Here is a 57,103-nt window from a genome sequence, read left to right on the forward strand (position 1 = left end):
TTCAAGTCTATTGTGCGTCGCCTGAAGGCTGCACGTCCGGGCATGACGCTCTCGTCCGACTTCATTGTGGGCTTCCCCGGTGAAACCGAAGAAGACTTCGAGCAAACCCTGAAACTCATCCGCGACGTGGGCTTCGACCAATCGTTTTCGTTCATCTATTCGCGTCGCCCAGGCACGCCTGCCGCCGACCTCGAAGACAACACCACAAAAGAACAAAAACTTGAGCGCTTGTACCGTTTGCAGGCGCTGATCAACGAACATGCCGCCGCTATCAGTGCCGACATGGTGGGCACAGTACAGCGCGTCCTTGCCGAACGGCCGTCGCGTCGCGACCCGAACGAACTGATGGGCCGCACCGAGAACAACCGGATCATCAACTTCCCCGCATCGGCGGCGCTTATTGGCCAGATGGTCGACGTCAAAGTCACACAAACCAACACCAATACGCTTAAAGGCGAACTGCACTCATGACACAAACCCGACGCGGCAAGGCCGTAACATTGCGCCTCGACGGCGACAATATGCACCTCGCCAATCTGTGCGGCCCGCTCGACGACAACTTGCGTCAAATTGCCGAGGGCTGGAATGTCTCCTTGAGCCGTCGCGGCAGTCAAATCACCGTCGAAGGCGAGCAAGCCAAGGCTGCAGCCAAAGCCGTTCAATGGTTTCATGATCGGGCCGTGCATAAAGCCTTGACCATTGATGATATCCAATTGGGCCTGGTCGAACTGGGCGCAGGCCGAACACAATTGCCTGCCGAACCCGAGCCGCCCGAGCCGTTACCCGAGATCCCGCCTGTCGACGACCTGAGCTCGGACCTGGTCTTGCGTACCCGGCGCACCGACCTACGGCCGCGCACGCCCCGCCAGCGTGAATACCTCAACAACATTCTCAAGCACGACATCACCTTTGGTGTCGGCCCCGCAGGTACGGGCAAAACCTGGCTGGCCGTGGCTTGTGCCATCGACGCGCTCGAACGAGAATCAGTACAACGCCTGGTGCTCACCCGCCCCGCGGTCGAGGCGGGCGAACGATTGGGCTTTTTGCCAGGCGATCTGGCCCAGAAAGTTGATCCTTACCTGCGGCCCCTTTACGACGCCCTTTACGACCTGATGGGTTTCGAAAAAGTCCAACGCCTGTTCGAAAAGCAAACCATCGAAATCGCCCCGCTAGCCTATATGCGCGGCCGCACGCTGAACCATGCGTTTGTCATTCTCGACGAAGCCCAGAACACAACGCCAGAACAAATGAAAATGTTCCTGACGCGTATCGGCTTTGGCAGCAAGGCCGTCATCAATGGCGACCCGTCTCAAATCGATTTACCTAAAGGGCACCCCAGCGGCCTGACACATGCGCTTGATGTACTGACATCGGTGCAGGGCATTGCCACCACACGCTTCACCAGCCGCGACGTTGTGCGTCACCCGCTGGTCGCTCGCATCGTCGACGCCTACGAAAAAGCCAATGACAAGCCATCCACACCCTGATTTCAGCCTGTCGGTACAGTACGGCACCAACGCACCCGAATTACCCCGCTGGCGTTTGCGCAACTGGGTTAGAAGCGCGCTCAACAATATCTACCAGTGGGTCGAGCCCGACGCCGAGCGCGTCGAGCTCAGTCTGCGGATTGTCGACGCAGACGAAGGGCGCGAGCTCAATCACCAGTTTCGCGACAAGGCCTATGCCACCAACGTACTGACATTCGAGTATGGCATTGACCCCGAGGGCACGCTGCGCGCAGACATTGTGTTGTGCCACCCCGTGCTGCTCGACGAGGCCCGGCAACATGGCAAGCCCGTACTACATCATGCCGCGCACCTGACCATTCACGGCGTGCTGCACGCCCTGGGTTACGACCACCTCGACGACGCACAAGCCCACGAAATGGAATCCCTCGAAACCCGGCTGCTGGCGCGCCTGAACATCCCGGACCCGTATAACACCTAAGACGCACGCCGCCTGAAATCGTCACAAATTTCCGTTATGCTAGGGGCTTGATCAACTCGTCTTCCTGACAATGTCAGACTCACAACCTCCCGATACAGAACCCCGACCGGGTAAACCGGCGTCAAAATCCTTGCTGGGCCGACTGGTCTCACGCATCCGTCCCGAACCCGAAAACCGCGAAGACATACGTGCACTGCTCGAAACTGCACACGACCGTCACGTAATCGACGACGACTCGTTTTCGATGATCTCCGGCGCGCTAGATGTAGCCAACCAGACAGCGGGCGACATCATGGTGCCGCGCTCTAAAATGGACATGCTCGACATCAGCAAACCGTTGGCCGAGCTCTTGCCCGAAATCATCGAAACCGGCCACTCGCGCTTTCCAATCTACGAGAACGATCGCGACAACATTGTCGGCATCTTGCTGGCTAAAGATTTGTTGCTCACCATCACCAACCCGTCTATTGACTTGCGCCCCCTTGTGCGCCCGGCCGTGTTTATCCCCGAGTCAAAGCGGCTTAATGTACTGTTGCACGAATTCCGCAACAACCGCAACCACCTGGCCATTGTCATCAACGAACACGGTGGTACCGCAGGGCTGGTTACCATGGAAGACGTACTGGAACAGATCGTCGGCGACATCGAGGACGAGTTCGACGAAGAGGCCGAAAAAACCATCTTCCAGACAGGCAGCAACAACTGGCGAGCCATGGGGATCACCGAAATCGACGTCTTCAATCGGGCATTCAATACCACCCTGCCCAACGACGACTACGACACCTTGGGCGGCTGGATCACGGCAGAACTAGGGCATATTCCCCGCCGGGGTGACACCATCAACCGTGAAGGCCTGAACATCACCGTGGTAGGCGCCGACACCAAGCGTGTACTGTGGCTTAACATCCAACACGACGAAACCTCCCTGCTGACCCCCTCCGATGCGCAGTAACCTTTTCGCCGGGCTGAATCACGCCCGGCGCACCTTGCAGCCGCTACTTATTGGCGCGGCACATGCCTTCAGTTTCTCCGACGGCCCCCTGCCCGCCTGGCTGTTGCCGTATGTACAAGTGCTGACCCTTACCTTTCTGGCATTATGGGTATGGCGTTCGGGCACGGTCCGTCAGGCTGCCCTCAGCGGATTCCTTTTCGGCCTGGGCAACTTCGCATTGGGGCTTTACTGGATCTACATCAGCCTGCACACATATGGCGGCCTGCATCCTGTGCTTTCAGGGGTGGCGGTCTTTTTAATGGCGGCCGGCAAAGCGCTATTCGTTGCGCTGGTCACTGGCCTTACCTATAAATTTTGCCGTCCATTTCTTGCACGCTTGGCGGCACCGCGCATAAACACGGTCATCGCCAAGCCCGACGCCGCAGCGCCACAACAAGCCGAAGCGCCCGCGCTTGCGGCCCCCGCCGGCTTTTCGACGTTCCTGCTAACAGCAACCACCTGGGCCTCGCTCTGGATGCTCGCCGAATGGCTGCGTGGCACCTTGTTCACCGGTTTCCCCTGGATGAACATCGGCTACGCCCACGCCGATGGCCCATTTAGTGGCTGGGCGTCGGTACTTGGCGTTTACGGCGTAGCCTGGGTCGCAGCATTTACTGCAGGAGCCATCGCCTTACTGATGCAAGCCCAAAAGTCGCCCAGCGAATCGCCGGCGGCCATGACGGTCGTTTGCGCCATCGGGCTGGTCATCGGAGGCCTTGGCCTGGCGCAAATCCGCTGGTGGCAACCGTTGGGCAACCCCATGCTGGTCAGGCTGGTGCAAGGCAATATCGAGCAATCCCTTAAGTTTGATCCGCATCATTTGCAGCAAGGTATAGACACCTACCTTCAACTGGCGGGCCTGCCCCCAAAAGAAGCCGGTGCCAACCCAGCCATGATTATCTTGCCCGAAACGGTCATACCCTTGTTTCAGAACCGCATCGCGCCACAAACCTGGCAGCGCTGGCTTGACGTCGCCAACGCTCGACAAGCCACACTGTTAATGGGGATTCCGCTACACACCAACAATGGTGAAGATCGTTACACGAATAGCGTCATTGCATTCAACGGCTCGACACCGCTGGCCAGCCTTCAGGCGGGCACGGCAAGCTATCGTTATGACAAGCATCATCTGGTGCCGTTCGGCGAGTTCATCCCACCCGGCTTCCGCTGGTTTGTCGACGCCTTGAATATTCCGTTGGGCGACTTCAACCGGGGCCAAACCCGACAACCCTCGTTCAGTCTTGCGGGGCAACATATTGCGCCCAACATCTGCTACGAAGACGTGTTCGGCGAAGAAATTATCGAAGGCGTACGATCGATCAACGGCACCGACCCGGGCGCCAGTTTACTGGTCAATGTCAGCAACCTGGCGTGGTTTGGCCAGTCGTGGGCATTGCAGCAGCACCTTCAAATTGCCCGTATGCGGGCACTTGAAACGGCGCGCCCCATGCTGCGCGCCACCAACACCGGCATGACTGCAGCTATCGACCCTGACGGCAAGGTCAGGGCCGTATTGACACCACTACAACCAGGCGTACTTGATGTTGAGGTGCAGGGCACTCAGGGCCTAACGCCCTATGTACGCTGGGGCAACATTCCGGCCCTGCTGCTGGCACTCTTGAGCCTGGCTACCGCCGCATTAATTGCCCGCAAGGCCCGACCTGAGTAGTTCGGTAAATGCGGCGGCAGGTACGGGTTTAGAAAACAGATACCCCTGGGCAAAATCGCAACCGATGCCTTTAAGCAAATCGCGCTGATGAGCCATCTCAACACCTTCGGCAATCACCTGCAGGCCTAATTTATGGGCCATCATGATCATGGCCTCGCACAACGCCATATCTTCAGAGCCTTCGGCCAAGTTGCGCACAAATGACTGATCGATCTTCAGGTAATCGATGTCGAATTTTTTAAGGTATGACAGCGACGAATAGCCGGTACCGAAGTCATCGAGCGCAACCTGAACCCCAGCATCGCGAAACGCCAGAAGCTTTTCGGTAACAATGGGTGCTACGTCCATCAGCACCCTTTCGGTAAGCTCAACCACCAACTGGCCAGGCGGCAAGCCCAGGTCTTGTAGACGCTGCAACCATTGACGGTGATCGAGCCCTTCGCCACGCAACTGTACGGGCGATACGTTGATGCCCACATTGAAGTCCTCGAACCCCAGATTGCGCCAGGCAACCAACTGGCGAGTCGCCTCGTCGAACACCCAGTTGCCAATGCCAATAATGATTCCGTTGTCTTCGGCAAACGGGATGAACTGGGCCGGACTGACAAAGCCGCGATCGGGGTGACGCCAGCGAATAAGCGCCTCGGCTTTCGCAATGCGACCCGTCGCCAAGTCAATAACCGGCTGATAATGCAGTTCGAACTGCCCTGTTTCAAGCGCGCCAAGCAGATCTCGCGACAACTGCCAACGTTCGCGCACTGCTTCGCGCATCTTGACGTCATAGAAACGAAATTGGCTTCTGCCCGCATCTTTGGCTGCGTACATCGCCAGATCGGCATGCTGCATCAGTTGTTCCTGGTCTTTTGAATCGCCAGGGTAAAAAGCCACCCCCACACTGGCCGACACATACGCCAACTGGTCTTTCAGGCGATAGGGCTTGGCCAGCGACTGCAGCACCTGCTCGCAAATACGGCGCACTACCGCGCGGTCGGTCAGGCCACCGGTAATAATGACGAACTCGTCCCCGCCCAAACGCGCGACTGTATCGGCTTCCCGCACACACTGCGTCAGCCGACGGGCTACCTGCCGCAAAAGCTCGTCGCCCATGGCATGCCCCATACTATCGTTGACCTCTTTGAAAAAATCCAGGTCAAGGAAAATAAGTGCGACCTCTGTCTTTGAACGATTCGCCCGGGCCAACTCGATGGCCAGGCGGTCTTCGAGCAGCTTGCGATTAGGCAACCCCGTAAGGAAGTCGTAATTAGCCTGGCGCCAAATGAACTGCTCGTTCTCTTTTTTGGTGGTGATATCGGAAAAAACACCGATACGACACCGTACCGAACCATCGTCGTTATAAGACGTATTGATCACCAGACTTTCGGCGTATTCTTCGCCATTTTTACGGCGATTCCAGATTTCACCCCGCCACTTGCCGGTTTTAGCCAAGTGCCCCCACATCTCGCGGTAGAAGGTTTCGGGGTGACGACCGGAACTAAGAATATTGAGCCGTTGCCCCAAGACCTCGTCGAGGGAGTACCCGGTGATGTCGGTAAACGACGGATTAACCGTAATGATGACGCCATTAGAGTCGGTAATGACCATGGCTTCACTGCTGTGCTTGTACACCAACGACGCCAGATGCGCCGATTCGGCATCTGCCTTGCGCTGAGTGATGTCAAGCATCAAACCGACCAATGCCACCTGCCCGCCAAACACCATGCGCGAACAATACACCTCGACGTCAATAAAAGAGCCGTCTTTTTTCAGTGCCTTGCGCTCGTAGTGAAACTGCGAGATATCGCCCAACATCGTCCGCTTCAGGTGGGCCTCGACCAAGTGCTTTTCGTCGTGGGCCACGATATCGAACAACGACATACGCTGCACCATTTCGGCACGCGCATACCCCAACATATCGAGCAACTTGGCATTGACGTACAAAAACCGACCCTGATAAACAACGTAAACGCCCACCATGGCATTTTCGGCCAGCCCTTTGAAAAGGGAGCCTTCTTCAGACAGCGGGTCGGTACACGTGGGGGGCACCTGCATAAGTAGCTCTGACATAACCAGGAGAAACAGAAAGATTAACCCTTAATTATGAAGGAGTAATGATTCATTCGCTTGTCATTGATCAACGCATATGCAAACAAATTCCCGCCCCAAGCAAAACCACCGTGACAACACCATCGTCGCCCTGATACCCAGTCGCTCTCAGCTGTACTTAGCGCCATAAAGATCCGCCGCTCTCGAAACAGAGGTTTCTCTCGGACGGAGCAAAAAATATTGGCCTCGACGAAAAAAATAACGCTTTTTTAAAAAATTTTAGCGAATCGACTTGCACAACAAAAAAAACTCGTGCATAATTTCACTTCTTTGCAGGACAGCACCAAGTTCTAACGAAAGTTAAACAAAGTACTGACCGGTTTTAGGGGGTATAGCTCAGCTGGGAGAGCGCTTGCATGGCATGCAAGAGGTCAGCGGTTCGATCCCGCTTACCTCCACCAAAAACCCGCAAAGAACGCGTAGTAAAATTTTATGTTATACTGCGCAACGCTAAAAACGTCCTGTCCCCTTCGTCTAGAGGCCTAGGACATCACCCTTTCACGGTGAGTACAGGGGTTCGAATCCCCTAGGGGACGCCAAAATTTTTTGGCATTGGTTAGACACCAAACCGCTGCGGAGCGGTAGTTCAGTTGGTTAGAATACCGGCCTGTCACGCCGGGGGTCGCGGGTTCGAGTCCCGTCCGCTCCGCCAAAAAATTCCAAAGCCCTGCATTGAAAAATGCAGGGCTTTTTGTTTGCGCGAAGCGTTTTCGACCAACCTGGGGCTGGTCGATTTCGAGCGTTCCGCGCCAGCGACTAATCGGTCGCCACCTTATCCAGCAACGTCATCAACAACCTGCGCTCATTCGCCGTCAGCTTCGAAGCAATCATTTTCTCGTAGCCACGCGTCAGCGTATTCAGGCGACTCAACTCGGCATACCCTGCTGGCGTGACTGCCAGCGCATAACTGCGTCGGTCTTCGGGTATGGCCTGTCGCTCGACATAGCCCAACGACTCCAGCGAGTCGATCACTTTCACCACACCCGCACGGGTAATACCCAGCATTTCGGCCAGCACCGTTTGGTTAATGCCCTGTTGGGTGGCCACAATACTTAGCGCCGTCATGCGGCCGGGTGTAAGCGAGTCTGGACCAAGCACCCGGAACAGCACTTCGTAAGAACGTACTTGCGCCCGCTTGATGGCATAGCCCAGCGAATCGCGTTGCAAATCAACGTACGTGAGCGGCGGATCGAGTTCGGTCGTTGGCGCGCCGTCATTGGAGATATTGTCGTTAACCAAGGGTTTGCACTTATAGAAGAGATTTCGTCAAATATATAACATAAGTTCATTGTTAACCGCATTAACAATATACCGCTTTACCCACATAAAAACAGCACCAGGAGACAAACCATGAAACTCAAAAGCGCAGTCGCGGTTGCCCTTGCCTCGGCATTTTTGTCGCAGGCCGCCTTGGCCGACATCAATATCGGTGTCAGCACATCGCTGACGGGCCCCGGCGCATCGTTGGGCGTACCTGTACGTAATGCCACCACGCTATGGCCGGCTGAAATTGCCGGCGAAAAACTCGTGGTGACCATTTTGGACGATGCCGGCGACCCGACCTCGGCCACCAAGAACGGCTGGCGCTTTGTAGAAGACAAGGTTGACCTGATGGTGGGCGCGGCCAATACACCGGCCACCATTGCACTGGCTCAAGTGGCCAACGAGGCGAAAGTACCCCAGTTGTCGCCCGCGCCCGCCGAACTACCCGAAGGCAAGGACTACTGGACATTCCGCGTCGTGATGCACGCCAAATACTACACCGACGGCTTGCTCGAACACATGAAAGCCAACGGGGTCAAGACACTTGCGTTCCTGGGGCTGTCTGATGCCTATGGCGAATCGTATCTGCAAGCCTTTAAAGCAAAGGCAGAGGCCGCTGGTATCAAACTAACCACCATCGAACGTTTCACACGCGCTGATAACAGCGTGGCCGGCCAGGCCCTGAGCGTCGTCGCGGGCAACCCCGATGCGGTCGTGGTAGTTGCCGTAGGCGGCGGTGCTGCACTGCCCCAAAAAGCACTGAAAGAACGCGGCTACCAAGGCAAAATCTATCACACCGCAGCGTCCGTCTCGCCCGACTTCCTGCGTCTTGCCGGCAAAGACGCCCAGGGCGCTCTGGTCAGCTCCGGTCCCGAACAAGTCGCCGAGCAATTGCCCGACAGCCACCCCGGCAAGGCCAACGCCGTTAAGTTCGTGAAAACCTACGAAGACAAGTTCGGTGCCGGCACCCGCACCCAGTTTGCTGCTCACGTTTACGACTTCGCCCTGATCCTGGAAAAAGTTGTACCTGTCGCGCTAAAAACCGCCAAGCCCGGCACGCCAGAATTCCGCACGGCGCTGCGCGACGCACTCGAAAACTATGGCGAAATTGCCACTACCAAAGGCATGCTCAAGTACACCCCTCAAGACCATTGGGGCTTTGGGCCCGACGCACGGGTGATCATCACACCCAATGGCAACGACTGGAAGCTGTCCAACTAAAACCCGAGGTCTGCGCTTCTTCTAACCCCGCGCAACACATGGTGTTGTGCGGGGTATTTCAGCAACATCCTCCCTGGTATCACCATGAACTCCTTCCAAATCAGCGCAATTCTGATTCAGGACGGCATCACGACGGGCGCTATCTATGCGCTGCTCGGTATGGCGCTGGTCCTGGTCTTTGCCGTTTCGCGCGTCATGTTTTTTGCGCAAGGCGAATTCGTCGTCTATGGCGCGTTGTCTTTAGCGTGGCTTAACACCGGCAAAGTGCCCGGCACGGTGTGGCTGCTGGTTGGCATGGCCTTGCTGGCCGGCCTGTTCGACGCCCTCGAAGCACATCGCGACCGCGACTACCGCCAGATCGGGCGGATTGCACTGTCGCACGTGGTTGCCCCGTTAGCACTGGCAGCGCTTACCGTATGGGCCGCATCCAGCCAATTGCCCTTCTTCTTTCAGTGCCTGATTGCGCTGATCATTGTGACCGCCCTGGGTCCGCTTATTTACCGCCTTGTGTATCAACCCATGGCCAACGCCAGCATCCTGGTGCTGCTGATTGTCTCGGTTGGCATCCACTTTGTTCTGGTCAGCTTTTCTCTTATTTTCTTCGGCGTCGAAGGCTATCGTACGCCGGTATTCTGGGATGGCTCGATCAGCCTGGGCTGGCTGCGCATGAACGGCCAAAACGTCATCGTCGTGGCCGTCGCGACCTTACTGATCATCGCACTAGCGGTTGTGTTCAGCCGCACCCTGTGGGGCAAGGCGCTGCGTGCCGCGGCCTCAAATAACGTCGGTGCGCGGTTACTGGCCATTTCAGTCTCGTTTTCGGGCAAGCTGTCCTTCACCATTGCCGCCTTTATCGGTGCGCTGTGCGGCATGCTCATCGCCCCCATCGTCACCATCTACTACGACTCAGGCCTGCTCATTGGCCTAAAGGGGTTCGTCGCTTCGATTTTTGGGGGGCTGGTCAGCTATCCCATGACGCTGGTCGGCGCACTGGGCATAGGCATCGTCGAGTCTTTTTCGTCGTTCAAGGCCAGTGCCTATAAAGAAGCTGTTGTTTTCCTGCTGGTCGTCCCCGTGCTGCTGTGGTTGTCACTACGCAGCGGTACTCACGAGGAGGATCACTAATGAACCGCCTTACTCTGTTGATCTGGCTACTTATTGCCAGTGTGCCCTTCCTGCCCGTCCCCGACTTCTGGATCACGCAAGCAAACTATATTGGCCTGTATGCCCTGGTCGTTGTTGGACTGGTCTTACTTACCGGCATTGGCGGCCTCACGTCGTTTGGCCAGGCAGCCTTTGTAGGTATCGGGGCGTACGCAACCGCAGTACTCTCGACCCAGTATGGGTTGTCGCCCTGGGTTACGCTGATCGCCGGCTTGCTGATTACCGGGGGCAGCGCCTACATTATTGGCGCCATTACCTTACGCATGTCCGGCCATTATCTGCCACTGGCTACCATCGCCTGGAGCATTGCGCTGTATTACCTGTTCGGCAGCGTCGAAGGGCTGGGCAAGTACGATGGCATTGCCAACTTGCCTTCCATCGCCTTGTTTGGCGTCGATCTGGACAACGGGCGTGCCATGTACTGGCTGATCTGGGCGTGCCTGGGTATCGGCTGCTGGGCCATGCTCAACCTGCTGAACTCCCGCCCGGGGCGCGCCATCCGCGCCTTAAAAGGCGGCGTGCAAATGGCCGAGTCCATGGGCGTCAACACTGCCCGCATGAAAATCACTATTTTCGTCATTGCGGCCCTGTTTGCGTCCGTGTCGGGCTGGTTGTTTGCTCACCTGCAACGCGCCATCAACCCCACGCCCTTTGGGCTGACCTTCAGCCTTGAATACGTCATCATGCTGGTCGTTGGCGGGATTGGCAGCGTGTGGGGCGCCATACTGGGCGCCGGTGTGGTCAAGTTGTTGCAAGACCAACTACAAGTCCTTATGCCAGCCCTGTTCGGCACCGCCGGTAATTTCGAATGGCTGGTTTTTGGTCTGATCCTGATCTTGTTACTTCGCTTTGCCCCCGACGGCATGTGGCCCTGGTTTACCCGCCTGCTGCCACGCAAGACACCGCCCCCGCTGGCCAAAGCCCCCACCCTGCCACGTCGGGCGCCCACAGCCAAAGGCACGCCGCTGCTCGACGTTCAAGGGGTGCGTAAAAGGTTTGGCGGCCTGGTCGCCGTCGACAACGTCAGCTTCCAGGTTAAAGCCGGCGAAGTCGTTGGTCTGATCGGCCCCAATGGGGCGGGCAAGTCAACAACCTTCAACCTCGTCACCGGCCTGCTGCACGCCAACGAAGGTACCGTATCGTTCATGGGGCAGCGTATCGAAGCGCAAACCTCGCGCGAAATTGCCGCCATGGGCGTTGCTCGCACGTTTCAACACGTCAAGCTGATTCCCAACATGACGGTGCTCGACAACGTCGCCCTGGGCGCCCATCTGCGTGCCAATGTCGGTGTAGTGTCGGCAACCTTGCACACCGATCGACGTACCGAAGCCTCCATTCTGCAAGAGGCTGCTCATGCCTTGAAGCGTGTCGGCCTGGAAGCGCATATGTACACCGAAGCCGGCAGCCTGGCACTGGGCCAGCAACGCTTGCTTGAAATTGCACGGGCCCTGTGTTGCGACCCGGTGTTGTTGCTCCTTGATGAGCCGGCGGCCGGTCTTCGTGCCTTCGAAAAAGAAGCGCTGGCCACATTGCTATCCAGCCTGCGTGACGAAGGCATGGGCATACTGATCGTCGAGCACGACATGGAGTTTGTGATGCAGTTAACCGACCACATCGTGGTCATGGTGTTTGGGCAAAAAATTGCCGAAGGCCCGCCAGCTACGATACAAACCAACCCCGCCGTACTCGAAGCCTATCTGGGAGGTGTCGAATGAACACAACGACGCCCATTCTTGAAGTCAGCAACTTCAATGCCGGATACGGCAAAGTCACGGCACTGCACGACGTCTCGCTCAAGGTGTCTCATGGCAGCATCGTCACGGTCATCGGCCCCAACGGCGCCGGCAAGTCCACCTTGCTCAACGCCATCATGGGCGTCATTCGCAGCACCGGAGACGTCCATTTCGAAGGCCAGTCGCTGGCGCGTAAAAACGTTGAGGCGCGGGTCATGGGCGGGATGTCGCTGGTGCCTGAACAGCGCGCCCTGTTTGCCGACATGACCGTACTCGACAATCTGAAACTAGGCAGCTTCCGGCGTTACCGCGCACGCGAAAGCCAACCTATGGATCAGCTCGACTGGGTGTTTTCGCTATTTCCCCGGCTTAGCGAACGTGCCAGCCAACTGGCCGGTACGCTTTCGGGCGGCGAGCGCCAGATGCTGGCCGTCGGGCGCGCGCTTATGGGCAAGCCCCGGTTGCTCATGCTCGACGAACCCAGCCTGGGCCTGGCACCGCGAATCGTCAAAGAGGTGCTGGAAGTGGTCGGCAGCCTGCGCGAACACGGTGTTTCAACCCTGCTGATCGAACAAAATGCCCGCGCCGCATTGCGACTGGCCAATTACGGCTACGTACTTGAGAACGGGCGCATTGTGCTAGAAGGCAATGCCAACGAATTAGCCAACAATCCGAAAATCGCCGAAAGCTACCTGGGCATATCCGCCTCGAAGAATGCCACGTCGGCCACGGCGTAAAACTCATTTAAAGGAAAACCTCATGACTCAAAATACTAACCCCGAAGTCCTGGTCAAAGTCCAGATCGAAGACGAGATCGCCACCCTAACCCTGAACCGTCCGGAGAAACGCAATGCCCTGAGCCTGCGCGTTGTCGAACAACTGCGTCAAGCGTTCGAAAGCCTGCCCGACTCCATTCGGGTCGCCATTCTGGCAGGCGAAGGGGTGCATTTTTGCGCCGGCCTCGATCTGTCGGAGCTTTCTGAAACCACAACCGCAGAAGGCGTTCAACATTCTTTCAAATGGTACGAAGCCTTTTCAAAGATCCAGTTTGGCCGATTCCCAGTGATTTGCGTCATGCAGGGTGCCGTCGTGGGCGGAGGGCTGGAACTGGCTTCAGCCGCCCACGTTCGCGTCGCTGACGACACCACCTACTTTGGCTTGCCCGAGGGACAGCGCGGTATTTTCCTGGGCGGCGGCGGGTCCGTACGCGTCTCCAAGCTCATCGGCTTTTCACGCGTCACCGAAATGATGTTGACCGGACACGTGCTCGACGCCAAAGAAGGTCTGGCCATTAACCTGACTCACTACGTCACCCCCCAGGGCCAGGCCATGGAAAAGGCGCGCGAACTTGCCCGCAAAATAGCCAGCAACGCACCGCTGTCAAATTTCGCTATCATGAATGCTTTACCCCTTATTGCCGAGCAACCCATGTCGCATGGGCTGTTCACCGAGGCCCTGATGGCCTCGATCACGCAAGGGGCCCCCGAGGCCAAAGAGCGCGTCAATGCCTTTCTTGAGAAACGCGCCGCCAAAGTCAGCCTGGGTTAAGCAGGACGAGGAGACAAACCATGACCACAGATAACGCAGCATTTCGCGCCCTTTCGTTGGGGCCCCACGACGCCAGTCTCGAACAGTGCCCTGACGGCAGCATGATCATGCGCAGCACCGACCCGCTGCAAGATTACCCGCGCTGCTACACCGAACCTTTATTGCACTGGGCCGCCGAGCGTCCCGACGCCACATTGCTGGCGCAGCGCGACAAGCAGGGCCAATGGCGCCATTTAACGTACAAAGACGCTGTAAAACGTATGCAGCATCTGGGTCAGGCCCTAATCAACCGGGGCCTGAGCGCCGAACGACCGCTCATGATCTTGTCTGAAAACAGCATCGAGCACGGCCTGCTGGCATTGGCCGCACAACATGTTGGCATTCCGTTCGCGCCCATTTCACCCGCCTATTCGCTGCTGTCGAAAAGCGCCGAGCGCGTCCGACATGCTGCCGATCTGCTCACGCCCGGCGCAGTTTTCGCCTACGATGCCGCCCGCTACGAACACGCCATTAAAATCGCCATCCCCGAAGACGTCGAACTGATTTTTGTTGAAGGCAGCATCGAAGGCCGCAAATGCACACCGTTCAGCGCGCTTGAGGCCACCGACGTCACCGATCAGGTCGACGCCGCGCATCAGGCCATCACCGGCGACACCATCGCCAAATTTCTGTTTACCTCAGGATCGACCAAGCTGCCCAAAGCGGTTATCAACACCCAGCGCATGGTCACCAGCAACCAGCAAATGCTGCTGCAGTGCTACCCCTTCCTGCGCGAAGAAGTCCCGGTACTGGTCGACTGGATGCCCTGGCACCACACGGCCGCCGGCAACAACAACATCGGCGTCGTCATTTACAACGGCGGCACGATGTATATCGACGAAGGCAAGCCTACGCCTGACGGCATGGTCGAAACGCTGCGCAACCTGCGCGAAGTGCCGTCAACCATGTATTACTCGGTGCCCAAAGGGCTTGAAGTACTGGCCCACGAAATGAAACGCGATCCGGTGCTGCGCGAGTGCTTCTTCCGCAAAATGCGCCTGATCTTCCCGTGCGGCGCCGCCCTGCCCGCGCCGCTGAAGAAAACCATCGACGAGTTGGCCATTCAAACCGTCGGAGCGCGCATACCCATGACCACAGGTCTGGGCATGACCGAAAGCGCACCGTTTGCCATTTCGGCGCACGTGCCCAACTGGCAGGCCGGCGTCATTGGCATTCCGGCACCGGGGTGCGACGTCAAACTGACCCCTTGCGGCGACAAAACCGAAGTCCGTTACCGCGGTCCCAACATTACCCCGGGTTACTGGCGTCAGCCCGACCTGACCGCCGAAAGCTTCGATGACGAAGGCTTTTTCTGCAGCGGCGATGCCGCCATCATGATCGACGACAGCAACCCCAGCGCCGGCCTACGTTTCAATGGCCGTATTGCCGAAGACTTCAAGCTGATCAGCGGTACCTGGGTCAACGTCGGGGCCATGCGCTCGCAAATCATCGCCGCCGGTGCGCCCTATATTCACGACGCCGTCATTACCGGCCACGACCGCGACGAGTTGGGCATGATGATTTTGTTGCTGCCCACCGCCTCGGCGCTGTCGCCAAACTTGGCCGAGGGTGCGCCACTGGCCGAAATTGCCGACAACCCCGACGTCAAGGCCTGGGCCCAACACTTGCTAAACCAGCTTGCCGCACAAGGTACCGGCAGCTCGAACCGCGTTGTGCGAGCACTGCTGCTGCGCGACCCAGCCCTCATGGAGCTGGGCGAAATGACCGACAAAGGGTCGATCAACCAGCGCACCATGCTTAAAACCCGCGCTGCGCTGGTCGAAAAACTTTATGCCACGCAGCCTGACGACGACCAAGTCATGCTGGCCCAACCCCATTCTGTAACTGCCTGAAAGGACGCTGTATGACCGAGCAGAAGCCCCTCGTTGCGATCGATATCCACATCCACGCAACAGTCTCGACCCGCAACCCGCCCGACGAAGTGGCCATTGCCTTCGACAAGGCCATGGCCGAGTACTTCAAAGAAAAAATGCCCCGCCCCACCATCGAGGAAACGGCAGCCTACTACCGTGAACGCAACATGATGGCGGTCATTTTCACGGTCGACACCGAGCGGGCCAACGGTCAGGTCCGTATCTCAAACGAAGAAATCGCCGAAGAAACAGCCAAGCACAAAGACGTGTTGATTCCGTTTGCCAGTATCGACCCGATGCGCGGCAAAATGGGGGCCCGCGAAGCCCGTCGCCTTATCGACGACTATGGTATTCGCGGTTTCAAGTTTCACCCCTCGGCGCAAGAGTTCTACCCCAACGACCGCGCCGCCTACGACCTGTACGAAGTCATTGCAGAGGCCGGACTACCCGCCATTTTCCACAGTGGTCAAACAGGCGTCGGCGCACGCATGCGTGGCGGTGGCGGCGTACGCTTGAAGTATTCCGACCCAATGTTCCTTGACGATGTGGCTGTCGACTTCCCTGACATGCCGATTGTCATTGCTCACCCTTCGTTCCCATGGCAAGAAAACGCGCTGGCTGTGGCCACACACAAGCCTCAGGTCTACATCGACCTGTCCGGCTGGTCGCCGAAGTATTTCCCGCCCATTCTGATCCAATACGCCAACACCATCCTGAAAGACAAAATGTTGTTCGGCTCCGACTTCCCCGTCATGACGCCCGATCGCTGGCTCGAAGACTTCGACAAGATCGGCATCCGCGACGAAGTCAAACCTCTCATCTTGCGTGACAACGCCGTGCGCCTGCTGGGTCTGGACAAAGACCCGGTCTATGGCCGCTACGCACGCCTCAAGCCGCCTACTCAAGACGGCTGCTGCTAAGGAAAAACACCATGGAAATGAAAGATACCCCTGTACTAATTACCGGTGGCGCGTCGGGCTTAGGCGAGGCCACTGCCGAACGCCTAGCCGCGCAAGGCGCCAAAGTCGCCATTCTTGATATTCAAATGGATCGCGCTCGCGACGTGGCCACTCGCTTAGGCGGCCTGGCCATCGAATGCGACGTCACCAGCCCCGACAGCGCACAAGACGCTATTGCCGAAGCCCGCTCGAAACACGGCGTGGCCCGCGTGCTCGTCAACTGCGCCGGCGCCGGGACGGGCAAACGTGTGGTCGGCAAGAGTGGTCCCATGCCGCTTGAAGACTTCACCAAAATCGTCAACCTGAACCTGGTAGGCAGCTTCAACATGACACGCCTGGTGGCGGCCGACATGATCGCCAGCGACCTCATTGGCGAAGAGCGCGGCGTTATCCTGTTCACCACTTCGGTTGCGGCCTACGAAGGGCAAATCGGTCAGGCTGCCTACGCGGCCTCCAAGGGTGGCCTGGTGTCATTGACGATCCAGCTGGCTCGCGAATTCGCGCAGTTTGGCGTGCGTGTCATGTCGATTGCACCCGGCATTTTCCTGACCCCGTTGCTCTACACCGCCAGCCCCGAGGTCCAGGAATCTTTGGCTAACTCCATCCCATTTCCGCATCGGCTGGGCCAACCCTCCGAGTTTGCCGATCTGGCCAGCCACATCATCAGCAACCGTTACCTTAACGGCGAAGTCATCCGCCTCGACGGCGCAACCCGTTTGGCACCACGCTAACCATGCTGCACTACACGCCCCCTTCACAAGACCTCGCCTTCATACTGAACGATGTTCTTGACGCCAATGCCGTACTATCGGCGCTTCCTCGTTACAACGGGGTAAGTACCGACGTACTGCTGCAAATTGCCGACGAAGCGGGGCGTTTTGCCGCCGAACAGGTGCTGCCGTTAAACCACGCCGCAGACCAATCGGGTTGCACTTGGGAAAATGGCAAAGTGCAGACGCCCCCGGGCTTTAAACAAGCCTATGCTAAATATTGCGAATTGGGTTGGCCCTCGATGTGCGCCGACGAAGCCGACGGTGGGCAAGCCTTACCCCGTTTGGTATTCAGTATCACCAACGAAATCCTCTCGGCCGCCAGTCATGCTTTTGTCATGTATGCGGCCATCCATCATTGCGCATCGGCCTGCCTGCGGCATAGCGCAACCGAAAGCCTGCAACGCCGTTGGTTGCCCTTGCTGGCCACCGGCGAAGTCACCAGTTCCATGTGCATGACCGAGCCTCACGCCGGATCCGACATCGGGCTACTAACAACGCGCGCAGAGCCTACGCCAGACGGCAGCTACCTAATTTCCGGACAGAAAATTTTTGCCAGCGGCGGCGACCACGATCTGACCGAAAACATTGCGCATCTGGTACTCGCTCGCATCGCTGGCGCTCCTTCCGGGTCACGTGGGCTCAGCCTGTTCCTGGTACCTAAAATACTCGACGACGGCCAACCCAACCCCATTTTTTGCGATGGTATCGAACACAAAATGGGGTTGCACGGCAGCGCCACGTGCAGCTTACGTTTCGAGTCGGCCCGAGGCTGGCTGGTCGGCGAGCCCAATAAAGGGCTGGCCGCAATGTTCCCCATGATGAACGAAGCCCGGCTGCTGTCCGGCCTCCAGGCCCTGGGCATCAGCGACCTGGCTTTTCAGAACGCGCTAGCTTACGCCCAAGATCGCAGACAAGGTCGTGCCGCAAACAAAGGCCAACCCGCACCCATCATTCATCATCCCGACGTGCAGCGTATGCTGCTCACGCAAAAGGCATTTATTGAGGGTGGGCGCACCTTTGTACACTGGGTGGCCTTGCTTATCGACCAGGCCGACTGGGCCACCGACGCCCAAACCCGCCAAGACACAACCGACCTGGTCGGGCTACTCACGCCCATCATCAAAGGCTTTCTGACCGAAAACGCACAAACCTGTACCTACAACGCGCTACAGGTGTTCGGCGGGCATGGCTTTATTGCCGAAACCGGTATCGAGCAACTGGTGCGCGACGTACGCGTAACGACCATTTACGAAGGCACAACCAGCATTCAGGCGCACGACCTGCTGACGCGCAAAGTGCTGGCCGACGACGGCCGTCGGCTGGGCTTACTACTAGACAATATTCGAGACTGGGCAACATCACAAGCTACCGAGCATGCCTGCTTTATCGAAGCGGCCCTGAATACAGCCGCCAAACTCGAAGCCGCGACCCAGCTGCTGGCAACGCGCTACAGCGAGGATACCGAACTGACTTTGCAAGCCAGTGTGGCTTATTTGCGCTTGGCTGGGCATAGCGTTCTGGCCTATGTGTGGGCGCGCAACGCTGTCGCCGCAGCCCAGGCCCCTGCTGCAAGCCTGTGGCATAAGGCAAAAATCGAGACCGCGCGGTTTTACGTCGAGCAATTGCTGCCCGAAGTCGACCAGCTAATGGCCGCCATTCAAGCGCCAGCGCGGCCATGGGCCGATGCGCTAGCCGCCTGAACGGGATCAGCCGACTCTAATTTACCTACCCACCGGGCCATGGCCGCCCCATCAATGTTTGTGCGCGCCCGTCACCCGGCTGGACCCTAAGTCGGCCTATTTAAAGTAGGCCTTGAATTCGTCAGGTACGCTAGCGCCCTTAATGCCGCCATCTTCGGTGTACTGGGCCCACGCGCGCAGTTCGTGGCCCGTGGCTACCAGGCGGTCTCCGCATTTGACGGTGTAGGGCACACGAAAACGGCGCTCGGCCCATTCAATTTCGCCAGCCTCAATCGTAATTACATCGTCGTACGCGCCGGGCGAACGGAACTGGGCACCGACGTCGACCAACGGTGTAACGCCCTTGAGCTTGTGGCGGATGTCGCGCTGGCTTAAGCCACGACTACGCAGCAAGCCCTGGAACGTGCAATCGAACCAGTAAAAATAGTTGGGATAAAACACGATTCCGGCTTCATCACAATCACCCCATTCGATGGTGACCTCTTTCGTGTACAAACTCATGCGTCAAATCTCCGCCAAGCAAAAGGCATGATGATAGCGGGTAACTTTGCCCGACGTCATTTTTACATTTATTTACCAATAGGCAAGCAAGCCGATCCACGCGCGTTCGAGCCCAAACTAAATGAAAAATGAATGAACTTGATTGAATTTAATTTATTTTCAAGACAAATTAGCCGAACTTAAAAAATCACCCCCCTTGCCTGCCTCTCGGGTCCTTACTACCATACAGTCCGGTTAATTATTTTTTGTGTGGATATCCATGGAAGCAGTCGCCATTTCCCGTAACGAAACCGTCGGCGCAAACGACACAACAGACCGCTGGACGGTCAAGTCGGTACTTGCGCTTTACGAGCTGCCGTTTCCCGAACTGATGTATCAGGCGCAAACCGTGCACCGACAGCACCACGACCCCAGTGCCGTGCAACTGTCCAGTCTGCTGTCCATCAAAACCGGTGGCTGCCCCGAAGACTGCTCCTACTGTCCGCAGTCTTCGCGTTACGACACCCCCGTCGAAAAAGACGACCTGCTTCCAATCGAAGAAGTATTGCAAGCGGCGCGCGAAGCCAAAGCCAGCGGCGCACAACGGTTCTGCATGGGCGCCGCATGGCGATCGCCCAAAGCCCATCACATTGATGCCGTCGCCGACATGGTGCGGCAGGTCAAGGCGCTTGGCCTGGAAACCTGTGTAACGCTGGGTATGCTCAAAGACGGCCAGGCCGAACAGCTCAAAGCAGCCGGCCTCGACTACTACAACCACAACCTCGACACATCACCCGAGTTCTACGGCGAGATCATCTCCACACGTACCTACCAAGACCGTCTCGATACCCTGGAGCGTGTACGCGACGCGGGCATCAACGTCTGCTGCGGTGGTATTGTCGGCTTAGGAGAATCGCGTCGCGAACGCGCCGGACTTATTGTGCAGCTGGCCAATATGTCGCCCTACCCCGACTCCGTCCCCATCAATAACCTGGTCAAGGTTGAGGGCACGCCCCTGTACAACACTCCCGATATCGACCCGCTCGAATTCGTACGCACCATCGCCATTGCTCGCATCACCATGCCCAAAACCTACGTGCGCCTCTCGGCAGGGCGCGAAGAAATGAGCGACACCATGCAAACCCTGTGTTTCATGGCCGGCGCCAATTCCATTTTTTACGGCGAAAAATTGCTGACCACAGGCAACCCTCAATTCGTCGAAGACCAGAAGCTCTTCGAACGTTTGGGCTTGCATGCCGACACTCACCACACGCACCAGCACAACTAAACACAACCCCCGTATGTTGCACCGCGCGGCGTGTCATCTCAAACACCCGGCGGCGCAAGATGCACTGGTCCGGCGACAGGCTTCGCACTGCAATAAAACACCATGTACACCCTTGCCCTGAGCATTTGCTGCAGTGTGGCCGTCTCTGTACTGCTGAAAATGGCCCGCAGCCGCGGGATCCATATCGGACAAGCCATCGCCGTCAACTATGCGGTGGCTTCGGCACTGTGCCTGGCACTGCTCAAGCCTTCTGTGTCCGCATTGCTCGTGCCTTCGAGCCATTGGCTGCTGCTCGTCGCACTTGGGGTTGTGCTGCCCGCGGTATTTTTAATCATGGCGTCAGCCGTTCGGCATGCCGGCATTGTGCTAAGCGACGCCGCGCAACGGCTGTCATTGATTGTGCCGCTGCTGGCGGCATTTATCTGGTTTGGCGAGCCTTTAAGCACAACAAAACTGGTTGGGGTGATGCTGGCCCTGGCCGCACTGGCGGGGCTATTACTGCGACCTGCAGGGCAATTTACGCGCGGCCTGCCCACCATCGTCTGCCTGCTGGGTGTTTGGGTAGGCTACGGGGCCATCGACATCCTGTTCAAAGCCTTGGCCAAGCAAGGCCAGGCGTTCTCTACAACCCTTCTGGGTGCGTTCGTGCTGGCCGGTGTCATCATGTTTGCTGGGCTGGCACTGCGCCGCAGCCGCTGGACGCTGGCCGGCATAGGCGGCGGCGTGGCACTGGGCCTGCTTAATTTCGGCAATATTTATTTTTATATTCGCGCCCACCAGACGTTTCCCGAGAACCCCAGTCTGGTGTTTGCATCGATGAATATCGGCGTTATCGTTTTGGGAACGTTAACCGGCGCTCTGCTATTCGGCGAACGGTTAACGACGCCAAACAAACTAGGGATTGGGCTTGCTATCGGTGCTGTCTGGGTTCTGTTCCGGGCCTGACCCGGGCTCAGTCACGTCAATGCTGGTGTGCGAAATATCCGTTTCAAGATCGACGCGCGGGTCGAGCGCCGCGACGACCGGCGCTGTTTCCAGATCGGTCATGGGCACAAACTGTGTTGGCGCATCTTGACTGAGGTTTTGCCCGGTCACCGACTGCGGCCGAACATACAACACCAGAATGGCCGAACATACCGCCACGAACACAAAGAACATGTTGGGATTGATTTCGCGCATGATGCCGCCCACAACCAGCGGCCCCAGGCACGCACCCATACCGTACACCATAAGCAGCATGGCACTCAGCCCTACACGACGTTCGGGTTCGACGTTGTCGTTGGCAAATGCCGATGCGATGGGATACAGGGTGAACTGAAAAATGCCGAACACTGCCGAGATAACCAGCAACGCCCAATAAGGCAGCACAAACCAACCCCACAACGGCACGCTAACGACCAACAGAACCATGGCGTTGAAACGCAACAACGAAGCCCGGTTCATTCGGTCGGCCAACCACCCCAGGGGCCACTGCGACACCAGGCCTGCGGCTACCGCAGCAGCTACAAACATGGCGACCTGATCGCCGGACAAGTTTTGTTTGTAGGCAAATACCGGCCCCAGCCCATAAAACGCGCCGGTTAGCGCACCGGTAAGAAACACCACGACCAGGCACATGGGCACGCGCGACAAGTAATAGCGCGGCATGATGGGCGCGGGCTCGAGAATAGCTGGGTGCAGCCGCCGCGTAAGGGCCACCGGCAACAAACACAAGGCAGAACACATCGCCGCAAAGATAAGCGGCTGATAGTCGAGATTGGGGAACAGCGTGAGCGAGAACTGCCCCAACACAGTACCCAACCCCGAAAACACCATATAAAAAGCAAAGACACGACCACGCAAAGCATTGTCGGTTTGTTCGTTCAGCCAGTTCTCGATGACCATGAACTGCGTCACCATCGCCAGCCCCGCCAGAAAGCGCAGACCCACCCAAACCCAAAGGTTGTCGACGAGTGCCTGCGCCAACACGGCCACCGTGACCACGGCAGCCGACGACGCATATGCCCGGATATGCCCTACCCGGCCAATGAGTCGGTGGCCGTTTCGGGCCCCCAGTACCAAGCCCAGGTAGTACACCGCAATCAGGGCACCCACCCACACTTCGGACACCTGAGCTTCGGCCAGACGGATGCCCAGGTAGGTGTTGAACAAACCTGTACCCAGCAACAGCAACAGCGTTGCAAGATACAACGAAAAAAACGAGACAACGGCACCCATCATGCCGTGATGATTCCTTGCGTGTTGATCATGCCTACCTTAAAAAAAAGCGATTAAAGTTGCTTGAGCATGGTGGCGGCATCACTTACCGCATAGCCACCGCCATTTTCAAGATTCAGCTGCGTAACAACGCCATTGTCGACCACCATGGAATAGCGCTGCGAGCGCACGCCAAGGCCCCGCTCGACCAGATCAAGTTCCAAGCCCAGAGCGCGCGTCCAGAGGCCACTGCCGTCGGCCATCATGCGGATACGGCCGTCGACTTTTTGATCACGGCCCCATGCGCCCATGACGAAAGCATCGTTAACGGCAACGCACCAGATTTCATCGATGCCTTTTGCTTTTAATGCATCGTGGTGTTCGAGGTAGCTGGGCACATGCTGGGCGGAACATGTCGGGGTAAACGCGCCAGGCACCGCAAACACGGCAATTTTCTTGCCCTTAACCAGTTCGGAAACCTTGAAGGCGTTAGGCCCCAGGCTGCAACCCTGCGTTTCGATTTCGATGAATTCGGTAAGTGTGCCTTCGGGAAGGGTGTCACCGGTTTTGATAGTCATAGCGGTCTCCGAGATAAATCATTGAGAAAATAAACATTCTAATACCAGCACGTCATGGCCTTGTAACGCAACCCTGCCAGAATCGTGGTCTTGAAAAGCATACACGCCCGTTATTGCAACCGGACGACACTCATGATTCTGCCCAAGATTTCTGCAGCCATTTTATCGATGGCCACCTACGGGTCGGCCTATGCCGCCGCCGATCGCCAGTTGTGCATTTCGTTCGAACAATGGGTCGTTATGGCCGGCGCCACCAACGGCGCGGCCTGCGTGTTTGGCGCCGACCTGCCCGACGCCAATCTGCATCGGATGACCGCCCGACAAAACTTTACGCGATTTGCCGAAGAGCACGATTTGACGCTGGAAGAGTTTGACCCACTGTTCGAACGGGGGGTTATTGAAGGCCAGACGCTCGTCAAGCGGCGCGCTGCGATCATCGTGCCGCGTCACGACCATCTGCTTCGTGGCTTTCATCATGACAAAGTCATTGACTACGCCAAAATCTGCGACGCGCTAAGCCCAAACTAACACAGAACGCACCCTGCGTTCAAAGCAGCACCCGAGCCGTCGAAGGGTATCGGCATTGCGTATATCATTAGTCTTTTATAAAGACAGCAATCCCGAGACAATGAACAAAGACGAAGCGCTCACCCTGAGCCACCTCGACGAATCCGGCCAGATCAAAATGGTCGATGTCGGCAACAAAGCCGCCACCCAACGCAGCGCCACCGCGCAGGGCCGCGTCAAAATGAGCGCACAGGCGTATGCCCTGCTCACCGCCAAAGACAACGCCAAGGGCGAAGTCCTGAACACGGCGCGGGTTGCAGGTATCCTGGCGGCAAAACGCTGCGCCGAGCTTATCCCGCTTTGCCACAGCCTGCCCCTCAGTTTTGCCGGTGTCGACTTCTCGCTAGACGATGCAACGCACACTATTACCATTTCGGCCACCTGCCGTACCGACGCTAAAACCGGCGTCGAAATGGAGGCCATGACGGCCTGCAGCATTGCGGCACTAACGGTGTACGATATGTGCAAAGCCGCCGACAAAGGCATCATTCTGGAAACCATCAGACTGATTCATAAATCCGGAGGAAAAAGCGGTGAGTGGCACAGCAATTAACGTTCTTTATTTCGCTCAGGTCGCCGAACTAACTGGCACCCGCCTCGAGTCCTGGCCCCTGGCAGAGGCGGTTTCGGGCGCCCAATGGCTCGAACAACTCGAAGCCCGATACCCTCAATTGGCACCGACCCAACGCCTCAAACTGGCCGTCAACCAGTTTCATGTCAAGCATTCGGTCATCATCAATCCAGGTGACGAGGTCGCGGTGTTCGAACCCGTAACAGGGGGCTGATATGGTTATTGTCCAGACCGAAGATTTCAACGCGGCCGAACTCACAGCAGCGCTGCGCGCCCGCAACGCCGGCCAGGCCGGCGCGTTGGTAACGTTTACCGGCTATGTACGCGACTACGCCGAAGATCAAGGCACGCGCACGCTGTTTCTTGAGCACTACCCGGGCATGTGCGAGCGCGAAATTGCCGACATATGCCAACAGGCCGTCGAACGCTGGCAGGTTCCCGAACCCACTGTCGTTCATCGCGTTGGCGAATTGCACAACAGCGAACAGATTGTGTACGTGGGCGTTGCCAGCGCACACCGCGGCGATGCGTTTCGGGCTTGCGAATTCATTATCGACGCCCTGAAAACCCGCGCGCCATTCTGGAAGCGTGAAACACTTGCCTCAGGAGAACGTTTCTGGGTGCAACAGCGCGAGTCCGACGCCGACAAAACTGCCCAATGGGCGCACGACACACCACACAACACCAAGGAGTCATCGTGAGTAAAACCGATACCCAAGCCCCGAAGGTGGCCCTGAACTGCGCGGTGCTGACCATTTCCGACACGCGTACACCAGACAACGACACGTCGGGCGACTACCTTAACCATGCCCTGACTGAAGCTGGCCACCGTTGTGTGCGCCGCGACATCAGCAGCGGCAACATTTACCATATCCGCAAAATTATCAGCGACTGGGTCGCCGATCCCGACATCAACATTATTCTTACCAACGGCGGCACGGGGTTTTCTCATCAAAAATCAACCGGTGCGGCCATTACGCCGTTGCTCGACATGACCATTGCCGGGTTTGGCGAGCTGTTCCGCCATTTGTCGTATCTTGACATCGGCACATCTACGCTACAGTCAGACGCCTTTGCCGGAGCCGCCAACAATACCCTTATCTTTTGTATGCCGGGCTCGACCAGCGCCTGCCACACCGCCTGGGAGCGCATCATCAAAGAACAGCTCGACAGCACGCACCGCCCCTGCAACTTTGCCACTCATTACCTTAAGCCCGGAAACAAGTCATGAATAACGCCATGCTTGACTTCGACGAAGCACAGCGCCGCCTTTCTGAAGCCGGCAGTGCGCCTGCATCGGCCGAAACTTGCCCATTGCCTGCCGCATTTGGCCGCATACTCGCCCAAGACATCGTTGCCCGCGTCGACTTGCCCCCTGCCGACAACAGCGCGATGGACGGCTACGCCATTCGTTACGCCGACTACGCTCCCGGCAAAGCATTCCCTGTACAACAGCGCTGCTTTGCCGGCGAATCGCCGCAAGCGCTCAAACCTGGGCAAACCATTCGCCTGTTTACCGGCTGTGTCATGCCCGAAGGGGCCGACACCGTAGTCATGCAAGAAGACACGCTGGAACAAGACAATACCCTGACCATCACGACCGCGCCGGCCCAGGGCGCCCACGTCCGTCTGCGCGGCGAAGATGTCGAGCAAGATCAGGTCGTACTGTCTGCGGGGACTGTGGTGCGCGCTCCCGAAATGGCCATGCTGGCCTCTCAGGGCATCCATGAAGTTCAGGTTTGGCCACGCCTGCGTGTCGGCATTCTCACCACGGGCGACGAACTCGTCGCCCCCGGCAAACCGTTGGGCCCTGCACAAATCTACAACTCGAACGGCGCCATGCTGTCCGGCCTGGTGCAGCAAATGGGCGCCGATGTCGTTCATACCCTGCATGCGGCCGACACCCACGAGGCCATCGAAGCCGCATTTCAGACCTTGCTTGAAGACTGCGACCTGGTGTTAACGGTGGGCGGCGTCTCGGTCGGCGAAAAAGACCTCGTCAAGCCCACACTAGAACTGCTGGGCGGCAAGCTCGACCTCTGGAAGGTCTGCATGAAACCCGGCAAACCTGTCGCACTGGCCACGGCGCGAAACAAGCCGGTGGTCTGCCTGCCCGGCAACCCTGTGTCGGCTTTTGTGGTGTTTGCCTTACTGGTATCGCCGCTGGTTCGTCGCCTGCAAGGGCGCGCCAATGTCTTGCCGCCTGTAGGCTATGGGCGGCTGCGCACACACAGCCAGTTTCACGAAACCCGCGAAGAATTTTTACGTGTGCAATGCAAACCCAACGCCAAAGGCATGCCGGTCTTGGTACCTTACGCGCTGCAAGGCTCGGCCATTATCAGCGCCCTGCCCTGGGCTTCGGGGTTGGCGCGTATCCCGGTCAATACGGTTGTAGGCGATGACGACATCGTGGCCTACTACGACTTTGCCCACTGGTTGTCTTAAGCCTTTTACCCCGGGTCAGCCTGCGCCAGCGACTCGGGGGTATTGATATTCAAAAATTCATACGCCTCAGCGTCGAAGCACACTTCGCGCCCGCCGGCCTGCTGCTGCCATAACCGCACCTTGCGATCGCCACCCAGCAAGTAGGCATGCAACGACGCAGCCAACGACCGATGCACCAGCATACACAACGGAAAAGATTGCAAAGGCGTACGTGCGCTAACTAACGGCACAGCATGCCGGGTTGCCGCATCGGCCAACACGGCTGCCAACTGTTCGGGCACACACGGCGTATCGGCCGGCAGCACCAGCATCCAGGGCGTTTGCAAGGCTGCCAGCGCGCTGGACACCCCGGCCAGCGGGCCCGCATCTGTGCCATACACGGGGTCGTCGGCCACCACATCGCCATAGGCCGCGTAAACCTCGACATTGCGATTGGCGCTGACCCACACCTGCGACACCCTGGGGGCAAGGTAGTCGTACACGTAAGACGCCAGCGGCCGCCCCTTCAACAGAGCCAGACCCTTGTCTACCCAGGGTTCGCCTGGGCGCTGAAAACGCGAAGCCTGCCCGCCGGCCAGAATCAGGCCGGTGATATTGGCCAATACAGGCGGTGCAGTGTCAGCCACCGATATAGCTCATCTCGATTTTGGCACGCGTCGTACCGGCTTTGCCGCGCACCTCTGAATAACGGTCTGTCCGCCCCGTCCAGATGCCGGCGATATGCCCGGCCAGCTCGGCATCGGACCCACCACTGCGCACAAGCGTACGCAAGTCGTAGCCCTGATCGGCAAACAGACACAAGAACAACTTGCCTTCGGGCGACATGCGGGCGCGAGAGCAGTCGCCACAGAACGGATGAGACACGCTGGTAATGACACCAATTTCGCCCGCACCGTCGAGATACCGCCAGCGTTCGGCAACTTCGCCAACGTAATCGGCCTGAACAGGCGCTAATGGAAATTCGGCGCCAATGCGATCGAGCATTTCCCGCCCGGTCAAGACTTCGGACAAGTCCCAACCGTTGGTTGAGCCGACGTCCATGTACTCGATAAACCGCAAGGTATGTCCGCTATGACGGAAGTGACGGACCATCGGCATGATCTGATCATCGTTCAGGCCCTTGCGCACGACCATATTGACCTTGACTGGCGCCAGGCCGGCCTCGGCAGCAGCTTCGATGCCATCGAGTACCGTGTCGACGGACACCTGACTATCACTCATGCGCTCGAACAATGTCGGATCGAGCGCATCGAGACTGACAGTGACGCGTCGCAAGCCCGCGTCTTTCAACGCCTGGGCCTTCTTGCGCAACAGCGTACCGTTGGTCGTTAATGTCAGCTCCAGGGCCTTGCCATCGGGCGTTTTCAGCTGAGCCAGCATCGCCACCAGCTTTTCAATGTCTTTGCGCAGCAAAGGCTCGCCGCCGGTCAGCCGGATTTTTTGTACACCCAGCCCCACAGCCACACGCGCCACCCGGGTAATTTCCTCGAAGCTGAGCAGCGACGAATGCGGCATGAACGGGTAGTCGGTGTCGAACACCTCGCGCGGCATGCAGTACGTGCACCGGAAGTTGCAGCGATCGGTAACCGAAATACGCAAGTCGCGCAGGGGCCGTTGCCGGGTATCGACCAGGGCCTGCCCCGGCTGCCAGTCGATATACGGCAGTTCGCCCTGCACGTCGGGCACGCCTTTGGCCATAAAAATGACTTTACTCATTGCTTTGTCTTTGTGGTTGTTATTCATGATCTTAGGCCGCCTTTCCTGCCAATTCAGGAAACGCCTCTTTCAAGGTCATGACCTGGCCCATATGTCTCGCGTCGTAACCCACCAGACCCGACACGAATTTACGATACCCCGCGCCGTTCAGTAATGCCAGCAGCTGACGCATGGAAGACGACGTCAGGCTGTCGCGGTTGACGGCAAAAAAGTAACGCTCTTTGGCCAAGGGGATAAACGACAGGCCGCATCGCCACGCTGCCGTCTCGACCCCAATGCCAACATCGGCCATACCGCTGGCGATGTGCGCAGCAATGGCCATATGGGTAAATTCGCTGCTGTCGTATCCGTTGACCTGTCGCGGGTCGATGCCAAGCCGACGCAGCATCAAACCCACCAACAAACGCGTACTGGAACCAATCTGGCGATTGACGAACCGAACATCGGGTTTGATCAGGTCGGCAATGCTATGAATGTTTTTAGGGTTGTCGGGCTGTACGAACATGCCGGTATCGCGCTGCGCCAGATAAATAAGGCAATGCCGGTCGGCGTCCAGCCACGGGCTGTAGTGCTCCAGAATAGCGTGCTCGAACTCACCCACAGGTACCTGAAACCCGGCCAGATCACATTCGTTACGCGTCAATGAGGCCAACGCTTCGGTTGCGGTACGGTAACGCAACTCGATAGACAACATTTCGTGTGCACCGGCCTGCTGAATCAGACCCTCGACGGCGAAGCCGTGGCTGGCATGCAAACGTAAGCGCGGGCGGATTTCCGGATGCAGACTTTCCAGCGCCTCTTGCAGTTCGGACGCCATGCTTTGCAACGTTGGCGCCAGCCGGGCCTCCATGCGCCGGTTGGCCCATAACAAATGGTGTGCAAATGGGGTCAGCTTCGTCCCCAGCCGCCGACTGGTTTCCAGCAACCCGGCCTCGAAGACCCCTTCGGCACGCCGCAATAACCCCCACGCATGACGATACGACACACCGCATTCGCGGCACGCGCCGGCGATATTGCCGGTAGCCTCGATGGCGGCCAGCAAGCGCAAAATGTCGCCCAGTGGAAAGCGGGCGCCGTCGGGCGACTCGAGCGTCCATTCCGAGTTCAGACGCGCTTGAAATTTATATGTCATTTATTTCATATTGAATCAGGGGGACTAACGCGGTAGATTATTGCAAATAAACGTTTTTTATTATGCACCAATAAACATAATAAAGCATCTGCCCCTTGCAAAGGACACACCCCATGTCATCCCCAGAAGATCCGGTCCGTCTTGCCACGCAACGCGCACTCGACGCCCACGCCGGCCAACCCGGTAACCTGCTGCCCATTCTTCACGCCATCCAGCACGATCTGGGCTGCATTCCCGACGAAGCCGTTCCAGTGCTGTCTCAGGCACTGCAATTGTCGCGGGCCGAGATCCATGGCGTTATCAGTTTTTACCCGCACTTTCGCACTCAAGCGCCGGCCGGTGTCGTCCTCGAAATGTGTCGGGCAGAGTCCTGTCAGGCCATGGGCGCACAATCGCTCATCGACCACGCCCGTGAAAAACTGGGCTGCGACTTCCACGAAAACAGCGCCAACGGCAAGGTCACGCTTGAACCGGTATATTGTCTTGGTCTGTGCGCCCAATCGCCGGCCGTCATGGTTAATGGCAAGCCGCACGCCCGCATGACGCCCGCCAAGCTCGATCGCCTGCTGGCCGAACAGGGGGCCTGATCATGACAACTATCGTAAAAATTTTCGTCCCAAAAGATGCCGCTGCACTTGCCGTTGGCGCCGACGCCGTCGCCAACACCATCCAGGCCGAGGCTGACCGCCGTGGCATCAACATCGAACTGGTGCGCAACGGCTCGCGTGGCCTGCTCTGGCTCGAAACCCTGGCCGAAGTCGAGACCCCGCAAGGCCGCGTTGCATTCGGCCCTGTCGAAGCCGACGATGTCGCCGGGCTGTTTGACGCCGGCTGGCATCTGGGCCAGCGCGATCATGCCCTTTGTCATGGCCTGACAGAAGACATACCCTACCTCAAAAACCAGCAGCGTCTTACTTTTGCACGCGTGGGCATTACCGACCCGCTCAGTTTGTCAGACTACCAGGCGCACGGCGGCTTCGAAGGCCTCAAGCGCGCCATAACCATGACACCGGCTGAAATCGTAGAAGAGGTCACGCAATCAGGTCTTCGCGGCCGTGGCGGTGCGGCCTTCCCTACCGGCATCAAATGGAAAACGGTGCTCAACACCCCGGCTGACCAAAAATACATTGCCTGTAACGCCGACGAAGGCGATTCGGGCACGTTCTCCGATCGCATGATCATGGAAGGAGACCCCTATACCCTTATCGAGGGCATGACTATTGCCGGCCTGGCGGTCGGAGCAACCCGGGGCTATATCTACCTGCGTTCCGAATACCCCCACGCGGCGGCAGCACTGAACAGCGCCATCGACAACGCGCGCGCCGTCGGCTGGCTGGGCCACGATATTGGCGGCAGCGGTCACCACTTCGACCTCGAAGTGCGCATCGGTGCCGGCGCCTACATTTGCGGCGAAGAGACCTCCATGCTTGAAAGCCTTGAAGGCAAGCGTGGGCTAGTTCGCGCCAAGCCGCCTCTGCCCGCCATCAAGGGCCTGTTCGGCAAACCCACCGTCATCAACAACGTTATTTCGTTGGCCACGGTACCCATCATTCTGGCCAAAGGCGCCAACTACTATCGCGACTTCGGCATGGGCCGCTCCATGGGCACGTTGCCCTTCCAGCTGGCAGGCAACCTCAAGCAAGGCGGCTTGGTCGAGCGTGCGTTTGGCATTACTTTGCGCGAACTGCTTTATGACTTCGGCGGTGGCAGCGCCAGTGGGCGGCCGCTCAAAGCCGTTCAGGTCGGAGGTCCGCTGGGTGCCTACCTGCCCGAATCGCAATGGGACGTCCCCCTCGATTACGAAGCCTACATCGGCATATCGGCCATGGTCGGCCACGGCGGCCTGGTCGCCTTCGACGATACGGCCGATATGTCTCAACTGGCCGAATACGCCATGGAATTCTGTGCTGTCGAATCGTGCGGCAAATGCACCCCGTGCCGTATTGGCGCCGTACGCGGCACCGAGGTCATACAAAAAATCCGGGCCAACCACCAGCGCGAACAGCAAGTACACCTGCTACGCGACCTGTGCGACACCATGCTGGGCGGGTCACTCTGTGCCCTGGGCGGCATGACACCCTACCCTGTCCTTTCGGCGCTAAACCATTTCCCGGAAGACTTTGGCCTCGACGCAACTGCGCCTGCCAACCCCTGATACCGGAGCCAATCATGCTAGAAACCATTGCCAAACGCGACCGTGACTTCGGCACACCCGCCCGGGTCAGCACCCAACTGGTCAACCTCACTATCGACGGCCAGACCATTCAGGTACCCGAAGGTACCTCAGTCATGCGTGCCGCCGCCGAAATGGGCATCAACATTCCCAAACTGTGCGCCACTGATTCGCTCGAAGCCTTTGGCTCATGCCGCTTGTGTCTGGTACACATCGAAGGCCGACGCGGCTTCCCCGCGTCGTGCACCACGCCCGTCGAAGAAGGCATGGTGGTCATCACCGAAAACAAAAAGCTCAACGACATGCGTCGCAACGTCATGGAGCTGTACATTTCAGATCACCCGCTCGACTGCCTGACCTGCCCCGCCAACGGCGACTGCGAACTGCAAGACATGGCCGGCGTTGTGGGCCTGCGTAATGTCCGTTACGGCTACGACGGCGCCAATCACTTAAACGACGCAACCGACGCCTCGAACCCGTATTTTGCCTACGACCCCTCGAAGTGCATTGTCTGCAGCCGCTGCGTACGCGCGTGCGAAGACATCCAGGGCACGTTTGCGCTCACTATCGATAGCAAAGGGTTCGAATCACGCATTACCGCCGGCCAGAAAGACACTTTCTTGGAATCCGACTGCGTGTCTTGCGGGGCCTGTGTGCAAGCTTGCCCAACGTCTTCGCTCATGGAAAAAACCGTGATCATGATGGGGCAACCCGAGCACTCGGTAGTAACAACCTGCGCCTACTGCGGCGTAGGCTGTGCCTTCAAGGCCGACATGAAAGGTCAGGAAGTCGTTCGGATGGTGCCCTGGAAAGACGGCAAAGCCAATCGCGGCCACTCATGCGTTAAAGGCCGTTTCGCGTGGGGTTACGCAACGCACAAAGACCGCGTTCTCAAGCCCATGATTCGCGAGAAGATCACCGACCCCTGGCGCGAAGTCAGCTGGGAAGAGGCCATTGGCTACGCGGCATCGCAAATTCGCCGCATCCAGAACCAGTACGGCCGCGACTCGGTCGGCGGCATTACATCGTCGCGCTGCACCAACGAAGAAACCTACCTGGTCCAAAAACTGGTGCGAGCCGCCTTTGGCACCAACAACGTCGACACGTGCGCGCGCGTCTGCCACTCGCCCACCGGTTATGGCCTTAAGACCACGCTGGGCGAATCGGCCGGCACACAAACCTTCGACTCGGTCATGCACACGGACGTCGTCATCGTAATGGGCGCCAACCCCAGCGCGGCGCACCCAGTGTTTGCCTCGCGCCTGAAAAGCCGTCTGCGTCAGGGCGCCAAACTTATTGTCATCGACCCTCGCACCATCGAGCTGGTCAGCTCGCCGCACATCAAGGCCGACTACCACCTGCCGGTTCGGCCGGGCACCAACACCGCCCTGCTCACGTCAATGGCACACGTTATTGCCACCGAAAACCTCATCGACGAAGCCTTTGTTGCCGAGCGTTGCGAGACCAAGGCCTTCAACGAATGGCGTGAGTTTGTGTCGCGCCCCGAAAACTCGCCCGAGGCTATGGCCGAGATCACTGGGGTCAATGCCGACGACTTGCGCGGCGCGGCCCGCCTGTTCGCCACGCACGGTAACGGTTCCATTTACTATGGTCTGGGCGTGACAGAACACAGCCAGGGCTCCACTACCGTCATGGCCATTGCCAACCTGGCCATGGCCACCGGCAATATCGGCCGCGAAGGCGTGGGCGTCAACCCGCTGCGCGGACAAAACAACGTGCAGGGCTCGTGTGATATGGGCTCATTCCCTCACGAGCTGCCGGGCTACCGCCATGTGTCCGACGACACAGTACGGCGCCAGTTCGAACAGGCCTGGGGCGTTACCATTCAGCCCGAACCCGGTCTGCGCATTCCCAACATGTTCGATGCCGCCCTCAGCGGGTCATTCAAGGCACTGTATTGTCAGGGTGAAGACATCGTCCAGTCAGACCCCAACACCCAGCACGTGACTGCGGCCCTCAGTGCGATGGAATGCATCATCGTCCAGGATATTTTCCTGAATGAAACTGCCAAGTACGCCCATGTGTTCCTGCCGGGTTCGTCATTCCTGGAGAAAGACGGCACGTTCACCAATGCCGAGCGTCGTATTTCACGGGTACGTCAGGTCATGGAACCCCAGGCCGGCCTGGCCGACTGGGAAGCCACCTGCGCATTGTCCAATGCGCTGGGCTACCCCATGAACTACAAACACCCCAGCGAAATCATGGACGAAATCGCCAGCCTGACGCCGACATTTACGGGCGTTTCGTTCAAACGGATCGACGAGCTGGGCGGCAGTGTTCAATGGCCCTGCAACGAAGACGCCCCCGAGGGCACCCCCATCATGCACATCGACCAGTTCGTGCGCGGCAAGGGCAAATTCGTCATTACCCAGTATGTGCCCAGCGACGAGCGTAGTACGCGCAAGTTCCCGCTGCTGCTCACGACAGGGCGTATTTTGTCTCAGTACAACGTGGGCGCCCAAACCCGACGCACCGATAACGTCATGTGGCACCACGAAGACGTGCTCGAAATTCACCCCCACGATGCGGAAGAACGCGGCATTAATGTGGGCGACTGGGTTGCCGTTCAAAGCCGGTCGGGCGAAACGGCCTTGCGCGCCGAAATCACCGACCGGGTGCAGCCTGGTGTGGTTTACACCACTTTCCACCACCCCGAGTCGGGCGCCAACGTTGTTACCACCGACAGCTCTGACTGGGCCACCGATTGCCCCGAGTACAAGGTTACCGCAGTGCAAGTGCGCCGGGTAACCCAACCGTCCGACTGGCAGACCCACTGGACGCGCTTTACCGACATGCAGCACGACCTGCTTGAAAAGCGTATCAAAGAACCTGCGCCTTCAAACTGATCGTCTCCCGCATGACCCATCCGGCCTCGACACCCGCATCCCCCATCACCGGTGCCCCCGCACCGGCGACGGGCGGTGGGGTGTCGTCTACCGTATGGCGATACAGCGCCGGCGCAGCCGAACTGCACGCCGAAACCGATGTCCTCGCCAACGAAATGGCTATTGCGCTGGAATACAACGGTATCAGCCATGCCACCGTGCTGGCCACACCGCTAAACCTCGAAGACCTGGCCTATGGGTTTTCGCTGACCGAAGGCATTATCCGTCGGCCAGCAGACATCTACGACATCGAAACACGCGAACAAGACAACGGCATCGTCATTCAGGTCACCATTGCATCGGCTTGCATCAACGAGCTTAAGCAAAGACGCCGCAACCTGGCTGGGCGCACCGGCTGCGGCCTGTGCGGCCTGGAAAGCCTGGGCGATGTCGAAAGAAAGCTGCCCGCCCTACCCAACCCCAGTACACGCATCAGCCCCAGGGCTGTGTTGGCTGCTGCGGGCCGCCTGCGCGACAGCCAGCCTGTCCACGCTCAAACCGGCGCCACACACGCCGCCGCCTGGGCCGACGCGCAAGGGCAACTGCTATCTGTCCGAGAAGACGTTGGCCGTCATAATGCGTTCGACAAACTCATCGGTCATCTGGCCAAGCAAGGCCAAGAGACAACCGACGGTTTTGCCGTCATTTCAAGCCGTGCCAGCTTCGAAATGGTTCAGAAAGCTGCCGCAGCCGGCATCGGCACCGTTGTGGCGGTATCGGCGCCCACACACTACGCCACTCAAATGGCGCACAACCTGAATGTTTTACTCGTGGGCTTTACCCGGCAAAATAGCTTTACCGTATACGCCCACCCCGAATATCTTTCCAGCGAAGGAAGCCCCTCGTGAACAATATCGACCACTTGATCAAACTGGCCAACCGGATTGGCGACTTCTTCAATGCCATGCCCGACCGCGCCGAGGGCATTGAAGGGGTAACCAACCATATCCAGAAATTCTGGGAACCGCGCATGCGTAAAGCATTGCTCGACTATCTGGCAGCCCACCCCGATGGCAAAACCCCGAACATCGAACTGAACGCCATTGCGCTTGAGGCCCTGACTCAGCATCGCGACCGCTTGATGCCCAAGACAGCCACAACGGCCTGATACCCACCCAACAACAGATATAAAAATGCCGCTTGTGCCCGTACAACACGGAACACACAAGCGGCAACACCCTAAGTGCCAGCCCCTGATACAAGCGGTACCGGCAAGCCGATGGGTTATTTATCTTCTTTGACGCGATACACCAGCACCGCTGTTTTAGCCAGGCTGAGCACCTTGGCCGTCACGCTGCCCAGCAGCAAACGCGACAAACCACTACGGCCGTGACTGCCAATAAAAATTAGATCGCAACCATTTTCTTCAGCAGCCTGGACCACGCCGTCGGCCACATTGAAATTGGTCGTGGCCACTTTACTGACTTTTACACCAGCAGTGTCAGCGCGATCGGCGACCGCCTGCAAGTATTTTTCAGCCTGTTCAGCTACCGTTTTGTCGTAATCTTCGTCGGTAATGGCATAGGCTGCAGCCATGCCATCGAACCCGACCGTCGCCGCGAAAGGTTGCGATACATGCAATGCCACCACTTCAGCACCAATTTCTTTGGCGAAACATACACCCTTGTTGGCCGCCTGTGCCGAAAGTGCAGAGCCGTCGGTGGGGATAAGAATTTTCTTGAACATGGGTTGAGCCTTTTACAGGGGTTAATGTAGGTACACCATGGTACGAACGGACGTAAAAAAAATAAAGTCGGGATTCTGCCGTAATTTGCGTTGAATCAAGAGTTCGCGGCGCGAAACAGATTGGTGCAGCGGGCACCACTACGACAATAAGCCAATACAGGGCCGGGCAATGTATTAAGCAGTTCGGCGAAGCGGGAAACATCGTCGACTGTAATGGCGCCACTAACGACAGGTTGATACTCTACCTGCAAACCCGCCGCTTTTGCCGCAGCGATAACGTCGGCCGAAGTGGGCTGATCGGGGCCGCCTTCAAAATCGGGACGATTGATAATGACGCTTTTGTAGCCGGCTGCAGCAACAGCCGCCATGTCTTCGGGCGCCAACTGCGGAGCGACCGAAAAATTGTTGGTAAGGGGGTTAACAGGTACAGCCATTTTGTTTGCTCCGTCTGACAGCAGCAGCGTACCCACGCCGCTAAAAATGAATATTCGCCTTCCAGTTTACACCTGCACACGCACGCCGTAACGCGTCAATGCATCGGCAAATACCGGACCGCTCAACAACTTGAATTCGGCATTGCGTTGCGGGTCAGTGCGCGTATCGCCTGCATCGGCCTGTTCGGGGTGACACATCATGACATCGCCCGACTGGGCCACCGACACCCACGCCTCGAGCCAACGCCCGTAAGCGGCCTCCCCACCCTGAAAGTCGTAGGCACCCAGGAAACGCGCGTTGGTGTCAAAGCCGCTTTCGTGAGCCAGCCTGACCAGTGCACCCGCGCCCAAGGCCTGAATGACGCGCGCCTTAAAACGCAAGCGAGCCGGCATAGCGGGTTGCGATCGCATTTGGGTGCTGCGCAGCCAAAACCCAGGTATGTTTGCGTACCTGCGCGATAACTCGAACACCAGTTCGTCGCGAATTTGCGGTAGTTGGTGCACATGTAAATGGCCATCAGCGTAATCTGGCGCCTGCCCCATCACCGCTTCAAAGCGATCAAGCTGGCGTACGATTTGCGCCCGCACAGCAGCCACATCAAGACGATACAGATACGCATCGCGAATAAGCGCCTTTAACGGTTGATGCAGGCCAGGCTGCCCCAAGTCGTCGGTGAAATTAAGGTGCAGCCCTTTTTGTACCCGTTGGGCAAGCAAAGCCGCCGCGCCTTGCGCGAAGTAAGGGCCATCAACCAGACAACTGGTTGCACTCAAACGCCCCGCATCAGCCAAAGCCAATATGGCGCGATTGGCCGCGGGGTTCATGCCGAAGTCGTCGGCGCATACAATGAGCGGTTTCTGGTCGCACTTGCCGGCCTGCTTGTCTTGCGAACTTGTCATGCAAAAATTAATGGGCCAGGTGGCCTGGTTTGTATTAGTGGGCTGTACTGCCGCGGCAACCCATTGGCTGGTCGTCGTGGCCACGGTATCGTTACTGGGGCTGGCCCCGTTGCTAGCCAACGTAGCTGGTTGGCTGATTGCATTTTGTGTATCGTTTGCCGGGCACTATACCCTGACTTTCAAGCACCAGGGGGCACCACTTGGCCAGGCACTGCGCCGTTTCTTTGCGGTATCGGCGGTTGGCTTTGGTGTTAACGAAGCAGCTTATGCCCTGCTGCTGCACACCACACCAATACGTTACGACGTACTGCTGGCCCTGATTTTGATTGCAATCGCCGTCTTGACCTTTGTTGCCGGCCGGTTCTGGGCTTTCAGACAAGCGCCCCAGAAAAAACATACAGCTTAAGCCCCCGCGACAATCGTCGTTGCCGTCGTCAAGACTCGCGAGCCCCACGCTTAACTTCGTTGACGGGTTCGACACCCGACGACGCGAGCCCATGACCATGACGCTTGCGCACAATGTACACGGGGCGATTCTTGACCTCGCCAAAAATACGCCCGATATATTCGCCCAGCACGCCCACCGACACCAAGTTAATGCCGGCAAAAAACAAAATAACCGTCGCCAGCGTCGTAAACCCTTGCACCGGGTCACCAAACAACAAATGCTTGATCACCGTGAAAGCGCCAAAGGCAAACGCCAGCAAAGAAATGACAAAGCCCGCAACGCTTAACACGCGTAGCGGCCAGGTTGTGAATGCCGTCAGGCCGTCGATGGCGAACCCGAACAACTTGAAAGGTTTAAAAGTGCTTGTACCGTGCAGGCGTTCGGGTGGGTGATAGTAAAAAGGCTCGGCCTTGAAACCTACCCAGGCAAACAACCCTTTCATGAAACGATTGCGTTCAGGCAGCATCAGCAAGGCATCGACCACCGAACGATCCATCAGCCGAAAGTCTCCCGCGTTCTCGGGCACACGCACGCCACCGGGCGTGCGCATCAGCTGATAAAACAATTTGGTGCCGATACGTTTAAAGGCCGATTCGTCGTGGCGGCTGGCACGCACGCCATAAACCATATCGGCACCGGCCTCCCAGCGCGCCAGCATTTCGGGGATGAGTGCCGGCGGATGTTGCAGGTCGGCATCCATACTGACCACTACTTGGCCTTGCGCCGCCTCGAGCCCGGCACTAAGCGCGTTTTCTTTACCAAAGTTGCGCGACAGCTGAAGGTAAACGATTTCGGGGTGTGCCGCCGCCAGCCGGTTGACCAGCTCAGGCGTTGCGTCGGTGCTGCCATCGTCGACCACAATAATCTCGTAGCGCGGCGCCATCTTTTTAAGTACAGTGATCAGGCCGGGAAGCAGCACCCCAAGGTTGGCGTGTTCATTCAGGCAGGGTACAACACAACTAATGGACTCGAGGCTCGACATAATCTGAAAAATGACAATACTGCGCTGGTCAAACGGCCAGTTTACAGTTTATTGATTCCGGAAAAAACTATTGACGTTTGAACCGACCCGCCGCTAAGATTTATTTAATAGTTATCTTATTGAAAGGCCCGATCATGTCGACCCGAGACACGCTTTGCACCGAAGACGAAATACGGCAAATGGTTCATCTTTTTTATGACCGAATCCGGCAAGATGAACAGCTGGGGCCTATTTTCAATCATCACATCCACGACTGGGACACCCACCTTGAACGCATGGTGCAATTTTGGTCATCGATGCTACGAGGCACGGGCACCTACGAGGGCACGCCTATGCCCAAACACATTGCCCTGCCCAACCTGACCGGGAAACTGTTTGGCCACTGGCTCGACCTGTTCCACAGCACGCTGGCCACGCTGCCCAACCGGGCGATGGCCGAAAAGGCCGAAACCCTTGCCGAACGTATCGCACGCAGCCTGTGGTACGGTTACCAACTGCACAACACCCCCAACGCGCCCTTGCGTGAGGTTGCGCGTGCCTGAAATTTTTAACATTGCCGAACCCGCACAAAAAGGGCGCGGCCGACCATCATGGGATGCCCTCCTCGAAATGGGCTTTCGTCCCTTGTACCCGGCCGGTGTGCTCTGGGCCCTGGTTTCGGTGGCGTTGTGGGTATATGCACCGGGCCTGCTGTCGCCTCGCATAGGTGTATTAGCCTGGCATGCCCACGAAATGCTTTGGGGTTTCATCGCTACCATCGCTGTCGGCTTTCTGTTAACCGCAGCGGCCACCTGGACAGGCATCAACCCGCTAAAGGGCAAACCCCTGGCTCTACTGTTCGGGCTATGGCTGGTGGCGCGGCTGGCTTTTTTGGGCAGCACTACCATTTGGCTGGCCATTGCCGTGGTGGCCGAAACCTTATTCTTTGCCATTGCTGCCCTGGCGCTATGGCGGGTTATAGGCAAAACACAAAGCCGACGCAACTACGGCGTACCCTGGTTGGCAATGGGGCTGGCTATCGCCAACCTGCTGTACATTCACGCGGCCTGGTTAGGCGACTACAACGCCCTGATGACCGCATTCAATATCGGGCTCGTCGACATGGCGGTTATTGCGCTGCTGGTCGCACGCCGGGTGATCCCTTTTTTCGCCATGCGGGCCATTAATGGGCTCGAACTGCCCATGCACATTGGCACGGGCCAACTACAACTGGGCCTGGGTTTATTCGCTATTGCCGCCGGGCTGGTTGGGCTACCCCGCATCATGGCCATCGCACTGGCCCTGACCGGGCTCATCAGCCTGTACCAATTGTTCTCCTGGAAACCAGTCGCAGTGCGCAGCAAACCCATTTTATGGATTCTGTACATCGGGTATGCCTTCATGGGACTGGGACTGATTACCGCTGGTGCCTGGTTGCTCGACTTAACCCCCGGCGCATTGACCCGCGCGGCAGTGCCGGCACACATCATTGGTATGGGCGGCTTTTCGGTGCTCATTATCGGCATGGTCACGCGTACTGCCCTAGGGCACCTCGGACGGCCACTGCTGCTCGATCGCAGCATGGTGGCCAGTTACGGTTTCATGCTGGCTGCGGTATGCTTGCGGCTTGCCGCATTATGGCCGTCGTCGCTTGCCCCTGGCTTGTTGCATTTAGCAGCGGCGTGCTGGGTAGTATCGTTGGCGTTGTACCTTTGGCGGTTTGTACCCTGGCTGATCCGGCCACGCTTTAATGCCGAACCCATGGCCGCAACAACGGTAAATTTACGTGCAGCAGCCAGCCCACGACGGCCCAGCTAAAACATAATTTGATATGCGCCTCACGACCCTGACCGACTACGCGTTACGCCTGCTCATGTATGTAGGCCAGCACCCCAACCGCCTCTGTACCATTGCCGAAATCGCCAGCGCCTACGGCATTTCAGAAACCCACCTCATGAAGGTGACTCATCGCCTGGCACAAAACGGGTGGATAGACACAATACGGGGCAAAAACGGCGGCATGCGCCTGGCCATGCCGCCCAACGACATCAACTTGGGCAAAGTAGTGCGCGACACCGAAAACGATTTTGCCCTGGTCGAGTGCTTTAACGCAGGCAACGCCTGCACACTGACAGGACAATGCGGGCTGACCGGCATTTTTGCCGGCGCGCTCGAACAATTTTTACACCACCTCGACGGCTACACACTAGCCGATATATTGCCGCCGCCGGCCGCAGCGCATGCATTGGCCGGCGAACACCCGGTTAAATTCGATCGCATCGAATCGTGATGGCGCTGGCGCGCAGTTCGGCTATAACAGCATCGCTGATCTCGCCCTCGACATCGGACACCACATAACCCACTTCGCCAAGCGTTTGCAATTGCTGGCGAACGATGTTCAATCCGTGCGAAGCCATCAGGCTGCTAAGCGTGCCCAAGGCACCCGGCACATTTCTGTGAACGTGCAGGATACGCGTCGCTCCCCCGGCGTCCTGATAAGGAATTTCGGGAAAGTTGACCGCGCCTTTGGTCGTACCACTTTTGATAAAGCGCACCAGTTTTTCGGCCACTTCACGACCGATATTTTCTTGGGACTCTTGTGTGCTGCCGCCGATATGCGGTGTAAGAATGACGTTACGCATACCAATAAGCGGGCTTTGCAGCGCCTCGTCGCGCCCTTTGGGCTCGACCGGGAAGACGTCGATAGCCGCGCCCGACAAATGCCCGCTTTGCAACGCCTGATGCAAGGCATCAATGTCAACCACTGTGCCACGCGACGCATTAATTAAAATGCTGCCCGGCTTCATGACCTGCAATGCTTTGGCATTAATAAGGTTTTTGGTACCGCTGCCACCTGGCACATGCAGCGTTACAACGTCGGCCTGCTCAAGCAACTGATTGAGCGAGGTACACGCACGGGCGTTACCCAACGGCAGCTTGGCTTCAACATCGTAGAACACCACGCGCATGCCGGCCGCCTCGGCCAAAATGCCCACTTGCGAGCCGATATTGCCGTACCCGACAATACCCAGCGTTTTACCACGCGCTTCAAAGGCGCCATCGGCGGTTTTGTCCCAGTGACCATGATGTACACGGTCGTTCTTCTCGGGGATGCGACGCAACAACAAAATGGTTTCGCCCAAAACCAGTTCAGCCACAGAACGCGTGTTCGAAAATGGTGCGTTGAACACCGGTATGCCCTTAAGCATGGCAGTATTCAAATCGACCTGGTTGGTACCGATGCAAAAACAACCCACCGCGCGCAACTGGGGCAACGCAGAAAAAAGCTCAGCATCAAGATGTGTGCGCGACCGGATACCCACCAGTTCGGCCCCCTGCAGCGCGCTGCGCAGTTCGGCTGGCGGCAAGGCCGCAGCATAGGTAACCACATCGGTCAAACCCGCTTCGTTGAACACTTCCAGGGCGCTGGGGTGAATATTTTCGAATAGAACAATTCGCGTCATGATGCCTTCCAGTAACAAAATACCCAAAACTCATTGTGGACCATCCGGGCGACCATGGCCCGCTCACCCCTACCGCAATCAGGGGTAAGTATGCTTAATGTGTCGTATTAGTGCAAACCACTAGCCTGTGGTAATGTTCGTGGCACGAATCTTGCTTGAGTACCCTTGATTATCCGGCCGCATCTCGGTCTGGAAACGTGTTCAAGGTTCCGAACGGAGGTTCAACATGAAAATCATCCCCGCAAACCACCGCAGCCCTACCCTGGCTGACAACGCGCCTTACCGGCGCGAAGCGGCCCAAGCCGCTTACGTGCTGCCATCACTCATGAAATGCTATATGCCACCGAGTACCGGAGAAACGCTGGCACGAAGGCTAGGTGCATGGCTAAGCCGCACCGGGCAAAAATTGAAAACCACGAATTAAAGTCAGGATTCGACTGCAGTGCCCGAGGGTTCGGACAAGGGGTCGAGAGATCGCCAAAGACAAGGCTTGCCGACGGCATCGTCAAGCACCTTCAAATATTTCTGATGCTCGACCAGTTCGGCGTCGGAAGCCCGCAAAACCTTAAGCACCGACGCGTCGAAAGCCGTCAGCCCCGAGCCGCCGCCCCCCTGACCGTCTTGCGCGTCGAAATCCATCAGCAAGGTGTCTTGCCCGCGCGTCATGGCCAGCCAGACTTCAGCCAGCAACTCGGAGTCGAGCAGCGCGCCGTGCAAGGTGCGATGCGCATTAGAAATGCCGTAGCGCTCGCACAAGGCATCTAGCGAATTACGTTTACCCGGGTGCAATTCACGGGCATACAACAAAGAATCGGTCACCGAATCGCAGAGCGAACGAAACGGCCCCAGCCCGGCGCGCTCAAGCTCGGCGTCTAGAAACTTGACGTCGAACGCCGCATTATGAATGATGACCTCGGCACCGGCGACATAGTCGACTAGCTGGGAAGCAACCTCGTGAAAACGCGGGTGCGCAGACAGAAATTCGGTGGTCAACCCGTGCACGTTCAAGGCTTCGGGGTCGCTGTCGCGGTCAGGGTTCAGATATAAATGTAAATGACGGCCCGTCAGGCTGCGATTGACCATCTCGACACAGGCTAGCTCAACCACACGATGCCCTTGAGCTGGGTCCAGACCTGTCGTTTCGGTGTCGAGAATAATTTGGCGCATGACAATTTAAACAATAAAAAACATTAACAATGCCGAGGGCCCTGAAAGCGGGCCGACGCAAGGCAAAGGCAGAACGGACGCCGCGCAGAATACAACATTGGGCGACGCCTATAGGGCTTTAAGCGGCCCTGACCGCCTGCCGACCAGCAATAAGCGAATAGGCCACAGGCACCACATACAGGGTCAGCAATGTACCAAAAGAAAGGCCACCCACAAGCACCCAGCCAATCTGCTCGCGCGATTCGGCACCAGCGCCGGTTGCCAGTGCCAACGGCACCGTACCCAATACCATCGCCCCTGTTGTCATCAAAATGGGGCGCAGTCGCAACACACTGGCTTCAGTTACCGCATCAAGCACATCACGGCCTTCCTGACGCAATTGGGTTGCAAACTCGACAATAAGAATACCGTGCTTGGTAATTAGCCCCACCAGCGTAATCAGACCAATCTGACTATAAATAGACAATGTCCCGCCAGTAAGCCACAGGGCCAACAAAGCGCCCGTCATGGCCAGCGGCACCGACAGCATAATAATGAACGGATTGCGCCAGCTTTCGAATTGGGCGGCCAGCACCAGATAAATAAACGCCAACGCCATAACAAACACCAGGTAAATACTACCTGACGAATCGCGGAACTCGCGCGACTGACCGTCGAGGTCGATTTGCACCGTGGCCGGCAACGTATCGCGTGCAACGGCAAACATGTGGTCAAGCACCTCGCCCAGCGCGTACCCCGGCGCCACAGACGCCTGTACCTTAACGGCGCGCAAACGATTGAAGTGATTGAGCGACTGCGGTGAAACGCTTTCGGTCACGTCCAAGAAGTTGGACAACTGCACCATGCCCCCTTGGGCAGTACGCACGTAAATATCCGAAATATCGCGCGGATCGGCTCGGTCTTGTTTGTTGACCTGCACAATCACGTCGTACTGCTCGCCACTATCGCGAAAGCGCGTTACCTGCCGGCCGCCCAACATGGACTCAAGCGTACGGCCTACCGTGCCGACGTCAACGCCCACGTCGGCCAATTTTTCGCGGTTGACCGCCACCGTCAGCTCTGGGGTGTTCAGACGCAGGTCGGTGTCGATATTTTGCAACCCGGGGTAGTCAGAAAGCTTCTCGACGAAACCATCGACCAGACGACCGATCTCTTCGTAAGGGGCCTGGCTCATGATGACAAATTCAATCGGCTTTGACGTGGCCCGTTGACCAAAAGACGGCGGATTGCTTGGAAACGCCCGCACGCCGGGCAGCCCCATAAACTGCGGCAACAAACCGGCGGCAATTTCTTGCTGCGAACGTTCGCGGTCACCCCAAGGCTTGAGCCGCAAAATGGCAAAAGCCTCGGTCACCGTCGGGAACCCGACAATAGACTGGTTGCCCGATGCTTCGGTAATACCGGCATACATTTGTTCGATACGTTTCACACTATCGAGCGTGTAATCGAGCGTGGAACCATCTGGGGCGCTCACCACGCCAAACACCACACCACGGTCTTCCAGAGGCGCCAGTTCGCTTTTTATGGTTTTAAACAACACGCCGCTAGCCGCGGCCACTACCAGGCCCAGCACCACAACGGCCATGCGATGGCGCAACGCAAAACCCAGACTGTTTCGATAAGCGCGAGTCATGCCTTCAAGCAAGCGCTCGATAAACATGTATACCTTGCCATGAGAAGGTTGATGCTTGAGCAAGGTGGAGCACATCATGGGAGTTAAAGTCAGTGCCACAAAACCCGACACCAATACCGCACCGGCCAGGGTCAGCGCAAACTCAATGAACAGGCGACCAGTACGGCCGGTCGCAAAGGCCAGCGGCGCATAAACAGCCACCAGCGTCAACGTCATGGCAATGACCGCGAAGGCAATTTCTTTAATCCCCAGGAAAGACGCTTCAAGCCGCGACTTCCCTTCTTCGATATGACGATATACGTTTTCAAGCACCACAATGGCGTCATCGACCACCAAACCAATGGCCAGCACCATTGCCAGCAAAGTCAGTGTATTGATCGAGAAACCGAACAAATACATGATGCCAAATGCACCGATGAGCGACACCGGAATGGTCACAATGGGAATAAGACTGGCGCGCACACTGCGCAAGAAAAAGAAAATGACCAGCACCACCAGCACCACGGCCTCGAGGATGGTCATGTACACCGAGTTGATGGACTCTTGAATGAACACCGAACTGTCGTACGCAATGTTCAAACGCATGCCGTCGGGCAGATTTTGATTGATTTCCTCGACCTCGGCGCGCACCGCCCGTGACAGGTCGAGCGGGTTGGCCGTAGATTGCTTGGTAATGCCAATATTAAGGCCGTCATTACCATTAAAACGCGACAAAATACGCTCTTCGGCCGGGCCGATCTCGACATTGGCCAAATCGCCTAAGCGCACGGGATAGCCACTGACGGTGGCCACAATGACATCTTTAAACTGCTGCACGGTTTGCAAGTCGGTGGTCGACACCACAGAAAATTCGCGCATGGCCGACTCGATGCGACCGGCTGGAATCAGCACGTTCTGTTGGCGCAGCGCCGACTCGACGTCTTGAACAGTCAGGTTATAGCCCGCCAGTTTGGCCCGGTCGATGTAAATGCGCATGGCCGGCTGACGCTCACCGAAAATACGAACCTCGGCTGCCCCGGGCAGAACCGATAAACGGGTTTTGATATAGCGATTAAGGTAGTCGGACGCCTCCATCGTATTCAAACTACCGGCGTCGACGGCAATGTACACAATCGGGGTTGAATCGGCCTCGACCTTACTGATGACCGGTTCGTCGATTTCGTCGGGCAAGAAACGGCGCGCGCGTGAGACCTTGTCGCGTACGTCGGCGGCGGCCGCATCCGGGTCGCGATCCATGTTGAACTTGATGTTGATCCAGCTGCGCTCGGAGCGACTGCGCGACGTCATCACGTCAACGCCTTCCATGCCCGACAACTGATCTTCAAGCGGCTTGGTCACCTGCGACTCAACCACCTCGGGTGACGCTCCCTTATAGTCGGTCATGACCGACACCACCGGTTCATCGATGGCCGGATACTCACGCACCGTCAGGCGGTCGTATGAAATCAGCCCAACCAGCACCACCAGCAAGGAAAGCACGGTGGCAAATACTGGGCGCTTGATGCAAACTTCGGACAAGACCATGGTGCGTTCCCCGGATCAGGAAGTCGGCGTACCGGCGGCAGCCGGCGCAGGAGTTGAAGCACCCGCCGCTGCCGGCAAGGTCAGAATACGTACGGGCGTGCCATCGGCAATTTTCTGCAAGCCGGCCACCACAACCTGGTCACCCTGCTGCAAGCCACTCAAAATTTCGACCTGCCCCGATCGTCTCTGACCGATCTCGACCACAACCCGTCGCGCGACGCCGTCTTCAACACGGAAGACAAAACGCTCCGGGCCGGCCGACTGCAGGGCGGTTTCGGGCACGACAGTCACCTGCGTGTTCTCGAACATCAGTTGCACCCGGGCAAAGATACCCGGACGCAATCGACCGTCCTTATTGGGTACATCGGCTCGGACCAAAACGGAACGCCCGCCCACATCAACTTGCGGATTCACGGCCTTCACAACACCTTGGCGCGACTCGCCGGGCAACGCGTCGAAGCGTACGGTAAGCCCAAGCCCGACCGTAATCTGATCCACATAACCTTCAGGAACACGAAAATCGACCTGCAAAGGATCGATAGACTCGATGGGCGCAATATCGGTACCGGCACTGACGTAGTCCCCAACCGACACCTGACGCAGACCAATCACGCCATTGAATGGCGCCAAAATTGCAGTTTTATCGAGTTGCGCTTGCGCCAGCGCCACGGCCGCCTGCTGCACTTTAAGCTGGTTGAACGCTTCATCGCGCGCCTGCTTACTGATAAACCCTTGCTGAGTCAGGGTTTGAGACCGTTGATACTGGGTATTGGCCAGGCTGAGGTTGGCCTGGGCCTGCTGCAACTGAGCCTTAACGACGCTATCGTCCAGTCGCACCAACAACTCGCCGCGCTTGACCGGCTGCCCCTCGGCAAACTTGATCTCAGCAATTCGGCCGGCAATTTCCGGGCGCAAAATAACCGCATTTTCAGAACGCAAGGTGCCCACCGCCGAGACCTCCCGGGGCATGCTGACCTGAACCACCGGCGTCACCTCGACACCCACCTGCCGAGGTCCGGCTGCCGGCGCAGGCGTAGATTTTGCCGCCTGCGTCGCAGCAGGGGCACTGGAAGGTTGGGCAGGTTGACCTGCACCCGGCCCCCACCACCGCGATCCGGCCACACCCAGTGCAGCGCCTAAACCCAATACGACCAGAAATCCTGCAACGTTCTTGTTCATGAAAGCGTGTTCATCTATAAGCGGGTTGTGGAAACCGGCCCTGAAAAGACCGACGTCGATAATAGCGCATGCTGGCGTAGCGTGCGGCCCCAAAACCGTCACAGGACTAGGGTTAGCCGCTTATGCGGCGGCGCGTCGCGCGACCTCCACCCCTTCGTTGGCCAGCGCATCGGCTTTTTCATTTCCCGGGTCACCGGCATGTCCGCGCACCCATCGCCAAGTCAACTCGTGCTCGTGGGTAAGTTCATCCAGCATCTGCCAAAGGTCGGCGTTCTTGACCGGCTTTTTATCTGCCGTGCGCCAACCCCGACGCTTCCAGTTCTCGAGCCATTCCGTCATGCCCTTTTGCACATACTGCGAGTCGGTATGAATCACGACCTTGCAGGGGCGCTTCAGGGCCCGCAGCGCCTGAATGACGGCCATCAGTTCCATACGATTGTTGGTGGTTTCGGGCTCACCGCCACACAGGCTTTTTTCGTGACGCCCCTGGCGCAAATATGCGCCCCACCCCCCCCATCCGGGGTTTCCCTTACAAGCACCGTCGGTCCAGATATTGACCGGTGCAATGTGTTGCAAACTCATGCTTTCCTTGTATTGACTTAACCTAACTGCCTGCCTGACGCTGGCTGGCTACAACGGCGGCCCGGCGCATACGGCGTTTCTTTTTGCCCTTCCAGGCCGGCCCCACCAGGCGCACAGAGGCAACGCGTTTGACGGCTGCCACCACATAAACCGCACCACATACCGGCCACCAGCGGTCGCCTGCGGCGTCCATGAAAGACCAGCGTTGCAGCCAGCGCTGAGTAAAGCAAGGCGCAGCGTAGCAACCAAAGTGCCCCCGGTCAATTTCAAGGGACAACAACTTGAACCAGTCTTTCAGACGAGGCAACGACACCTGCATATGGGCAGGCACTGGCACCAGGGGGTCGACGCCCGGAATACGCGCTTGCGCCCCCCAAAGACTCCAGGGGTTAAACCCAGAGATCACCAACCGCCCCTCAGGGACCAGCACCCGCTCGGCTTCGCGCAGCACCTGATGCGGGTGATTGGAACACTCGAGAACATGGGGTAATATCAGCAAGTCGACGGACTGACTTTCGAAGGGAAGCTGCTCGGGCTGGGCATACAGTGCCGGGCGGGCTCCTATCAGGCTGTCTTCACTGAAACCCGAATGGGTGTGTATCTTGTGCGGTATGCGGTTTGCAGCCAGTAAGTCCCAGTGCGGCAACCCCACCTGTACCGCGTGGTAGCCAAACGCGTTGGTCACCATACCATTGGTTTTTTTCTGTTCCCAGTTGCGCACGTACTGGCCGGCCGGCGTTTCCAGCCATCCGGCCAGTTCGGTGATCAGCGGTTGGTCCAACTCAAACACACAAGCTCCTTGCGCCATGGTTAATACTACTCAAGACCCGAAAACAACCCGTCTGGTTCCGGTTCCGGCATTTTCCGACAACTATATCTGGTTAATTCGCAAAGGCAACCACGCGGTTGTGGTCGATCCGGGCGATGCCGCCCCGGTGCTCGAACAATTAAACGCACATAACCTGACGCTGGACGCCATTCTTGTTACCCATCACCACCCCGACCATGTCGGCGGCGTACTCGAGCTCAAAGAAAAAACCGGCGCCACAGTGTACGGCCCTATCGGCGAAAAGCTTCCGGTGTGCGATCACGGCCTTAAAGAAACCGACGAAGTCGGGCTCGACCACCTGGGGCTTACGCTTTCGGTACTCGACATCCCCGGGCACACTGCGGGCCACATTGCTTATTTTGGCTATCTCGACGACGACCAGCCTGTCGTTTTTTGTGGTGATACACTATTTGCCGCAGGTTGCGGGCGCCTTTTCGAGGGCACCCCTGCCGACATGGTGAACTCCCTGGGAAAACTGCAAGCATTACCGCTAAACACGCTTGTGTGCTGTGCCCATGAATACACCCTGTCTAACCTGCGCTGGGCACTTGCCGTCGAACCGGCAAACCCCGTGTTAAAAAAGCGCTGGGAATCGGCACAGCAAACCAGGTCGCAAGGTTTGCCTACACTGCCATCCACCATCAGCCTCGAGCTCGAAACCAACCCATTCCTGCGGCCGCTGCAAAGCGCAGTTATCGAAGCCGCCCAGAATCATGCAGGCAAACCGCTGAATTCTGCGGTCGCTGTGTTTGCATGCCTGCGCGAATGGAAGAACAATTTTTAACGCAGTACCCATGCTTTCACGACTATTTACGTTATTACTGGTGGTGCTTCTGGCGGGCTGTGCCCACCAAGGTGCGCAAAAATCCGACCGCTCACCCTATGCTGCCGTCGACACATCGCGCACCATCGACCTGACCAACCCACCCGCCGATATCTGGGACCGCGTCCGTCGCGGTTTCGCCATCCCCAATCTTAACGACCCGCTGGTCGACCACTGGACAAACTACTACGCCTCGCATCCGCAATCGGTTTACCGCATGAGCGAGCGTGCCAAACGCTACATTTACTTTATTGTCGACGAGCTCGAACGACGGGGCCTGCCCACCGAGCTGGCCCTGCTGCCCTTTGTCGAAAGCGCCTACAACCCCGAGGCCTACTCGCGGGCCAAAGCATCCGGGCTGTGGCAATTTATTCCCAGCACGGGCTTGCACTTCAATTTAAAACAAGACAACTGGCGCGACGAGCGCCGCGACCCGGTGGCCTCCACCCACGCTGCCCTCGAATACCTCACCTATCTGTACGAATTTCAAGGCGACTGGTATCTGGCGCTAGCGTCTTACAACTGGGGCGAAGGCTCGGTGCGCCGCGCCATTGAAAAGGCCGAGGCGGCGGGCGACGGTACTGATTACCTGTCGCTGAAAATGCCCGACGAAACACGTAACTACGTACCCAAGTTGCAGGCCATTAAAAACATCATTGCCGACCCGAAAAAATACGGCATGACACTGCCGCCTGTTGGCAATACCCCATATTTCACCGCTGTTCGCAAAACCCAAACGATGGCGGTCGAAGATGTGGCCCGGCTGGCAGAAATGCCCCTTGACGAATTCAAGGCTCTGAATGCCTCATTCCATCGGTCGATTATCGTGGCAGACGACGCACCCGAAATCTTGCTGCCGACACATCGGGTAGACATTTTCAAGGCCAACCTCGAAGCCTACAAAAATCAACAACTGACTGCCGCAACCGAAGGCGGTGTTCAACTGGCGTCTCTGGACACAACCGGTGGTGCGGCACTGCCCATGCCGGCACCCATCAACCGCCTGCCCTCGGCGGGCAAGCCGACTAACAAGACTGTCAAACGGGGCCCCAGCGCGCGCACCCATACCGTCAAAAAGGGTGAGACCCTTTATACATTGGCCAAACGCTACAACACGTCGGTACAAGAGCTACGGCGGCTTAACAACTTAAAAAGCAACAACTTGGGGCTGGGCACGCGCCTACGGGTACCTGGCACCAATGTTCGCGGCTGACACAACCAATCATTACCAATATAAAAGGCTCAATCATGGGTTTTCTTAAAAACAAACGCATCCTGATCACCGGCGTTATCTCCAACCGCTCTATCGCCTATGGCATCGCCAAGGCCTGCCACCAGCAAGGTGCAGAATTGGCCTTCACCTACGTCGGCGATCGCTTCAAAGACCGCGTTACCGAATACGCTGCCGAATTTGGCAGCGACATCGTGTTGCCCTGCGATGTAGGTGATGATGCGCAAATCGAATCGACCATCGCCGAAATTGGTAAGCGCTGGGACGGTCTTGACGGCCTGGTTCACGCTATCGGATTTGCGCCACGCGAAGCCATCGCCGGCGATTTCCTCGACGGCCTGTCGCGCGAGGGCTTCCGGATTGCCCACGACATTTCGGCCTACAGCTTTCCGGCGCTGGCCAAAGCCGCCCTGCCGCTGCTTAAAGGCCGGAACAGCTCGGTCTTGACGCTGACCTACCTGGGCGCTGAAAAAGTCGTTCCCAACTACAACACCATGGGCCTGGCCAAAGCCTCCCTCGAAGCCAGCGTGCGTTATCTGGCCAATTCGTTAGGCCCCATGGGCATTCGCGCCAACGGTATTTCAGCCGGCCCCATCAAAACATTGGCCGCCAGCGGCATCAAAGATTTTGGTTCGATTCTGAAGTATGTCGAGGCGCACGCCCCGCTGCGCCGTAATGTCACCACCGAAGACGTCGGTAATGTAGCGGCATTTCTGCTGTCTGAACTGGCAGCAGGCGTTACCGGCGAAATCACCCACGTCGACGCCGGGTTCTCTACGGTTGTACCGGGCATGGAGTAAACCGCCCCGACCTACAGCATTAACCGGGGAACACAACCTCCGGTTCGCCTGTACGCCATACCGGGTATTTGTGCATCACCGAAGCAAACAACGCTGACTCAAGAAACACCTTGAGCCAGCGTTTTGTTTGGGGCAAAGGTTGCCGTTCAAACCAATCGGCGTTGGTATGGACAAACTGCCGTACAAAAGGCGCAATCGCCATATCGGCCAGCATAGGTTCCGCCCCAAAAAGGTAGGGCGTTTGTTCCAGGCGAGCTTCCAGCCCCTGCAACCAGGCCATACCGGCATCACGATGCGGTTCGGGCTGGGTATTTTCGTAGCGCTGCGGGTACTTGTAGCGATCCAGGTGGAACTTGAATTGCGTATCGCACTCTTCGATCAGGGCCAACATAGCTACCCGGTGCTGCGGGTTCAACCACCCTTGTGGATCGCGCCGGCGCAAAGCCCACAGCATGATGTCAAGACTTTGGTCGATCACCGTACCGTCGGTATCGACCAGGACAGGTACAGTACCTTTGGGCGAGGCCATCAACATCGCGGCCGGCTTGTCTCGCAAGACGATTTCACGCAGCTCGCAACGTGTAACGCTCGCGGCAATGGCCAGGCGGGCGCGCATGGCGTAAGGGCACCGACGAAACGAATACAAAATAGGGAGCCGCCCTTCGATCGGCCCCGTACCTTGCCCGCCAAGAATGGCCTCGGTCACGGCTACTTGCCCTTCTGGCCCGCCAGCGCCGCCAGTCGGGCCTTTTCTTTAGCGGCAGCCTTGGCAGCTTTTTGCGCTTCCAGACGGGCGCCGATATGACGTTCGCGGCGTTGGGCCGCCAGTTCAGTTTGCTTTTGACGCTCGCGAAACCGCTGCTTTTGGGCCTCGGTGTGTTTATCGTGACAATGCGGGCAACTAACACCTGACTCAAATTGAGGTGACTGCTTGTCGGCGTCGGATAATGGATAACGACAAGCACGACAGAGTTCGTAGCTGCCTTGTTCAAGGCCATGCACCACCGAAACACGTTCGTCGAACACAAAGCACTCGCCATCCCACAAGCTCTGCTCTGCGGGCACAGTTTCAAGGTACTTCAGAATCCCGCCTTCCAGGTGGTAGACCTCGTCAAAGCCTTGCGACCTAAGATAAGCCGTTGATTTCTCGCAGCGAATACCGCCAGTGCAGAACATGGCCACTTTTTTCTTTTGCCGCAGCACCCCACCGTCGGTTGACTCTTGCTTAACCCAGTCGGGGAACTGCGTAAAGCTGACGGTTTCAGGGTTGACCGCACCTTTGAAAGTGCCAATGGCGACTTCGTAGTCGTTGCGCGTATCAACAACGACCACATCGGGGTCGGTAATCAATTGATTCCAGTCTTCGGGCTTTACATATTTTCCAGCGCGGGTCTCGGCTTCGACATTAGGAATGCCCATGGTCACGATTTCGCGCTTGAGCTTGACCTTCATGCGGTAGAACGGCTGCTTGTCGGCCCACGACTCTTTATGCGTGAGCGTTGCCAGGCGCGGGTCGGCATGCAAATAAGCGACCACAGCACGAATTCCCGCCTCGGGGCCGGCGATGGTGCCGTTAATGCCTTCTTGTGCCAACAACAATGTGCCGGTAACGTCGTTGTTTTGGCAAACCTCAAGCAACGGCGCCTGCATATCGCGGTAGTTATCGAGGCGAACGAATTTATATAGGGCAGCGACCAGAAATTGAGCCATAGGGGTAACACATTAGCGTAACGTCAAAAACGCCATTTTACCCTGTTCACCCCAGGGTTATTACCCCCGGCTTTGCTCGCCAAAACTGACAGTACAAATGAAAAGCACCCCAAAAGTCCGACAGTTGTCCGGCGCTTGGGGTGCAATTCTTGCGGGCACGCAGATGTTAGCTGTCTCGCTTGCGCCCGTAACGATCGTTACCAATACTGCCCATGCTGATGATGCGTGGGGCGGAAGCCTGTTTGGCGCGTTCGTGGTTGGCCGACAATTTAACGCTGGACTTGAACGGGCGGAACGGGGTGGGAGTGCGCGGTTTAACCAACATCAGGAACCTCTCGAAAATATTACGATTATTCGGAATGGTTTAGAACTGCGACCCCTAGGTTACCCCTGTTTATAGACAATTTGATGACAAAGCCGTCATTTTCAGGGTTATTCCTAGGAAAATAACGGCTTTTAAAAACAACAGCGCCTGAACTGGCCGGTCTATAGCACAGCCGCAAACGCCCGAGCGACACGATCGACGTTGCCGGTATTTAAACCCGCCACGCAAATGCGGCCAGACTCGATGATGTAAACACCGAACTCGTCGCGCAGACGGTTCATTTGCGCCGCCAGTACTGGTGCATAGCCAAACATGCCGCGCTGCGCCAATAAAAAGTCCCAATCGACATTGGGTTGGGCTGTGCACAGCCCCTGATGCAGCCGCTCACGCATCGACTGAATACGCACACGCATCTCGTCTACTTCGCTACGCCAAAGCGCGTTCAGCTCGGCATCGTTCAGCACCGTTTGCACAAGGCTGGCGCCATAAGCAGGCGGACTAGAGTAATTGCGACGCACGGCCTGCTGCATTTGTCCCAGCGCACGGCCAGCTTCGTCAGCATTGGCGCAGACCATGCTCAGGCTCCCGCAGCGTTCGCCATACAAAGAAAAAATCTTCGAGTACGAATTGGCGACCAGGAAAGACTGGTTAGCCTTGACCAACGCACGGATCAAATAGGCGTCCTGTTCAAGCCCCTCGCCCAACCCTTGATACGCCGTATCAAGAAACGCTATGAGCTGGCGCGACGCGATGATTTCGACAATTTCATCCCACTGCGCCGGACTCAGGTCGGCCCCGGTGGGGTTATGGCAGCAAGGGTGCAACAGCACCAGTGTTTGCGCCGGCAACTGGCGCAGCGCAGCCGCCATGGCATCAAAATCGAGGCGTTGGGTATCCCGATTGAAATAAGGGTACGTGTCTACCTTGAACCCGGCGCCCTCGAGAATGGCGCGGTGATTGTCCCAGGTCGGGTTGCTGATACGAGCTTCGATAGCCGGAAAAAACCGGCGGATGACATCGCTGCCCACCTTAAGCGCACCCGAACCCCCAACTGTTTGAATGGTGGCCACGCGCCCCTGCTTGATGACATCGGCATCTTGACCAAACAACAGCGCCTGACTGGCCTTGCAATAGGTCGGGTCACCGCTCATGGGCAGGTACATGCTGGGCTGAGTCGACCGCGCCACCCGGGCCTGTGCCTCGATGACGGACTTCAGACGGGGCACATTACCCTGGTCGTCGTAATACAAACCAATACTTAAATTAGTTTTGTCGGCGCGAGCATCGTCGCGATAGGCCAACTGAAGAGACAAGATAGGGTCGCCTGCATAGGCAGAAAGCACGTTGAACACGGTGTCGTCCTGTTGCTGCGATACTCAAAAGCATCGCCGCTGAAAGCAGTTAAAAGGAAGGCCATTTTATACCTACAAAATGCAACAGCCGTGTCATGTCGCGACCCGTTGCGCCACATTGTGCCGGGCTGCACGACATGGCCCGGGTGGTATGATCAAACGCCTATATTGGTGATCATCAACTATGGATTCCGTCACTCAAGCCGTACTGGGCGCCAGCGTCTCTGGCGTCATGCTGGGCCGATACCACGGTCGCAAAGCCTATATTGCAGGCGCCGTATTGGGCACGCTGCCAGATCTCGATGTCATCATTCGATACGGCAACCCTATTGCCGACATGATCAACCATCGCGGGTTCTCGCATTCGGTGTTTGTTCTGACCGGGTTGTCGCTTTTGCTGACCTGGCTGATACGCAAATGGCCCCCGGCCACACAGTACGACTGGAAGCGGCTATTTGCCACGTTGTGGCTGATCTTCATCACACATGTACTGGCCGACGCCTTTACCAGTTATGGCACGCAGCTGTTCTGGCCCTTCATGCCAACACCGACCAGTTGGTCAAGCATTTTCATCATCGACCCGCTCTTCACCCTGCCCATGCTGCTGGCCGCAATGGCGGCCTTTGCCTGGGGTGCGCGTCCAGCCGTGCAAAAAATGAATGCCTGGGCGTTAGGCTGGTGTGTGGTGTATCTGTGCGCTTCGCTGCTGGCCAAAAATCTGGTCGAATCGCGTGTGCGCACGACCCTGGCGCAAAGCGGCGTTAGTGTTGACGCCGTGTTCTCAACGCCGGCTCCGTTCAATATTCTGCTGTGGCGGGTGGTGGCGCGCACCGATGACGACCACTACTTTGAATACGTTACCAGCGTTCTAGACGGCCAACCCCTCGAATACATCAAGGCGCCGCTCAATACCGCACTGGCCGACCAGCTTAGCAACGCCGACATGCTTAACGGGCTGCGATGGTTTTCGGGGGACTGGATCCGCTACGACGTGATCGACAAGCAACTGGTAGCCACCG

Annotated in this window: 58 protein-coding genes and 3 tRNA genes (2 of these 61 only partly in view); 39 read left to right on the plus strand and 22 right to left on the minus strand. The window is 57.6% G+C overall.

The window, feature by feature from the left end:
• The 5 genes from miaB to lnt form a co-directional block, all read left to right on the plus strand.
• Positions 1-471: the 3' end of a tRNA (N6-isopentenyl adenosine(37)-C2)-methylthiotransferase MiaB gene (miaB, locus tag PuT2_RS01815; RefSeq protein ID WP_093969314.1), read on the plus strand. Its footprint begins 912 nt before the window's first position; the window shows 471 of its 1,383 coding nt (coding positions 913-1,383); its start codon lies beyond the left edge, outside the window; its stop codon occupies positions 469-471.
• Positions 468-1,487: a PhoH family protein gene (locus PuT2_RS01820; protein ID WP_093969315.1), complete on the plus strand. Its 1,020-nt coding sequence runs from the start codon at positions 468-470 to the stop codon at positions 1,485-1,487. Before miaB ends, PuT2_RS01820 begins: the two co-directional genes overlap by 4 nt.
• Positions 1,465-1,947, plus strand: a complete 483-nt coding sequence (gene ybeY, locus PuT2_RS01825; RefSeq protein WP_093969316.1) for an rRNA maturation RNase YbeY — start codon at positions 1,465-1,467, stop codon at positions 1,945-1,947. Before PuT2_RS01820 ends, ybeY begins: the two co-directional genes overlap by 23 nt.
• Before the next feature lie 70 nt (positions 1,948-2,017).
• Positions 2,018-2,899: an HlyC/CorC family transporter gene (locus PuT2_RS01830; RefSeq protein ID WP_093969317.1), complete on the plus strand. Its 882-nt coding sequence runs from the start codon at positions 2,018-2,020 to the stop codon at positions 2,897-2,899.
• The gene (gene lnt / locus PuT2_RS01835) at positions 2,889-4,607 is read left to right on the plus strand and encodes an apolipoprotein N-acyltransferase (protein ID WP_093969318.1); all 1,719 of its coding nucleotides are present in this window, start codon (positions 2,889-2,891) and stop codon (positions 4,605-4,607) included. Before PuT2_RS01830 ends, lnt begins: the two co-directional genes overlap by 11 nt.
• Here the strand turns inward: lnt and PuT2_RS01840 are convergent.
• Complete coding sequence (locus tag PuT2_RS01840) at positions 4,578-6,656, minus strand: bifunctional diguanylate cyclase/phosphodiesterase (RefSeq protein WP_158213992.1); 2,079 nt, start codon at positions 6,654-6,656, stop codon at positions 4,578-4,580. The two genes, lnt and PuT2_RS01840, sit on opposite strands and share 30 nt — an antisense overlap.
• A 379-nt stretch (positions 6,657-7,035) precedes the next feature.
• Here PuT2_RS01840 and PuT2_RS01845 point away from each other — a divergent pair.
• From PuT2_RS01845 to PuT2_RS01855, 3 genes are all read left to right on the plus strand, one after another.
• Positions 7,036-7,111 (plus strand) — tRNA-Ala (locus PuT2_RS01845).
• Positions 7,112-7,173: 62 nt separating this feature from the next.
• Positions 7,174-7,249 (plus strand) — tRNA-Glu (locus PuT2_RS01850).
• Between the two features lie 36 nt (positions 7,250-7,285).
• Positions 7,286-7,362, plus strand: a tRNA-Asp gene (locus PuT2_RS01855).
• 104 nt (positions 7,363-7,466) lie between these two features.
• On the opposite strand, the gene PuT2_RS01860 is transcribed toward PuT2_RS01855, so the two are convergent.
• Positions 7,467-7,949 carry a MarR family winged helix-turn-helix transcriptional regulator gene (locus PuT2_RS01860; RefSeq protein ID WP_093969320.1) on the minus strand — a complete coding sequence of 161 codons (483 nt, stop codon included), beginning with the start codon at positions 7,947-7,949 and terminating at the stop codon, positions 7,467-7,469.
• Between the two features lie 111 nt (positions 7,950-8,060).
• On the opposite strand from PuT2_RS01860, the gene PuT2_RS01865 reads away from it, so the two are divergent.
• The 9 genes from PuT2_RS01865 to PuT2_RS01905 all read left to right on the plus strand — a co-directional run bounded on the left by PuT2_RS01865 (position 8,061) and on the right by PuT2_RS01905 (position 18,984).
• On the plus strand, positions 8,061-9,194 hold the full coding sequence (locus tag PuT2_RS01865) for an ABC transporter substrate-binding protein (RefSeq protein WP_093969321.1): 1,134 nt from the start codon (positions 8,061-8,063) through the stop codon (positions 9,192-9,194).
• An 84-nt stretch (positions 9,195-9,278) separates the two neighbouring features.
• Complete coding sequence (locus PuT2_RS01870; protein ID WP_093969322.1) at positions 9,279-10,319, plus strand: branched-chain amino acid ABC transporter permease; 1,041 nt, start codon at positions 9,279-9,281, stop codon at positions 10,317-10,319.
• A complete protein-coding gene (locus PuT2_RS01875; RefSeq protein ID WP_093969323.1) occupies positions 10,319-12,073 on the plus strand; it encodes an ATP-binding cassette domain-containing protein in 1,755 nt (584 codons plus the stop codon). The genes PuT2_RS01870 and PuT2_RS01875 overlap by 1 nt, the downstream gene beginning before the upstream one ends.
• Positions 12,070-12,828, plus strand: a complete 759-nt coding sequence (locus tag PuT2_RS01880) for an ABC transporter ATP-binding protein (protein WP_093969324.1) — start codon at positions 12,070-12,072, stop codon at positions 12,826-12,828. The genes PuT2_RS01875 and PuT2_RS01880 overlap by 4 nt, the downstream gene beginning before the upstream one ends.
• A 22-nt stretch (positions 12,829-12,850) precedes the next feature.
• Entirely contained in the window at positions 12,851-13,639 is a 789-nt protein-coding gene (locus PuT2_RS01885; protein WP_093969325.1) for a crotonase/enoyl-CoA hydratase family protein, read from the plus strand.
• Positions 13,640-13,659: 20 nt separating this feature from the next.
• Entirely contained in the window at positions 13,660-15,531 is a 1,872-nt protein-coding gene (locus PuT2_RS01890) for a feruloyl-CoA synthase (RefSeq protein WP_093969326.1), read from the plus strand.
• Between the two features lie 11 nt (positions 15,532-15,542).
• Entirely contained in the window at positions 15,543-16,472 is a 930-nt protein-coding gene (locus tag PuT2_RS01895) for an amidohydrolase family protein (protein ID WP_093969327.1), read from the plus strand.
• Between the two features lie 11 nt (positions 16,473-16,483).
• Entirely contained in the window at positions 16,484-17,242 is a 759-nt protein-coding gene (locus PuT2_RS01900; protein ID WP_093969328.1) for an SDR family NAD(P)-dependent oxidoreductase, read from the plus strand.
• Positions 17,243-17,244: 2 nt separating this feature from the next.
• Positions 17,245-18,984, plus strand: coding sequence for an acyl-CoA dehydrogenase (locus PuT2_RS01905; RefSeq protein ID WP_093969329.1), 1,740 nt, complete (start codon positions 17,245-17,247; stop codon positions 18,982-18,984).
• 96 nt (positions 18,985-19,080) lie between these two features.
• On the opposite strand, the gene PuT2_RS01910 is transcribed toward PuT2_RS01905, so the two are convergent.
• Entirely contained in the window at positions 19,081-19,485 is a 405-nt protein-coding gene (locus PuT2_RS01910) for a thioesterase family protein (RefSeq protein WP_093969330.1), read from the minus strand.
• A gap of 259 nt (positions 19,486-19,744) precedes the next feature.
• Here PuT2_RS01910 and bioB point away from each other — a divergent pair, with 259 nt between their 5' ends.
• A complete protein-coding gene (gene bioB, locus PuT2_RS01915; protein ID WP_093969331.1) occupies positions 19,745-20,752 on the plus strand; it encodes a biotin synthase BioB in 1,008 nt (335 codons plus the stop codon).
• A 102-nt stretch (positions 20,753-20,854) separates the two neighbouring features.
• A complete protein-coding gene (locus tag PuT2_RS01920) occupies positions 20,855-21,697 on the plus strand; it encodes a DMT family transporter (RefSeq protein ID WP_093969332.1) in 843 nt (280 codons plus the stop codon).
• Here PuT2_RS01920 and PuT2_RS01925 read toward each other — a convergent pair.
• Together PuT2_RS01925 and PuT2_RS01930 are read right to left on the minus strand one after the other, a co-directional pair.
• A complete protein-coding gene (locus tag PuT2_RS01925; RefSeq protein WP_093969333.1) occupies positions 21,647-22,972 on the minus strand; it encodes an MFS transporter in 1,326 nt (441 codons plus the stop codon). The two genes, PuT2_RS01920 and PuT2_RS01925, sit on opposite strands and share 51 nt — an antisense overlap.
• Positions 22,973-23,022: 50 nt before the next feature.
• Complete coding sequence (locus PuT2_RS01930; RefSeq protein ID WP_093969334.1) at positions 23,023-23,526, minus strand: peroxiredoxin; 504 nt, start codon at positions 23,524-23,526, stop codon at positions 23,023-23,025.
• A 132-nt stretch (positions 23,527-23,658) separates the two neighbouring features.
• On the opposite strand from PuT2_RS01930, the gene PuT2_RS01935 reads away from it, so the two are divergent.
• The 6 genes from PuT2_RS01935 to glp all read left to right on the plus strand — a co-directional run bounded on the left by PuT2_RS01935 (position 23,659) and on the right by glp (position 27,109).
• Positions 23,659-24,054: a hypothetical protein gene (locus PuT2_RS01935; protein WP_093969335.1), complete on the plus strand. Its 396-nt coding sequence runs from the start codon at positions 23,659-23,661 to the stop codon at positions 24,052-24,054.
• Positions 24,055-24,154: 100 nt separating this feature from the next.
• Positions 24,155-24,646 carry a cyclic pyranopterin monophosphate synthase MoaC gene (gene moaC, locus PuT2_RS01940; protein ID WP_093969336.1) on the plus strand — a complete coding sequence of 164 codons (492 nt, stop codon included), beginning with the start codon at positions 24,155-24,157 and terminating at the stop codon, positions 24,644-24,646.
• Positions 24,627-24,878, plus strand: a complete 252-nt coding sequence (locus tag PuT2_RS01945) for a MoaD/ThiS family protein (RefSeq protein WP_093969337.1) — start codon at positions 24,627-24,629, stop codon at positions 24,876-24,878. Before moaC ends, PuT2_RS01945 begins: the two co-directional genes overlap by 20 nt.
• A 1-nt stretch (position 24,879) precedes the next feature.
• On the plus strand, positions 24,880-25,365 hold the full coding sequence (locus PuT2_RS01950) for a molybdenum cofactor biosynthesis protein MoaE (RefSeq protein ID WP_093969338.1): 486 nt from the start codon (positions 24,880-24,882) through the stop codon (positions 25,363-25,365).
• Positions 25,362-25,895 carry a molybdenum cofactor biosynthesis protein B gene (moaB, locus tag PuT2_RS01955; protein ID WP_254046912.1) on the plus strand — a complete coding sequence of 178 codons (534 nt, stop codon included), beginning with the start codon at positions 25,362-25,364 and terminating at the stop codon, positions 25,893-25,895. The genes PuT2_RS01950 and moaB overlap by 4 nt, the downstream gene beginning before the upstream one ends.
• 8 nt (positions 25,896-25,903) lie before the next feature.
• On the plus strand, positions 25,904-27,109 hold the full coding sequence (gene glp / locus PuT2_RS01960) for a gephyrin-like molybdotransferase Glp (protein ID WP_093969573.1): 1,206 nt from the start codon (positions 25,904-25,906) through the stop codon (positions 27,107-27,109).
• Between the two features lie 5 nt (positions 27,110-27,114).
• Here glp and mobA read toward each other — a convergent pair whose 3' ends face one another.
• Genes mobA through PuT2_RS01975 form a run of 3 tightly spaced genes read right to left on the minus strand, consistent with a single transcriptional unit; the run spans position 27,115 to position 29,957 of the window.
• Positions 27,115-27,735 (minus strand): molybdenum cofactor guanylyltransferase MobA, encoded by a 621-nt coding sequence (mobA, locus tag PuT2_RS01965; RefSeq protein WP_158213993.1) that lies wholly within the window; start codon positions 27,733-27,735, stop codon positions 27,115-27,117.
• Entirely contained in the window at positions 27,728-28,825 is a 1,098-nt protein-coding gene (gene moaA, locus PuT2_RS01970; protein ID WP_093969574.1) for a GTP 3',8-cyclase MoaA, read from the minus strand. The genes mobA and moaA overlap by 8 nt, the downstream gene beginning before the upstream one ends.
• A gap of 31 nt (positions 28,826-28,856) precedes the next feature.
• Positions 28,857-29,957 (minus strand): substrate-binding domain-containing protein, encoded by a 1,101-nt coding sequence (locus PuT2_RS01975; RefSeq protein ID WP_093969341.1) that lies wholly within the window; start codon positions 29,955-29,957, stop codon positions 28,857-28,859.
• Between the two features lie 113 nt (positions 29,958-30,070).
• On the opposite strand from PuT2_RS01975, the gene PuT2_RS01980 reads away from it, so the two are divergent.
• Genes PuT2_RS01980 through PuT2_RS02000 form a run of 5 tightly spaced genes read left to right on the plus strand, consistent with a single transcriptional unit; the run spans position 30,071 to position 36,144 of the window.
• A complete protein-coding gene (locus PuT2_RS01980; protein ID WP_093969342.1) occupies positions 30,071-30,544 on the plus strand; it encodes a formate dehydrogenase subunit gamma in 474 nt (157 codons plus the stop codon).
• A 2-nt stretch (positions 30,545-30,546) separates the two neighbouring features.
• The gene (locus tag PuT2_RS01985; protein ID WP_093969343.1) at positions 30,547-32,112 is read left to right on the plus strand and encodes an NADH-quinone oxidoreductase subunit NuoF; all 1,566 of its coding nucleotides are present in this window, start codon (positions 30,547-30,549) and stop codon (positions 32,110-32,112) included.
• A gap of 14 nt (positions 32,113-32,126) precedes the next feature.
• Positions 32,127-34,997: a formate dehydrogenase subunit alpha gene (gene fdhF / locus PuT2_RS01990; protein ID WP_093969344.1), complete on the plus strand. Its 2,871-nt coding sequence runs from the start codon at positions 32,127-32,129 to the stop codon at positions 34,995-34,997.
• Positions 34,998-35,008: 11 nt separating this feature from the next.
• Positions 35,009-35,884 (plus strand): formate dehydrogenase accessory sulfurtransferase FdhD, encoded by an 876-nt coding sequence (fdhD, locus tag PuT2_RS01995; RefSeq protein ID WP_093969345.1) that lies wholly within the window; start codon positions 35,009-35,011, stop codon positions 35,882-35,884.
• Positions 35,881-36,144, plus strand: coding sequence for a formate dehydrogenase subunit delta (locus PuT2_RS02000; RefSeq protein ID WP_093969346.1), 264 nt, complete (start codon positions 35,881-35,883; stop codon positions 36,142-36,144). The genes fdhD and PuT2_RS02000 overlap by 4 nt, the downstream gene beginning before the upstream one ends.
• A 116-nt stretch (positions 36,145-36,260) precedes the next feature.
• On the opposite strand, the gene PuT2_RS02005 is transcribed toward PuT2_RS02000, so the two are convergent.
• The 3 genes from PuT2_RS02005 to PuT2_RS02015 all read right to left on the minus strand — a co-directional run bounded on the left by PuT2_RS02005 (position 36,261) and on the right by PuT2_RS02015 (position 38,056).
• Positions 36,261-36,722, minus strand: coding sequence for a universal stress protein (locus tag PuT2_RS02005; RefSeq protein WP_093969347.1), 462 nt, complete (start codon positions 36,720-36,722; stop codon positions 36,261-36,263).
• 95 nt (positions 36,723-36,817) lie between these two features.
• Positions 36,818-37,156, minus strand: a complete 339-nt coding sequence (locus PuT2_RS02010) for a TIGR01244 family sulfur transferase (protein ID WP_093969348.1) — start codon at positions 37,154-37,156, stop codon at positions 36,818-36,820.
• 66 nt (positions 37,157-37,222) lie between these two features.
• Positions 37,223-38,056: a ChbG/HpnK family deacetylase gene (locus PuT2_RS02015; protein ID WP_093969349.1), complete on the minus strand. Its 834-nt coding sequence runs from the start codon at positions 38,054-38,056 to the stop codon at positions 37,223-37,225.
• Between PuT2_RS02015 and PuT2_RS02020 the strand changes: the two genes are divergently transcribed.
• Positions 38,055-38,462: a GtrA family protein gene (locus PuT2_RS02020; protein ID WP_093969350.1), complete on the plus strand. Its 408-nt coding sequence runs from the start codon at positions 38,055-38,057 to the stop codon at positions 38,460-38,462. The genes PuT2_RS02015 and PuT2_RS02020 overlap by 2 nt on opposite strands.
• Positions 38,463-38,490: 28 nt before the next feature.
• Here the strand turns inward: PuT2_RS02020 and PuT2_RS02025 are convergent, their stop codons facing one another.
• Complete coding sequence (locus PuT2_RS02025) at positions 38,491-39,486, minus strand: glycosyltransferase family 2 protein (protein ID WP_093969351.1); 996 nt, start codon at positions 39,484-39,486, stop codon at positions 38,491-38,493.
• Positions 39,487-39,620: 134 nt separating this feature from the next.
• On the opposite strand from PuT2_RS02025, the gene PuT2_RS02030 reads away from it, so the two are divergent.
• From PuT2_RS02030 to PuT2_RS02040, 3 genes are read left to right on the plus strand one after another with little or no spacing between them, the layout of a single operon-like run.
• Complete coding sequence (locus tag PuT2_RS02030) at positions 39,621-40,028, plus strand: group III truncated hemoglobin (protein ID WP_093969352.1); 408 nt, start codon at positions 39,621-39,623, stop codon at positions 40,026-40,028.
• Positions 40,021-41,283, plus strand: a complete 1,263-nt coding sequence (locus PuT2_RS02035) for an NnrS family protein (RefSeq protein ID WP_173862497.1) — start codon at positions 40,021-40,023, stop codon at positions 41,281-41,283. The genes PuT2_RS02030 and PuT2_RS02035 overlap by 8 nt, the downstream gene beginning before the upstream one ends.
• Positions 41,284-41,296: 13 nt before the next feature.
• Positions 41,297-41,755 carry an Rrf2 family transcriptional regulator gene (locus PuT2_RS02040; protein WP_093969353.1) on the plus strand — a complete coding sequence of 153 codons (459 nt, stop codon included), beginning with the start codon at positions 41,297-41,299 and terminating at the stop codon, positions 41,753-41,755.
• Here PuT2_RS02040 and serA read toward each other — a convergent pair.
• Complete coding sequence (gene serA / locus PuT2_RS02045) at positions 41,730-42,929, minus strand: phosphoglycerate dehydrogenase (RefSeq protein WP_093969354.1); 1,200 nt, start codon at positions 42,927-42,929, stop codon at positions 41,730-41,732. The genes PuT2_RS02040 and serA overlap by 26 nt on opposite strands.
• A 226-nt stretch (positions 42,930-43,155) precedes the next feature.
• Here serA and PuT2_RS02050 point away from each other — a divergent pair, with 226 nt between their 5' ends.
• A complete protein-coding gene (locus tag PuT2_RS02050) occupies positions 43,156-43,353 on the plus strand; it encodes a hypothetical protein (RefSeq protein WP_093969355.1) in 198 nt (65 codons plus the stop codon).
• A gap of 2 nt (positions 43,354-43,355) precedes the next feature.
• On the opposite strand, the gene dnaQ is transcribed toward PuT2_RS02050, so the two are convergent.
• The 5 genes from dnaQ to PuT2_RS02075 all read right to left on the minus strand — a co-directional run bounded on the left by dnaQ (position 43,356) and on the right by PuT2_RS02075 (position 49,804).
• Complete coding sequence (gene dnaQ / locus PuT2_RS02055; protein WP_093969356.1) at positions 43,356-44,096, minus strand: DNA polymerase III subunit epsilon; 741 nt, start codon at positions 44,094-44,096, stop codon at positions 43,356-43,358.
• 118 nt (positions 44,097-44,214) lie between these two features.
• Positions 44,215-47,253, minus strand: coding sequence for an efflux RND transporter permease subunit (locus PuT2_RS02060; RefSeq protein ID WP_093969357.1), 3,039 nt, complete (start codon positions 47,251-47,253; stop codon positions 44,215-44,217).
• A gap of 15 nt (positions 47,254-47,268) precedes the next feature.
• Positions 47,269-48,432, minus strand: coding sequence for an efflux RND transporter periplasmic adaptor subunit (locus PuT2_RS02065; protein ID WP_093969358.1), 1,164 nt, complete (start codon positions 48,430-48,432; stop codon positions 47,269-47,271).
• Between the two features lie 120 nt (positions 48,433-48,552).
• Positions 48,553-49,014 (minus strand): ribonuclease HI, encoded by a 462-nt coding sequence (gene rnhA, locus PuT2_RS02070; RefSeq protein WP_093969359.1) that lies wholly within the window; start codon positions 49,012-49,014, stop codon positions 48,553-48,555.
• Between the two features lie 22 nt (positions 49,015-49,036).
• Positions 49,037-49,804: a class I SAM-dependent methyltransferase gene (locus tag PuT2_RS02075; RefSeq protein WP_254046913.1), complete on the minus strand. Its 768-nt coding sequence runs from the start codon at positions 49,802-49,804 to the stop codon at positions 49,037-49,039.
• Between the two features lie 16 nt (positions 49,805-49,820).
• Between PuT2_RS02075 and gloB the strand changes: the two genes are divergently transcribed.
• Genes gloB through fabI form a run of 3 tightly spaced genes read left to right on the plus strand, consistent with a single transcriptional unit; the run spans position 49,821 to position 52,697 of the window.
• Positions 49,821-50,627: a hydroxyacylglutathione hydrolase gene (gloB, locus tag PuT2_RS02080; protein ID WP_093969361.1), complete on the plus strand. Its 807-nt coding sequence runs from the start codon at positions 49,821-49,823 to the stop codon at positions 50,625-50,627.
• A 10-nt stretch (positions 50,628-50,637) separates the two neighbouring features.
• Entirely contained in the window at positions 50,638-51,879 is a 1,242-nt protein-coding gene (locus tag PuT2_RS02085) for a transglycosylase SLT domain-containing protein (RefSeq protein WP_093969362.1), read from the plus strand.
• Between the two features lie 35 nt (positions 51,880-51,914).
• Positions 51,915-52,697 carry an enoyl-ACP reductase FabI gene (gene fabI / locus PuT2_RS02090; protein ID WP_093969363.1) on the plus strand — a complete coding sequence of 261 codons (783 nt, stop codon included), beginning with the start codon at positions 51,915-51,917 and terminating at the stop codon, positions 52,695-52,697.
• Positions 52,698-52,716: 19 nt separating this feature from the next.
• On the opposite strand, the gene PuT2_RS02095 is transcribed toward fabI, so the two are convergent.
• The 4 genes from PuT2_RS02095 to PuT2_RS02105 form a co-directional block, all read right to left on the minus strand.
• Positions 52,717-53,403 (minus strand): glutathione S-transferase, encoded by a 687-nt coding sequence (locus tag PuT2_RS02095; RefSeq protein ID WP_371596181.1) that lies wholly within the window; start codon positions 53,401-53,403, stop codon positions 52,717-52,719.
• A gap of 2 nt (positions 53,404-53,405) precedes the next feature.
• Positions 53,406-54,407 carry a rhodanese-related sulfurtransferase gene (locus tag PuT2_RS02100; protein ID WP_093969364.1) on the minus strand — a complete coding sequence of 334 codons (1,002 nt, stop codon included), beginning with the start codon at positions 54,405-54,407 and terminating at the stop codon, positions 53,406-53,408.
• 166 nt (positions 54,408-54,573) lie between these two features.
• Positions 54,574-54,732, minus strand: coding sequence for a hypothetical protein (locus PuT2_RS15795; protein WP_158213994.1), 159 nt, complete (start codon positions 54,730-54,732; stop codon positions 54,574-54,576).
• 161 nt (positions 54,733-54,893) lie between these two features.
• On the minus strand, positions 54,894-56,084 hold the full coding sequence (locus PuT2_RS02105) for an amino acid aminotransferase (protein ID WP_093969365.1): 1,191 nt from the start codon (positions 56,082-56,084) through the stop codon (positions 54,894-54,896).
• 184 nt (positions 56,085-56,268) lie between these two features.
• On the opposite strand from PuT2_RS02105, the gene PuT2_RS02110 reads away from it, so the two are divergent.
• A protein-coding gene (locus PuT2_RS02110) for a metal-dependent hydrolase (protein ID WP_093969366.1) crosses the window boundary here: on the plus strand, positions 56,269-57,103 show its 5' portion. It continues 212 nt past the right edge of the window; the window shows 835 of its 1,047 coding nt (coding positions 1-835); the start codon lies at positions 56,269-56,271; the stop codon falls past the right edge of the window.

Origin of the sequence: Pusillimonas sp. T2, assembly GCF_002236805.1 — a bacterium.
Lineage (GTDB): Bacteria > Pseudomonadota > Gammaproteobacteria > Burkholderiales > Burkholderiaceae_B > Neopusillimonas.

Bases quoted from the DNA above. Each gene is read 5' to 3' on its own strand.
- PuT2_RS01820 (WP_093969315.1), top strand. From the start codon at position 468: ATGACACAAACCCGACGCGGCAAGGCCGTAACATTGCGCCTCGACGGC.
- ybeY (WP_093969316.1), top strand. From the start codon at position 1,465: ATGACAAGCCATCCACACCCTGATTTCAGCCTGTCGGTACAGTACGGC.
- PuT2_RS01830 (WP_093969317.1), top strand. From the start codon at position 2,018: ATGTCAGACTCACAACCTCCCGATACAGAACCCCGACCGGGTAAACCG.
- lnt (WP_093969318.1), top strand. From the start codon at position 2,889: ATGCGCAGTAACCTTTTCGCCGGGCTGAATCACGCCCGGCGCACCTTG.
- PuT2_RS01840 (WP_158213992.1), bottom strand. From the start codon at position 6,656: ATGCAGGTGCCCCCCACGTGTACCGACCCGCTGTCTGAAGAAGGCTCC.
- PuT2_RS01865 (WP_093969321.1), top strand. From the start codon at position 8,061: ATGAAACTCAAAAGCGCAGTCGCGGTTGCCCTTGCCTCGGCATTTTTG.
- PuT2_RS01870 (WP_093969322.1), top strand. From the start codon at position 9,279: ATGAACTCCTTCCAAATCAGCGCAATTCTGATTCAGGACGGCATCACG.
- PuT2_RS01875 (WP_093969323.1), top strand. From the start codon at position 10,319: ATGAACCGCCTTACTCTGTTGATCTGGCTACTTATTGCCAGTGTGCCC.
- PuT2_RS01880 (WP_093969324.1), top strand. From the start codon at position 12,070: ATGAACACAACGACGCCCATTCTTGAAGTCAGCAACTTCAATGCCGGA.
- PuT2_RS01885 (WP_093969325.1), top strand. From the start codon at position 12,851: ATGACTCAAAATACTAACCCCGAAGTCCTGGTCAAAGTCCAGATCGAA.
- PuT2_RS01890 (WP_093969326.1), top strand. From the start codon at position 13,660: ATGACCACAGATAACGCAGCATTTCGCGCCCTTTCGTTGGGGCCCCAC.
- PuT2_RS01895 (WP_093969327.1), top strand. From the start codon at position 15,543: ATGACCGAGCAGAAGCCCCTCGTTGCGATCGATATCCACATCCACGCA.
- PuT2_RS01900 (WP_093969328.1), top strand. From the start codon at position 16,484: ATGGAAATGAAAGATACCCCTGTACTAATTACCGGTGGCGCGTCGGGC.
- PuT2_RS01905 (WP_093969329.1), top strand. From the start codon at position 17,245: ATGCTGCACTACACGCCCCCTTCACAAGACCTCGCCTTCATACTGAAC.
- PuT2_RS01910 (WP_093969330.1), bottom strand. From the start codon at position 19,485: ATGAGTTTGTACACGAAAGAGGTCACCATCGAATGGGGTGATTGTGAT.
- bioB (WP_093969331.1), top strand. From the start codon at position 19,745: ATGGAAGCAGTCGCCATTTCCCGTAACGAAACCGTCGGCGCAAACGAC.
- PuT2_RS01920 (WP_093969332.1), top strand. From the start codon at position 20,855: ATGTACACCCTTGCCCTGAGCATTTGCTGCAGTGTGGCCGTCTCTGTA.
- PuT2_RS01925 (WP_093969333.1), bottom strand. From the start codon at position 22,972: ATGATGGGTGCCGTTGTCTCGTTTTTTTCGTTGTATCTTGCAACGCTG.
- PuT2_RS01930 (WP_093969334.1), bottom strand. From the start codon at position 23,526: ATGACTATCAAAACCGGTGACACCCTTCCCGAAGGCACACTTACCGAA.
- PuT2_RS01935 (WP_093969335.1), top strand. From the start codon at position 23,659: ATGATTCTGCCCAAGATTTCTGCAGCCATTTTATCGATGGCCACCTAC.
- moaC (WP_093969336.1), top strand. From the start codon at position 24,155: ATGAACAAAGACGAAGCGCTCACCCTGAGCCACCTCGACGAATCCGGC.
- PuT2_RS01950 (WP_093969338.1), top strand. From the start codon at position 24,880: ATGGTTATTGTCCAGACCGAAGATTTCAACGCGGCCGAACTCACAGCA.
- glp (WP_093969573.1), top strand. From the start codon at position 25,904: ATGCTTGACTTCGACGAAGCACAGCGCCGCCTTTCTGAAGCCGGCAGT.
- moaA (WP_093969574.1), bottom strand. From the start codon at position 28,825: ATGAGTAAAGTCATTTTTATGGCCAAAGGCGTGCCCGACGTGCAGGGC.
- PuT2_RS01975 (WP_093969341.1), bottom strand. From the start codon at position 29,957: ATGACATATAAATTTCAAGCGCGTCTGAACTCGGAATGGACGCTCGAG.
- PuT2_RS01980 (WP_093969342.1), top strand. From the start codon at position 30,071: ATGTCATCCCCAGAAGATCCGGTCCGTCTTGCCACGCAACGCGCACTC.
- PuT2_RS01985 (WP_093969343.1), top strand. From the start codon at position 30,547: ATGACAACTATCGTAAAAATTTTCGTCCCAAAAGATGCCGCTGCACTT.
- fdhF (WP_093969344.1), top strand. From the start codon at position 32,127: ATGCTAGAAACCATTGCCAAACGCGACCGTGACTTCGGCACACCCGCC.
- fdhD (WP_093969345.1), top strand. From the start codon at position 35,009: ATGACCCATCCGGCCTCGACACCCGCATCCCCCATCACCGGTGCCCCC.
- PuT2_RS02005 (WP_093969347.1), bottom strand. From the start codon at position 36,722: ATGTTCAAGAAAATTCTTATCCCCACCGACGGCTCTGCACTTTCGGCA.
- PuT2_RS02010 (WP_093969348.1), bottom strand. From the start codon at position 37,156: ATGGCTGTACCTGTTAACCCCCTTACCAACAATTTTTCGGTCGCTCCG.
- PuT2_RS02020 (WP_093969350.1), top strand. From the start codon at position 38,055: ATGCAAAAATTAATGGGCCAGGTGGCCTGGTTTGTATTAGTGGGCTGT.
- PuT2_RS02015 (WP_093969349.1), bottom strand. From the start codon at position 38,056: ATGACAAGTTCGCAAGACAAGCAGGCCGGCAAGTGCGACCAGAAACCG.
- PuT2_RS02025 (WP_093969351.1), bottom strand. From the start codon at position 39,486: ATGTCGAGCCTCGAGTCCATTAGTTGTGTTGTACCCTGCCTGAATGAA.
- PuT2_RS02030 (WP_093969352.1), top strand. From the start codon at position 39,621: ATGTCGACCCGAGACACGCTTTGCACCGAAGACGAAATACGGCAAATG.
- PuT2_RS02040 (WP_093969353.1), top strand. From the start codon at position 41,297: ATGCGCCTCACGACCCTGACCGACTACGCGTTACGCCTGCTCATGTAT.
- serA (WP_093969354.1), bottom strand. From the start codon at position 42,929: ATGACGCGAATTGTTCTATTCGAAAATATTCACCCCAGCGCCCTGGAA.
- PuT2_RS02050 (WP_093969355.1), top strand. From the start codon at position 43,156: ATGAAAATCATCCCCGCAAACCACCGCAGCCCTACCCTGGCTGACAAC.
- dnaQ (WP_093969356.1), bottom strand. From the start codon at position 44,096: ATGCGCCAAATTATTCTCGACACCGAAACGACAGGTCTGGACCCAGCT.
- PuT2_RS02060 (WP_093969357.1), bottom strand. From the start codon at position 47,253: ATGGTCTTGTCCGAAGTTTGCATCAAGCGCCCAGTATTTGCCACCGTG.
- PuT2_RS02065 (WP_093969358.1), bottom strand. From the start codon at position 48,432: ATGAACAAGAACGTTGCAGGATTTCTGGTCGTATTGGGTTTAGGCGCT.
- rnhA (WP_093969359.1), bottom strand. From the start codon at position 49,014: ATGAGTTTGCAACACATTGCACCGGTCAATATCTGGACCGACGGTGCT.
- gloB (WP_093969361.1), top strand. From the start codon at position 49,821: ATGGTTAATACTACTCAAGACCCGAAAACAACCCGTCTGGTTCCGGTT.
- PuT2_RS02085 (WP_093969362.1), top strand. From the start codon at position 50,638: ATGCTTTCACGACTATTTACGTTATTACTGGTGGTGCTTCTGGCGGGC.
- fabI (WP_093969363.1), top strand. From the start codon at position 51,915: ATGGGTTTTCTTAAAAACAAACGCATCCTGATCACCGGCGTTATCTCC.
- PuT2_RS02100 (WP_093969364.1), bottom strand. From the start codon at position 54,407: ATGGCTCAATTTCTGGTCGCTGCCCTATATAAATTCGTTCGCCTCGAT.
- PuT2_RS15795 (WP_158213994.1), bottom strand. From the start codon at position 54,732: ATGTTGGTTAAACCGCGCACTCCCACCCCGTTCCGCCCGTTCAAGTCC.